Source organism: Streptomyces sp. NPDC012474, assembly GCF_042955185.1.
In the GTDB taxonomy this organism is placed as follows: Bacteria; Actinomycetota; Actinomycetes; order Streptomycetales; family Streptomycetaceae; genus Streptomyces; species Streptomyces cahuitamycinicus.
Genome location: NZ_JBIBEP010000033.1, coordinates 1 through 41481 on the forward strand (window position 1 = coordinate 1; position 41481 = coordinate 41481).

Below are 41481 nucleotides of genomic sequence, written 5' to 3' on the forward strand. Positions count from 1 at the left end.
CGACTCTATCAGATCTTTCCGATCCGATTTCCTCGGTGCTTTCCAGGTTCCCGCTTCCGCGTTTCCCTTTCCGGCGGTTCCGACTTTATCAGAAGTTTCAGGCCGGACTGACCGGCCACTCATTTCCGATTCATCGGGAGAGGCTTCAATGGAATCAGCGATTCAAGAAGCAAGTAGATGTTCACTGTGGCTGGTCCGGGGCTAGAGCCCATCTCCAGGCAACTGTTCAAATCTACCTCCTCACACTTGCCGTGTCAACGGCCCCTGTGGGGCGAAGAGGAGACTAGCAGCTGAACGGAGGTGGTCGCACATCCGGTGGTGGGCGGGACGATCAGGCTGCAGTGGGGACCGTCGCGCTGCGTTCCATTGCCTCGACGTCACCGGTCCCTCCCGCACGGACGGCACGGCCGCCCAGGACGTAGACGTAGGCCAGGAAGGCCACTTCGGCGGCGACCCCGATGGTGATGCGAGCCCAGGTGGGGAGGCCGGACGGAGTGACGAAGCCTTCGATGGCGCCGGAGACGAAGAGGACGAGGGCCAGACCGATGGCCATGCCTATGGCGGCGCGGCCTTCTTCCGCGAGCGCCGTCCGCCGCGTCCGGGGGCCGGGGTCGATGAGAGTCCAGCCCAGGCGCAGGCCGGTGCCGGCCGCGACGAAGACCGCGGTCAGTTCGAGGAGGCCGTGCGGGAGGACCAGGCCCAGGAACGTATCGAGTCGACCGGCCGAGGACATCAGGCCTACGCCGATGCCGAGGTTGAGCATGTTCTGGAAGAGGATCCAGAGGACCGGGAGTCCCAGAAAGACTCCGAGGATGAGGCACAGGGCGGCGGCCCAGGCGTTGTTCGTCCAGACCTGAGCGGCGAAGCTCGCTGCCGGATGGCTGGAGTAGTACGTCTCGTACTGGCCGCCGGGGCGGGTGAGCTCGCGGAGTTCGCTGGGGGCCGCGATGGAGGCCTGCACTTCGGGGTGGGTGCCGATCCACCAGCCAAGGAGGGCCGCGACTGCCGTCGACAGGAGCGCGGTGGGCACCCACCAGTGGCGCGACTTGTAGACGGCGGCCGGGAAACCGTGGACCAGGAAGCGCGCGACATCGCGCCAAGAGGCGCGTCTGGTTCCTGTCACGGCGCTACGCGCGCGTGCCACGAGCTGGCTGAGCCGACCGGTCAGCTGTGGATCGGGGGCGCTGGACTGGATCAGGGAGAGGTGCGTCGCGGTGCGCTGGTAGAGAGTGACGAGTTCGTCGGCTTCGGCACCGTTGAGGCGGCGCTGGCGGCGGAGCAAGGCTTCGAGGCGGTCCCACTCCGCTCGGTGGGCGGAGACGAAGACGTCGAGGTCCATCGGGGTGCCTGCTCCTCGGCTGGTCGTAGGAGGCTCGTCGTGGATCAGCTTGTCGTACTACGGTGCGATGCGCCCTCAGCTTGGCAGACTGGCCCTGTCGGGGGCAGGGCAGGGGAAGGACGGCAGGCGTGAGTGAGCTGGTGACGGGCGAGGCTGTGGCGTTGGAGCTACGCCCAGCGAGGCTGCCCAGCAGGGCGCTGGCCGTGCTGCTCGATCTGGTGGCGGCCATGGCGGTCTACGTCGCGGTGACCATCGCGCTGGTCGTTTCCACGGCGTCGCTCGACGAGGCGGCGCAGACGGCGCTGTCGATCGCCACGTTCGTTCTCGTGCTGGTGGGCGGGCCGATCGCGGTGGAGACGCTCAGTCACGGGCGGTCGCTCGGGAAGATGGCGTGCGGGCTGCGTGTGGTGCGGGACGACGGGGGCCCGATCCGGTTCCGGCATGCGCTGGTGAGGGGTTTGATCGGTGTGATCGAGATCCTCATGACCTTTGGGATCGTTGCCTGCATCGCCTCGTTCGTGTCGGCGCGTGGACGCCGGCTGGGGGACGTGTTCGCGGGGACGCTCGTCGTGCGGGAGCGCATTCCGGTCACGCGGACCGGTTTCGTGCCGCCCCCTCCGCCCTGGCTGGCGGGGCGGTTCTCGGGACTCGATCTGTCCGCGGTACCGGACGGGCTGTGGCTCGCCGTGCGGCAGTACCTGACGCGCATGCAGCAGTTGGACCCGCAGGTTGGCTGGTCGATGGCGGAGCGGCTGGCGTCGGATCTCGCCGAGCGTACGGGCGCTCCGGTGCCGCAGGGTGTGCCGCCGGCGGCGTATCTGGCTGCGGTAGTGCAGGAACGGCAGGCGCGGGAGGCCCGGCGGGCTTTCGGGAACGGTGCGGCCGAGGCGGCAGCGTCCGATGCGGCTCCGGCTCCGGCTCCGGCGGCGATCGGCCCGGTGGGTACGGGCGAGGCTCCGGCAGCGGGCAATGCCCAGGCCGTAGGAGAGGCCCCGGTTGCCTATGCGTGGCCGGTCGGGGCGCCGGAGGTGGTGTCCGAGCCGTCCGGCGAGGAGCGGCGGCCCGCGGAGTCACCGGGGGCTTCGGCGGGCGAGCGGCCCGGCACTGGGTTCGTGCCGCCGGCGTAGCGGAGGGCGGAGCGGCCGCTCGGGCGGCTGCCCGCTCAGGTGAACACCGACGGCGGTGACTCCAGGTCTTCGAGCTCGATGCCGGGTGCCGCGAGCACCACGTCCCCGGCGATGTGCACGGTGTGCTGCTCGCCCGTGTCCAGGGCTGTGACCTGGTATTCGTCCACGGTCAGGGGGCCGTTGTCAGTGGCGTGTGCTTCGCTTCTCAGCAAGGTCCAGGACTGGTCCACGGTGCGCGGGGCGAGAACCGGGTCCGTGAAGGCGACGAGGCGTACGCGGGTGGCGGCATCTGAGGGGGTGAGGCTTAGGAGACGGGCGGTGGCGACGAGAAATGCGGGGGACGTGCCGGTGAAGGCGTGGGCGCGCACATTGCCTTCGGTGGCCTCCGTCCCGGTCGGATCGGTGCGGACCCAGGTCACGCCGTCGAGGGCGGCGCCGCGTACTTGCCAGGCGGCGGCGTGGAGTTCGAGGCGGAGGGGGCGGCCCAGTTCGTCGAGGGTGAGGTCGACGGAGCCGTGGTGATCGCCTGTGGGGGTGGTCAGCTGGGAGACGTAGCGCCAGCCGGAGGGGCCGGGGGCGCACTGGAAGTGTTCTTCTGCGAGGGGGGTGTGATCGTGCGGATCGTGGAGCGAATAGCGGCCGCGGGGCATGGGGGTCCTGGGTCTTGACGGGCTGGGCCGGTCGTCGGTCCGTCAAACGGGGCAGGCCCCCGGCACGGGGGTGCGGGGGCCTGCCTCGGAGATCTGAAACCGGTAGCCGGCTGACCGGCAGCGGTGCTGCTCGGCTCAGTAGCGGTAGTGGTCCGGCTTGAACGGGCCCTCGACCTTCACGCCGATGTACTCGGCCTGCTCGGGGCGCAGCGTCGTGAGCTTCACGCCGAGCGCGTCGAGGTGGAGGCGGGCGACCTTCTCGTCGAGGTGCTTGGGCAGCACGTAGACGCCGGTCGGGTACTCGTCGGGCTTGGTGAACAGCTCGATCTGGGCCAGGGTCTGGTCCGCGAAGGAGTTGGACATCACGAACGACGGGTGGCCGGTGGCGTTGCCCAGGTTCAGCAGGCGGCCCTCGGACAGGACGATGAGCACCTTGCCGTCGGGGAAGGTCCAGGTGTGGACCTGCGGCTTGACCTCGTCCTTGACGATGCCGGGGATCTTGGCGAGGCCGGCCATGTCGATCTCGTTGTCGAAGTGGCCGATGTTTCCGACGATGGCCTGGTGCTTCATCTTGGCCATGTCCGAGGCCATGATGATGTCCTTGTTGCCGGTCGTGGTGATGAAGATGTCGGCCTTGTCGACGACGTCCTCGAGGGTCGCGACCTGGTAGCCGTCCATCGCGGCCTGCAGGGCGCAGATCGGGTCGATCTCGGTGACGATCACGCGGGCGCCCTGTCCGCGCAGGGACTCCGCGCAGCCCTTGCCCACGTCGCCGTAGCCGAAGACGACCGCGGTCTTGCCGCCGATGAGGACGTCGGTGGCGCGGTTGATGCCGTCGATGAGGGAGTGGCGGCAGCCGTACTTGTTGTCGAACTTCGACTTGGTGACGGCGTCGTTGACGTTGATCGCCGGGAACAGGAGGGTGCCGTCGCGCTGCATCTCGTACAGGCGGTGGACGCCGGTCGTGGTCTCCTCGGTGACGCCGCGGATCTCGGAGGCCAGCTGGGTCCACTTCTGCGAGCCGTCCGTGATGGTGCGGGTCAGCAGTTCGAGGATGACGCGGTGCTCGTCGGACTCGGCGGTGTCGGGCGAGGGGACCTTGCCGTCCTTCTCGTACTCGACGCCCTTGTGGACGAGGAGGGTGGCGTCGCCGCCGTCGTCCAGGATCATGTTGGGGCCGCCGGTGGGGCTGTCCGGCCAGGTCAGCGCCTGCTCGGTGCACCACCAGTACTCGTCCAGGGTCTCGCCCTTCCAGGCGAAGACCGGGACACCCTGGGGGTTGTCCACGGTGCCGTTCGGGCCGACGGCGATGGCGGCGGCCGCGTGGTCCTGGGTGGAGAAGATGTTGCAGGAGGCCCAGCGGACCTGCGCGCCGAGGGCGACCAGGGTCTCGATGAGCACGGCGGTCTGCACGGTCATGTGCAGGGAGCCGGTGACGCGGGCGCCGGCCAGGGGCTGCGTCTCGGCGTACTCCTTGCGGATCGCCATCAGGCCCGGCATCTCGTGCTCGGCGAGGGTGATCTCCTTACGGCCGAACTCGGCCAGGGAGAGGTCGGCGACCTTGAAGTCCTGCCGGTTGTCGACAGTCGTCATTGCGAGCTGCTCCTCGGGGTTGGGGCGAGGTGGGTACGGCTGGTCTGCACGGCGGCGGACACAGGAGTGCCCGGAAGAGGACACAGGCATGCCCGCGTACGCGCAGCGCAGTCCGTCGGAGGCCCTCTCTCCCTCGGCCGGTCCGCATAGGGACCGCCCGACCGCCATCAGCAGCGACGTCTGGCTCCGTCCCAAGCTACACCGGGGGCGGGGGCGAACCCCAGCCCGCCCGCGAATCCCTCAAGTGATCGTCCGGCGGGTCCGGGGACGGCGACGGGGCCCGCCGGATGGTCCGGCAGGCCCCGTGGGCGCGGAGGGTGGAGGTCAGTGGGCCGCGGGGGCCGGGCCTCCCGGGGAGGCCTCGGGGTCGGGGCCCTTTGCCGCCTCGGTCTCGCTGTAGATGTCCGGTTCGAGGTAGATCACGCGGGCGATCGGGACGGCGTCGCGGATGCGGGACTCGGCGGCGTTGATGGCGGCGGCGATCTCGGTCGCCGTGTCGTCGTGCTCGACGGCGATCTTGGCGGCGACGAGGAGTTCGTCGGGGCCGAGGTGGAGGGTGCGCATGTGGATGATGCCGGTGACCGTGGTGCCGTCGACGAGAGCGGCCTCGATCTTCTGGGTCTCCTCGGTGCCGGCGGACTCGCCGAGCAGCAGCGACTTGGTCTCGGCGGCGAGGACCAGGGCGATCAGGATGAGCAGGATGCCGATGCAGAGGGTGCCGATGCCGTCCCAGACGCTGTCGCCGGTGAGCAGGGCGAGGCCGACGCCGCCGAGGGCGAGGATGAGGCCGACGAGGGCGCCGAGGTCCTCCAGGAGGACGACCGGGAGCTCGGGGGCCTTGGCGTGGCGGACGAAGTCCTTCCAGGAGCGCTGGCCGCGCAGGACGTTGGACTCCTTGATGGCCGTGCGGAAGGAGAAGGTCTCGGCGATGATCGCGAAGACGAGGACACCGACCGGCCAGTACCAGTTCGTCAGCTCGTGCGGGTGCTTGATCTTCTCGTAGCCCTCGTAGAGGGCGAACATGCCGCCGACGGAGAAGAGGACGATGGAGACGAGGAAGGCGTAGATGTAGCGCTCGCGGCCGTAGCCGAAGGGATGCTGCGGGGTGGCCTCGCGTTTTGCCTTCTTGCCGCCGAGCAGGAGCAGCGCCTGGTTGCCGGAGTCGGCGAGTGAGTGGACGGACTCGGCGAGCATCGACGACGAGTTACTGAAGATGAACGCCACGAACTTCGCTACCGCGATCGCGAGGTTGGCGGCCAGTGCCGCCACGATCGCCTTGGTGCCGCCTGACGCGCTCATAGGTTCGCGTTGTCCCTTCGTACGCCGTTCCTGGGCCCAGGGCGCGGCGTTGGTGCGGCGCCCGTGACTTTGCCCGTGCTTGACGGTGGGCCATTGTTGCAGCCCGCTGCGTGTGCGGTGTTTCAGGTCACCGGCACGAGGGGCGTCGAAACGGTCAGGCGACGACCGTTGCCCGGAAGAGCGTTCCCGTTCCGGACACTTCGGCCTTTTCGCCGGCCGGTACGAAGACGGACCGGCCGGGGGTCAGGTCGTGCTCGCCGGCCCTCACGGTGCCGGCCGTGCAGAGCAGGATCTGGGGGGTGGGCCGGGTGAGGTCGTGGGCCGTGCCGGCTTCGGGCAGGACGTAGCGGGAGAGGCGGAACTCGTCGATCGGGGTCTCGTAGACCTCCTCGCCGTCGGGGGAGGCCTCGGGGCGCAGGACGCCGGGGTCGCTGGGGAGGAAGCGGACGATGCGCAGGAGTTCGGGGACGTCGACGTGCTTGGGTGTCAGGCCGCAGCGCAGGACGTTGTCGGAGTTGGCCATGATCTCCACGCCGAGGCCGTTCAGGTAGGCGTGCGGGACGCCGGCGCCGAGGTAGAGGGCCTCGCCGGGCTGGAGCCGGACGTGGTTCAGCAGCATCGCGGCGATGACTCCGGGGTCGCCCGGGTAGTGGTGGGCGATGTCGGCGTAGGGGGCGTAGGCGCCGCCGAGGCGGGTGCAGGCGGTCGCCGTCTCCGCGACGGTGCGGGACATGTCGTCGGGGTCGGCGGTGAGGATCGCCGTGAGGACCTCGCGCAGGGCGGCGTCCTCGGGGTGGGCGTGCAGCAGGTCGACGTAGGGCTTGAGGGAGTCGACCCCCAGGTCGTCGAGCAGGGCTGCGGCCTCCAGCGGGGCGCGGAAGCCGCACAGGCCGTCGAACTCGGTGAGGGCGCAGATCAGTTCGGGCTTGTGGTTGGCGTCCTTGTAGTTGCGGTGCGGGGCGTCCACGGGGATGCCGCGGCGTTCCTCGTCCGCGTGGCCCTCCTGCGCCTGCGCGAGGTCGGGGTGGACCTGGAGGGAGAGCGGGGCGCCCGCGGCGAGGATCTTGAGGAGGAAGGGCAGCCGGGGGCCGAACTTGGCGACGGCGGCGGGTCCGAGTTCCTTCTCGGGGTCGGCGCCGATGACCTCGACGAGTGTGCCCCGGCCGGTGCGCGAGGGCGCGCCGGGGTGGGCGCCCATCCACATCTCCGCCTGTGGTTCTCCGGTCGGTTCGACGCCGAGCAGCTGCGGTATGGCGGTCGGGGAACCCCAGGCGTAGGGGCGGATGGTGTTGTCGAGGCGGTCCATGGGGTTCTCTCTGCGTGTGCGGGGGTGCGGGCGCGTCAGGGTGTCCCGGGCAAGGTCAGGCCCTCGAAGCGAGCGCCAGGTAGACCGCGGCGAAATCCGTGATGGCGATCAGTTCCGCGAGGGTCTCCAGTTCGCCGCCGGCCTCCGGTTCCAGCTCGCTGATCGGTGTGTCGTGGCTGAGGGCGAGGTCGCGGGCGCCGGGGGCGGCGGTGAGGCCGCCGATGGGGCGGTCGCGGAGCAGGACCACGCGCGCGTGCAGGGCGGGTGGTTCCTCGACGCGGTCGCGGAAGAAGTCGCCGGGGTCGGCGCTGGCGGCCAGCGGTCCCGCGAGCAGGGCGCCGTGGGCGGCGAGCGCCTCGGGGAGTTCGGCGACGACCGCGGGGGTTCCGGACAGTTCGGCGAGGGCGGCGGCGAAGCGCCGGCCGGCCGGACCGGCCGAGACGCCCTCCGTCCAGACGATCGGGAGTGCGTCGGCGAGTTCGGCGGCCAGGGTCTTGGCGGCGTTGCTGTACGTGGCGATGGCCGGGCCGCAGCGTTCGGCGACCTTGTCGAGGCGGTCGGCGACCTTGCCGAGGGCGTCCGGCGGGGCGGTGAGCACGCCGGTGCGGTCCAGGAGCGCGAGCAGCGGGGTGAGCAGGGCCCACAGGACGCCGGGGGCGGACGCGGCGAGGGGCTCGTCCTGGTCGTACGGGGCGGTCGCCATGGGGACGAACATGCCGTGAACGCCGGCGACTGCGTCGGCGAGCGGGGTACTGCCGGGGGCCACGGCGACGACGGTGCAGCCACGGCGGTAGGCCTGCTCGGCGAGGAGGGACAGCCCGGGTTCGGTGCCGTCCGGGGTGGTGATCAGCAGGAGGTCCACGGAGCCGACCCAGCCGGGCAGTTCCCACCGCAGGGCGCCCGCGGCGGGAGCGACGCCGGTGGGGGCGAGGCGGGTGACCGGGCTGCCGGGGCCGGCGAGCGTGCCGATGAGGTCGGCGGCGTGGGTGGCGGCGGCGCCCGGGCCGGCGATGAGGACCGCGCGGGGGCGGCCGTCCGGCTTGAGGTCGCCCACGCCCGCCTCGGCGGCGTGGCGGGCGGCCGTGCGGACGCGCGCGCCGGCTTCTGCGGCGCCGCGGAGCAGCCCGCGGTGGTCGGCCTCGGCGAGGCCCTCCGGGGAGTCGAGCAGCGATTCGTCGAGCATGGGCGGCAGCTTCCCATCGCCGGGGTCCGTTGTCTGGGTGTCCTGGATCGTGCCCGCTGTGCCGCGGGCTATGTGCACCGCGGCGTCGCGCCGGGGGCGGGCGCCCCGCCGGTCACGCGGGGCGGCGGGCCTCGTCGACGAGGAGGACGGGGATGCCGTCGCGGACGGGATAGGCCAGGCCGCAGCTGCCGTCGGTGCAGACGAGTTCGGCTTCCTGCTCCTTGAGGGGGGCGTGGCAGGCGGGGCAGGCGAGAATTTCGAGGAGGCCGGATTCGAGGGGCATGGGTGAGGTTCCTCCGGGGTGCGGGCGCTTGGGGTTCCTTTCACTATGCCCGTCCGGGGCGCGCGACCTGATCGGACACTCACAGTGAAAGGACCCCTGGGGGTCGTGCCTGGTCAGGTTACCGCCGGTGGGGGTGGGGCTCAGCTCCTGATGATCGCCAGCACCTCGTCCCGCACCCGGGCCATCGTCGCGGCGTCCCTGGCCTCCGCGTTCAGGCGCAGCAGCGGCTCGGTATTGGACGGGCGGACGTTGAACCACCAGTCGGTGGAGGAGACCGTGAGGCCGTCGAGCTCGTCGAGGGTGACGCCCTCGCGGGCCCCGTACGCGGAGCGGATCGCGGCGAGGCTGGCCTGCTGGTCGGCGACCGTGGAGTTGATCTCGCCGGAGCCGGCGTAGCGGTCGTACTGGGCCACGAGGGAGGAGAGGGGGCCGTCCTGGCCGCCGAGGGCCGCCAGGACGTGGAGGGCGGCCAGCATGCCCGTGTCGGCGTTCCAGAAGTCGCGGAAGTAGTAGTGCGCGGAGTGCTCGCCGCCGAAGATCGCGCCGGTGCGGGCCATCTCGGCCTTGATGAAGGAGTGGCCCACGCGGGTGCGGACCGGGCTGCCGCCGTTCTCCTCGACGACCTCGGGAACCGACCAGGACGTGATCAGGTTGTGGATGATCATGCCCTTGCCGCCGTGCCGGGCCAGTTCGCGGGAGGCGACCAGGGCGGTGATCGCCGACGGGGAGACCGGTTCGCCGCGCTCGTCGACGACGAAGCAGCGGTCGGCGTCGCCGTCGAAGGCGAGACCCAGGTCGGCGCCCTCCTCGCGGACCCGCTTCTGCAGGTCGACGAGGTTGGCCGGGTCGAGGGGGTTGGCCTCGTGGTTGGGGAAGGTGCCGTCCAGCTCGAAGTACATCGGGACGAGCGTCAGCGGCAGGCCGGCGAAGACCTCGGGGACCGTGTGCCCGCCCATGCCGTTGCCCGCGTCGACGACGACCTTCAGGGGGCGGACGGAGGTCAGGTCGACCAGGGAGCGCAGGTGTGCCGCGTAGTCCGACAACGTGTCGCGGCCGGTGATCGTGCCCGCCTTCGCGGCCGGCTGCGGGGCGCCGGACCCGCTCCATCCCTCGACCAGTTCGCGGATCTGCGCGAGGCCGGTGTCCTGGCCGACCGGGGCGGCGCCCGCGCGGCACATCTTGATGCCGTTGTACTGGGCCGGGTTGTGGGAGGCGGTGAACATGGCGCCCGGCAGGTTCAGCGCGCCCGAGGCGTAGTACAGCTGGTCGGTCGAGCAGAGGCCGATCTCCGTCACGTCCGCGCCCAGTGCGGCCGCCCCGCGCGCGAAGGCGCGCGACAGGCCCGGTGAGGAGGGCCGCATGTCATGCCCGGTCGTGATGGCGCTCGCGCCGGTGACCCGTACGAAGGCCGCTCCGAAGAGCTCGGCCAGGGACTCGTCCCACTGGTCGGGGACGACTCCGCGTACGTCATACGCCTTCACGACCTGCGACAGATCAGCAGCCACGGCCAACCTTCCTGGAAAAGTACTGTCGGACCGCCCAAACTACCGTTCCTCATCAGTGAGCAGGAGTGAGTCTTGGACCCATACCCGGCCACTGCGGACATCCCGAACGGTTAGGGCAGCATCCGGTCCAGGACCGGGGTGCTCCGGCCGACCACGATCAGGCTCATCACCAGCAACAGGCCGAGGCACCACGGCAGCACCTTGCGCAGCAGGTCGCCCTCTCGGCCCGCCGGTGCGACGGCCGCCCTGGGGTGGGGTCAGTTGTCGGGCGACCGCAGGACCCGCAGATGGCCGCGTCGCGCGACCTCCCTCGGGTCGGCCCCGCGGCCCGCGCCGCCGGCCTCGGCCGCCCGCTGCTGGGGGCGGGCCGCCTCACGCACGGCGTTCGCAAGCGCTTCCAGGTCGTCGCCGCTGGGGCGGGCCGGGGCCGAACCGTCGAGGAGCCGGACGACCTCCCAGCCGCGCGGGGCGGTGAGGCGCTCGGAGTGCTCGGCGCACAGGTCGTAGCAGTGGGGTTCGGCGTAGGTGGCGAGCGGGCCGAGGACCGCGGTCGAGTCGGCGTAGACGTACGTCAGCGTCGCGACGGCGGGACGGCCGCAGGCGGTGCGCGAACAGCGACGTACAGGGCTCACGACGTTGGACGGTACCGCACTCTTGAGCGGGCCGCGACGACTCTCCATCAGGTCACTCCCCCGTGTCGTGCTGTGAAACGCCCCACACACCCCTTTGGGTGCACCTTGCTGACCTGCCGGGACGTCGCTGCCCTGAGTACCGAACGGTGCCGCAAGCGGTCAAGAGTCAACACAAAACCCTCAATTGCCGCGAGGTCACCGGTCTCGGCGGGATACGGATTTGAGCCCAACCTTGGCTTGAATGGTCATGTAGCGACATGCCGTGCGGCACGGCCGAAAGCCGTCCGTGCCGCCCTGCGGTGCCGGGCGCGAGGGCGCGGCGGGGACTACCCTTCACCAGTGATGGACAAGCCCGTAACGCCCCGTGCCGCCGCCCCCGGGCCCCGCCGTCGTGATCGCCACGGACGGGGCATGCGCGGCCCCATCGCACCGCCGCAGGTGCCGCTCGCCGCGAGCCGCGCGGAGGCGTTCGCCGATCTGGTGCAGGACTCCGTGGAGCGCCTGGAGCGGCGGTGGCCGCAGCTCGCCGACATCGACTTCCTGGTCCTGGAGGTGCCGCGGCTCGACGGGCCAGGCCAGGCCTGGAACGACGAGGCGGTTCCCCTCGGCGGCACGATCAGCGCACGCGAGGGCCGCCCCGCGCGTGTGGTCGTCTACCGGCGGCCGGTCGAGATCCGCACCAAGGGGCGCGACGAGCGGGCGGCGCTGGTGCACGAGGTCGTCGTCGAGCAGGTCGCCGAGCTCCTCGGGCTGACGCCGGAGACGGTAGACCCGCGCTACGGCGAGGACCAGGGCTGAGCCGGGCCCCGGCCCGACGGACCTACTTCTGGAGCACCGAAAGGTCCTCGTCCGCCTCCGGTACGGCCACCGTCCCGCGGTCGTCCGGCAGGGTCTGCACGGTGAAGGCGGGGACGCCGCCCTCGCTCGCGGCCAGGGTGCGGGCCCCGTAGACCGGGCCGCCGGAGACCGGCTCGACCGTGAGCGCGTACGTGCCCTTCAGGCCACCGGGAACCGGGGCCTCTATGTCCTGGGTCGTGCCGGCCTTGATCGTGTACGTCTTCGACACCGGGGTCCCGCCCTCGCTGCCGGCCGAGGCGGTGACCCTGACCGTGGCGGCCGCGCGGGGAGCCGTCAGGGACAGGGTGCTGTCCTTGCCGCTGTTGTCCGCGGACGTCGCACGCGTGCCGACGGGGCGGCTGGCCGGGATGAACGCCGTCTCCTGCTTGGCGCCCTTGCCGCGTACGACGCGCAGGGCCGCGACGACCGGCACGGACCGGTCCGTCGGCGTCAGTACGAGGGAGCCCGCCTCGCCGCGGGTGACGTCGCCCAGATCGACGGCGGTCGTCATGCCGCCCTTGACGTGCACGGTCTCGTGACCGGCCGGGGTGATCAGCCCGGAGGGGGAGGCCAGGCGCACCTTCAGGTCCGCGTCGGCGTCGGCGGGGGTGAAGGCGACCAGGCGCACGGAGGTCGCGTCCTTGGGGATGCCGGGCAGGACCAGGCTGCCCGACGGGTCCGCGGAGGCGGCCAGCCAGTCACCGCCGAGCTTGTCGTCCAGGGCCTGCACGGCGGCGCCAACGCGTCCGCTGCGGACGTTGACGTGCACGGTGAGGTTGGTCTGCCGCTCGTCGGTGAGGGTGGACAGCAGGACCGGCTCGCTGGAGTGCGGCGGGACGGTGATGCCCTCGCCCACCGCGGACTTCAGGACGCCGTCCTTGCCGTAGAGCTCGATGTCGACCACGGCGGCCGAGTCGTCGGGGTTCGTCAGGTGGACGTAGTCGGTGCGGTCGGCGTCCGTACTGACGCCGGGGAACCAGAAGTCGGTGTCCGGAGCGGTGCAGTTGACGCCCTGCAGGCCCCGGCCGGTCCCCGCGGCGACCTCGGTCGTCTCCTGGACCGTCCAGCCGGGCGCGAACCTGCCGTCCGCGGTCCCGACGAGGGCGGGCGCGTCGCCGCCGGAGCTGTCGCCGGTGACCGGCTTGCCGGGCTCCTTGGGAGTCAGCACCGGTTTGGCGGGCTTGTCCTTGCCGGACTTCCCGGCGTCCTTGCCGTCGGCCGGGGCGTCCGCCGACTCCTCGGCGGCCGCCCGGAGTTCGGCCTTGCCACCGCTTCCGGTGCCCTTCGTGACGGGCGTGAAGGAGGTGTAGGACGTCTCGGCGAGGTCGGACGTGCTGGGCGCCGGGCACACCAGGCTCGTGCGCTCCACGGGCAGTTGGGCGGCCGCCTTGGCGGCGGTGTCCGCGCCCGGGGTGTCCGGAGCCGACAGCGCGGCGAAGCCGGTGACGGCGGCGAGCGCGGTCGTGCCGGCGATCAGGGACAGGGTGGTGCGGTTCACTGCTGGCTCCCGTCGGGACGCTCACTGCCCGTGCCGTGGGGGTGGTGCTGCTGGGCCGGGTCGTACGGCGTGCCGTAGCCCTGCTGGTAGGCCTGGTCGTACGCCGCCTGGTCGTAGCCCGCCTGGTCGTAGCCCGCCTGGTCGTACGGCGGAGTCTGCGCCTGGCCCTGGTCGCCGTACGCGTACGGGTCGTACTGGCCGCCCTGGTACGGGTCCGCCGGGTACTGCTGTCCGTAGGCGTCCGCCGGGTACTGCGCGTTCTGGTACTGGTCGCCGTAGTTCGCGTACTCACCGCCCTGGTAGCCGGCGTTGTCCCTCCCCCAGGCTCCGACATCCTCGCCCGGGGAGACCCCCGTGCCGGGGTTCTGCTGCTGGGGCACGGCCACCGGCGGCTGCTGCGGCTGTGGGGGCGGGAACTCCTCGAGTCCGGCGGCCTCTTCGGCCTCGGCGTCCGCCTGGGCGCGCAGGCGGCGGGCGCGGCGGCCCTCGCCGGCGACGGCCTGGGCCGGGACGGCCGGCTCGTCGGGAAGGTCGTCGTCGATGTCGCGGCGCCGGCCGGGCAGGGCGAGCACCACCAGGACGACGGCGAGCAGGCCCTGGGCCCACAGCCAGGCCGTGTGGCCGATCGGGTCGTCGTAGGTGACGTCCAGCCTGCCGCCGCCCGCGGGGAGTTCGAAACCCTGGGCCCAGCCGTCGACCGTCGTGCGGGTCAGCGGCTTGCCGTCGAGCGTGGCGGACCAGCCGTCGGAGGCGGAGTCGGCGAGGCGCAGCAGGCGTCCGCCCGAGCCGGCCGGGATCGTGGTGTGGATGTCCACGGGCCCGGCGGCGACCGGCTGCGGGGTGCCGGAGGAGCCGGAGGCGGGGGCGATGGTGGCGCGCGCGACCTCGCGGTTGACGCGCCACAGGGCGCCGCCGTCCTGCTGGCTGAGGCGGGTCAGGCCGGGCGTGGCGTCGAGGACACGGGTGACCTCGCGGGGCGCGCCCTGGTGGACGAGGACGTAGCGTACGGCGAAGCCGCCGAGCTGGTCGGCCTGGTCGGCGCCGGATCCGGCGACCAGGTTGGCGACGACCTTGTCGAGCCTGCTGTTCTCCCCGTCGGCTGCGGCGATCTCACCGTCCCCGAGGCGGGCGCCCGAGCCGCGGACCAGCATGTAGCCGACGCGGGCACCGGAGTCGCTGTCGAGGACGAGGGTGCGGGCCTGATCGCGGGAGCCGCTCTCCTCGGCGACGAACGCGGGGACCTGGATCGGGTCGCGCCGCTCCAGCGGGCCGTCGGCGCCCCTGATCATCCAGCCTGCGGCGATGAGCAGCGGGCCCGCGGCCGAGGCGAAGGCGATCAGCACGGCGACCGGCTGGCGCCAGCCGAAGCTCTGCTCGGCCACGCGCGCGCGTGCCCCGTCGGCGCCGAGCGCGGCGGCGGCCAGCAGGGCGATGCCGTAGACGAGGGTCGCCGGGCCGGCCCAGGTGGAGCCGTTGGACAGGACCGCGAAGACGAAGCCGACCAGGGCGACCGCCCAGGCCGTCCAGATGCCCGACTGCCGTTCCGAGCGCAGCAGGGCGGCGAGGGCGGCCAGCACGATGCCGATGAGCATGAGGCCGCTGACGGTGCCGGGGCCGCCCGGGCTGGCGCCGAGCAGGTCGAGGGCGGAGGCGGCCGAGGGACCGTACGCGAGGCCCGCTTCCTTGAAGAAGCCGGACGGGAGCAGCGTCAGCGACCAGGGTGCGAGGAGCAGCAGGGGCGTGCCCAGCTGGGCGAGGAACCGCAGCCCGTAGGCCGTGATGTCGCTCCGGCGCCATGCCAGCAGGCCGATGCCGAGGAGCAGCGCGATGGGCCAGACGATCGGCGTGAAGGCGGTGGTGATGGTCAGCAGCAGCGCGTACGCCCAGGTGGCGCGCCAGCTGCCGCGGACTCCGGAGGAGTTCGTCAGGCCGCAGGCCGCGATGCCCGCGCGGGCGATGAGCGGCAGCAGCACGGCCAGGACGGCGGTGCCGATGCGTCCGCCGGCGAGGGCGCCGGTGGCGGCGGGCAGGAACGCGTAGACGACGGCCGCCCAGGCGCGCAGCAGCCGGGACTCGACGAGCGGGCGGGAGGCGAAGTAGGCGGCGACTCCGGCCAGGGGCACCGAGCCGACGAGCAGGACCGTGACGGCGAGGCCGGCCGAGCCGAACAGCAGGGAGGCCAGCATCGCCACGAGAGCGACGTACGGCGGTGCGGACGAGGTGCCGCCGGCGCCGACCGGGTGCCAGGCGTCCAGGTAGCGCGACCACAGTTCGGCGGAGTCGGCCGGGGCGGGCAGCAGGGCGCCGCCCGCGAGCGCGCCGCCGCCCAGCAGCTGGCGGCAGGCGGCCAGGGAGACGAGCAGCAGGACCAGGAAGAGCACCGGGCCGGGCTTGCGCGCGATGCGCTTGAGCCGGGCGAACTGCTCGACCTCCAGGAAGTCGGCGTCGTCGCCGCCGGGGCCCGACTCGACGGCGCCGCCGTGCCGTCCCGCGCCGGCGGCGACCTCCGGGTCGGAGCGGCCGACGAGGCTGCTCGCGATCTGCTCGACGGTGACGCGGACGGTGGCGCCGGGCGGCGGGAACAGCGCCCGCAGCTCGTCCTTGTCGATCCGGGGTGCGCCTCTGCCGCGCCGCCCGGCGAGGATGCGCTCGGGCCTGAGCAGCGTGCCCAGCAGGCCGCGGATCTCGTCGAGGGCCTGCCCTGGGACCTTGCCGACCAGGTAGGCCACGGTTCGCAGCAGCGTGCCGAGCACGATCCGCAGCATCACCCAGGGGAGCACGGCCGTACGCGAGTTGACGAGCAGGGTGTAGACGGCGCCGGCCTTGTCGGCCTTGTGCGGGGAGGCCGTCGTACGGCCCACGCAGTCGACCGTGCGGCGCTCGCGGCTGGACGCCTCGGCGTGGCGGACGACCGCCTCGGGGGCGACCAGGACGCGGTAGCCGGCCGTGTGCGCGCGCCAGCACAGGTCGACGTCGTCACGCATGAGGGGCAGGTGACGGTCGAACCCGCCGAGCTGCTCGAAGACGTCGCGGCGGACGAGCATGCCGGCGGTGGACACCGAGAGCACGTCCCGGACGTGGTCGTGCTGGCCCTGGTCCTGCTCTCGGCGGTCCAGGCCGGTCCAGCGGCGGCCGGAGTTGGCGATGGAGACGCCGACCTCCAGCAGCTGCCGCCGGTCGTACCAGCCGCGGAGCTTGGGGCCCACGACGGCGACGTCCTCGCGGCCCAGCTCGTACTCGTTCTCCACGGCCCGCAGCAGCTGGGCCAGGGCGTCCGGGTCCGGGGCGCAGTCGTCGTGCAGCAGCCACAGCCACTGCACCGGCTCGCCGTGCGGGAGCTCGGGCAGGTCGTAGGCGTCGTCGCGCCACGAGCGCGTGACCGGGTCCCAGCCGCTGGGGCGCTTCAGGTACGGCAGCTCGTCCGGGGTGAGGACCGGGGCCGTGCGGGCGCACTCCTCGACGGCCTGGCCGAAGCCGGTGCGGCGGGCGAGGTGCAGCACCCGGTCGGCGCCGAGGGCGTCGGTGACCAGCTGGGCGGAGGTGTCCGCGCTGCCGGTGTCGGCTCCCGTCGCGTACTGGACGGGCCGCTCCTGGCCGAGCAGCCCGGCGAGCGCGTCGGGCAGCCAGCGGGCGCCGTCGTGGGAGACGAGGACCGCGGTGACCACATGACGCGGAAACTCAGGTGTGGCAGCGGCGTCGTGATGAGCTGCCGAGTGGCTGTGCACGGACATCGAGGTACGGGCCCCGGTTCGGTGGACTGCGGTGGACGCCCGTGCCCGGAGGGGGCGGCGGGGCGTCTCGGACGAGCGACCACACTATCGGCTGCGCAACCAACGGCCCGCCGCCTGTGGATAACCCACGGACGACGGGCCGCTCACGCAGAGGGGTGGGGGTCAGACGGCCGCCTTCTTCAGCCGGCGGCGCTCCCGCTCGGACAGGCCGCCCCAGATGCCGAATCGCTCGTCGTTGGCGAGGGCGTACTCGAGGCACTCGGATCGGACCTCACAGGCGAGGCAGACCTTCTTGGCCTCCCTGGTGGAGCCGCCCTTCTCGGGGAAGAAGGACTCGGGGTCGGTCTGGGCGCACAGCGCGCGCTCCTGCCAGCCGAGTTCCTCGTCCGCGTCGTCGACCAGCAGTTGCTGCACCGTCTCGGTCATGTGCGCCCCTCGTCTGTCTTCGCGTCCCCGTGATCTAGCCGTTACCGATTCCGGCTGAACGACACGAGTGAAATTACAAGTGTGCTGCTCCGGGCGAGTCAAGCCGAGATCTGCTATTGAGCCCCTTATTCACTCTGCGGAACCAAGCCCATGCGGAAAGTGTTCAAATCACCATAAACCCTGACACGCAGGTGGAGCCCGTGAGGACCCGCGCCTTCCGCCGGACTCCTTGCAGACCTCTGAGAGGAAGGACGGCCAGGAGTTCGATCTCGTTCCGACACGCACGCCGAAGCGAAACGGATCACAGTCGGATCACGACTACGCAACGGGGTTTGCCAGCCCGGTTGGACGCCATGTGTCCCGGGCGGGCCATGAACAAACCTTTCATCTGAGCGATCGACCTGATGAGGTGAACCACATCCCACATACCGGGTGCCGAGTTGACAGTGAAGGTGTGAACCGGTGTCCTTGTGGGCATGCTCGCGAACTCGGCAACCACCTCGACCCGCACCGCCGGGTCCCACGGTGCTGCCCGCGCTCGCTGTAGCTGTTGCTGTCCCAGCTGTTGAGCCACACCCGCTCCAGCTGAAGGCCGAGCCACCCGTAGCCCGGCTCCCGTTCCCTCTGACCTTCTTTCACTGAGGAACCACGCACCCCATGAACAGCGACAGCGACCTCCAGATCGCCGGCGACATCCTCGAAGTCACGCACCTCCTCCAGACCCCCCGCGAGCACCCGGCCACCGTCGCCGAGTTCGTCGGACTCGCCCGCTCCCTCGCCGACGACCGCTCCCAGTGGGAGCACCTCGTCCGCTACGACGCCGCCAGCCGCTGGTACCACCGGCTGCGCACCGGCCCGGGCTACGAGGTGTGGCTGCTGTCCTGGGTGCCCGGGCAGGGCAGCGGGCTGCACGACCACGGCCGCTCCTCCGGTGTGCTGACCGTGCTGGACGGCACACTGACCGAGCGCACGGAGCGGGGCACACGCGCCTTGCGGGCGGGCGCGCAGCGCGTGTTCGCGCCGGGATACGCGCACGAAGTCGTCAATGACGCGCTGGAGCCGGCGGTGAGCCTGCACGTCTACTACCCGGGCCTCACCGAGATGCCGATGCACACGGCCCCGCACTGCGAGGCCCGAGCCGTACCGGGTGCCCTGACCGCCTGAGGGGTTGCCGCAGCGCCTGACGGGACGCCGCAGCCGCTCACGGGTTGCCCCGGCCGCCGACCCGTTGTCGTAGCCGCCTGCAAGACTGTCGCCCATGCGCATTGTGGTTCTGGCAGGCGGCATCGGCGGTGCCCGGTTCCTGCGTGGTCTGAAGCGTGCCGTCCCGGACGCGGACATCACGGTCATCGGCAACACCGCGGACGACATCCACCTCTTCGGGCTGAAGGTCTGCCCGGACCTCGACACGGTGATGTACACGCTCGGCGGCGGCATCAACGAGGAACAGGGCTGGGGGCGCGCCGACGAGACGTTCCATCTCAAGGAGGAGCTCGCGGCGTACGGCGTCGGGCCCGAGTGGTTCGGTCTCGGCGACCGGGACTTCGCCACGCACATCGTGCGGACGCAGATGATCGGCGCCGGATACCCGCTGAGCGCGGTGACGCAGGCGCTGTGCGACCGCTGGAAGCCGGGCGTGCGGCTGATCCCCATGTCCGACGACCGTGTCGAGACGCATGTGGCCGTCGAGATCGACGGCGAGACCAGGGCGATCCACTTCCAGGAGTACTGGGTGCGGCTGCGCGCCTCGGTGCCCGCCCGGGCGGTCGTTCCGGTCGGCGCCGACCAGGCGAAGCCCGCGCCGGGCGTCCTGGAGGCCATCGCCGAGGCGGACGTCGTCCTCTTCCCGCCGTCCAACCCGGTCGTGTCGATCGGCACGATCCTCGCCGTGCCCGGCATCCGGGAGGCGATCGCCGACGCCGGGGTGCCGGTCGTCGGCCTCTCCCCCATCGTCGGCGACGCGCCCGTGCGGGGCATGGCCGACAAGGTGCTCGCCGCCGTGGGCGTGGAGTCGACCGCGACGGCGGTGGCCGAGCACTACGGCTCGGGCCTGCTGGACGGCTGGCTCGTGGACTCGGTGGACGCCGCAGCGGCGGAACAGGTCGAGGCGGCGGGGATCCGCTGCCGGGCCGTGCCCCTGATGATGAGCGACATCGACGCGACCGCGCGGATGGCCCAGGAGGCACTGGCACTGGCCGAGGAGGTGCGGGGGGCGTGAGCGGCGAGACCCAGGGGGCCGCCGGGTACCGGGTGTGGGCCCTGGGCGGGATACCGGAGGTCACGGCCGGGGACGACCTGGCGAAGCTGATCGCGGCCGCCGAGCCCGGCCTGGCCGACGGGGACGTGCTGCTCGTCACCTCGAAGATCGTGTCCAAGGCGGAGGACCGGATCGTGCGGGCCGCCGACCGGGAGGCCGCGATCGACGCCGAGACGGTCCGGGTGGTGGCCCGGCGCGGCGCCCTGCGGATCGTGGAGAACCGGCAGGGCCTGGTCATGGCCGCGGCCGGGGTCGACGCGTCCAACACCCCGTCCGGGACGGTGCTGTTGCTGCCCGAGGACCCGGACGCGTCCGCCCGCGCCATCCGCGAGGGACTGCGCGACGCCCTCGGCGTCGACGTGGGCGTCGTCGTCACCGACACCTTCGGCCGGCCCTGGCGCGCCGGGCTCACGGACGTCGCGATCGGGGCCGCCGGAGTGCGCGTGCTCGACGATCTGCGGGGCGGCACGGACGCGCACGGCAATGCGCTCAGCACCACGGTCGTCGCCACGGCCGACGAACTCGCCGCCGCGGGCGACCTCGTCAAGGGCAAGGCCGCGGGGCGGCCCGTCGCCGTGGTGCGCGGGCTCGCGCATCTGGTCGCGGAGGAAGACGACGGCGAGGGAGCGCGGGCCATGGTCCGCGGGGCGCGTGACGACATGTTCCGCCTCGGCACCTCGGAGGCGGTACGGCTGGCCGTGACCCAGCGGCGCACGGTCCGGTCCTTCACGGACGAGCCCGTCGACGCGGGTGCCGTACGGCGGGCCGTGGCCGCGGCCGTGACCGCCCCGGCGCCGCACCACACGACGCCGTGGCGGTTCGTACTGCTGGAGTCGGAGGAGTCGCGCACCCGGCTGCTCGACGCCATGCGGGACGCGTGGATCGCCGACCTGCGGCGGGACGGCAAGTCGGAGGAGTCCATCGCCAAGCGGGTCCGGCGCGGGGACGTCCTGCGTAACGCGCCCTACCTCGTCGTCCCCTGCCTGGTCATGGACGGCTCACACACGTACGGCGACCCGCGGCGGGACGGCGCCGAGCGGGAGATGTTCGTGGTCGCCGCAGGTGCCGGCGTGCAGAACTTCCTGGTCGCGCTGGCCGGGGAGCGGCTGGGGTCGGCATGGGTGTCGTCGACGATGTTCTGCCGGGACGTGGTCCGCGAGGTGCTGGAGCTGCCCGCGGACTGGGACCCGATGGGGGCGGTGGCGGTCGGGCACCCGGCGGAGGAACCGCGGGCGCGGCCCGGGCGGGACGCGGGGGCGTTCATCGAGGTGCGGTGACAGGTGCCCGGCGGCGCCTACGCTCGTAGGGCTGCTCCCTCACATTTCCCAGGGACTTCAGACATGGCAGGACGGTTCGCTCAGCGGCCCTCGCTCCCCCACAGCCCGAAAGGCGTGGGAGGTACCCCCGTGCCGGTGCGCGGTGGGCGGGTCGCCGTGCCTCCGGGAGTGCCTCGGCAGGCGACGGGGCCGGGGAAGGTGCGCGCGTGGATGCCGGACGGGCCGCTGGATCTCGGCCTGGTGCTCGGGCCGTTGCGGCGCGGGCCCGGCGATCCGACGTTCCGCGCGACACCGGACGGGTCCGTGTGGCGCACCTGTCTCACTCCGGCCGGTCCCGGGACGCTACGGGTGTGCGCGTACGACGGTGGGGTGCGCGGGGAGGCCTGGGGGCCCGGCGCCCAGTGGCTGCTGGAGGGGTTGCCGGAGCTGCTCGGGGCGGCGGACGACCCGTCGGCGTTCGTGCCGCGGCACCGGCTGCTGGCGTCGGCCCGGCACCGGCGGCCGGGGTTGCGGCTGACGCGGAGCGGGCTCGTGCTGGAGTCGTTGATCCCGTCGATCCTGGAGCAGAAGGTCACGACCGACGAGGCGTACCGGGCGTGGCGGCTGCTGGTGCGGAAGTTCGGGGAACCGGCGCCGGGGCCCGCGCCCGCTCGGATGTACGTGATGCCGGCGCCTCGGACGTGGGCGCTGATTCCGTCGTGGGAATGGCATCGGGCCGGGGTGGACAACAAGCGCGCCTCGACGATCCTGCGTGCGGTACGCGTTGCCGCGCGGCTGGAGCAGGCGGTGGGGATGGAGCCCGCGGCGGCTCGGGCGCGGCTGGAGCTCGTGCCGGGGGTCGGGCCGTGGACCTCGGCGGAGACGGTGCAGCGCAGTCACGGGGCGGCGGACGAGGTGACGGTGGGGGATCTGCATCTGCCCGGGATCGTGGGGTGGGCGCTGGCCGGGGACCGGGACGCGGACGACGCGGCGATGCTGGAGCTGCTGGAGCCGTATGCGGGGCAGCGGCATCGGGCGGCTCGGCTGATCCTGCTGAGCGGAAGGGTGCCGGCGCGCAGGGCGCCGAAGATGCCTCGGTGGGACATCGGGCAGTTGTGAGCTGTTGGGGTCGAGGCGCTCGGCGTCGGTGCCGGGGGTGGGGCGATCCGCAGCTCGGCGCGACGAGCTGCCGCTGCGCCCACCCTCCCCCAAGCCCTCGGCATCGCTCGAGCAGGGGGACCCCCCATCGCCCCTGGCGGCACGCATGCCCGCAGCTGGGGAGCCGCTCCCTCCCTCCTCGCCCCCCGTGCGTCCTACCGGTCCGACGAGAAGCGGACCGCTCCTGCCGGGATGCGGGCGTCGCACCATATGCGGGCGCCCTCCAGGAGTTCGTTGTCGGGGCCGATCACCGCGCCGTCGCCGATGACCGTGCCCGTGAGGACCGAGCGCCGGCCGACGCGGGCCCGGGTGCCGATCAGGGAGTCGGTGATGACCGCGCCCGGTTCGATGACCGCGCCGGGCAGGATCGTGCTGCCGAAGATCCGCGCGCCCTCCGCGACGAACGCGCCCTCGCCCACCACCGTGCCGCCCGACAGCTTGGCGTCGGAGGCCACCTGGGCCGTCGGCAGAACCAGACGGTCGCCGCAGCGGCCGGGGACGGCGGGCGAGGGGGCCCGGCCCAGGACGAGGTCCGCCGAGCCCCGGACGAAGGCCGCCGGGGTGCCCAGGTCCAGCCAGTACGTCGAGTCGACCATGCCCTGGAGGTGGGCGCCGGCCGACAGCAGACCCGGGAAGGTCTCGCGTTCCACCGAGACCGGCCTGCCGCGCGGGATGGAGTCGATGACCGAGCGGCGGAAGACGTACGCCCCCGCGTTGATCTGGTCGGTGACGATCTCCTCGGGGGTCTGCGGCTTCTCCAGGAACGCCAGGACCCTGCCCGTGTCGTCCGTGGGGACCAGGCCGTAGGCGCGTGGGTCGGTGACCTTGGTGAGGTGCAGCGAGACGTCCGCGCCCGTGGTCTCGTGGGTGTCGACCAGGGCCCGGATGTCGAGGCCCGTCAGGATGTCCCCGTTGAAGATCAGGACCGGGTCGTCGGGGCCGGAGCGCAGCCGTGAGGCCACGTTGCGGATGGCGCCGCCCGTGCCGAGCGGCTCCTCCTCCGTGACGTACTCCAGGTGCAGTCCCAGCGCCGAGCCGTCACCGAAGTACGGCTCGAAGACCTCGGCCAGGTAGGACGTGGCCAGGACGATGTGCTCGACACCGGCCGCTCTCGCTCTCGCCAGTTGGTGCGTGAGGAACGGCACCCCGGCCGCCGGGACCATGGGCTTGGGGGTGTGCACCGTGAGCGGGCGCAGCCTGGTGCCCTTGCCGCCGACCAGGAGGATCGCTTCTGTCACGTGTCGTCTCTGCTTCCTGCCGGGACCGGCCGAACTGTCTTTCGGCCGGTCAGTGTATGCAGACCGTTCCGTGGCGCCTTCGCTGGCCGTGCGGCATTACGTCCCATGCCCCCGCATGCCCCCGACGGCGGTCGAACGTGTACTCAGCGGCCCTGGTAGCGGGCCGCCTTGGAGCGGGCCGAGCCGAGCTTTCCGTAGAGCTTGCGTCCCGGGCACTCGGTCTTGAAGCCGTCCCGGTGCCCCGAGATCACGTTCAGCCGCACCTTCTTGCCTTTCCGGTGGAGATTGCTGCCGGCCGACTTCAGGTACGTCTTCCCCTTCGGGTTCACCCGGTACAGCCCCAGCTTCCAGGCGGTCAGCCGGGCGACGGCCTTGACCGCCGACTTCGACGGCTTCTTGGCGCCGTACGACCCGAGGACGGCGATCCCCATGCTGTTGCTGTTGAAACCAAGCGTGTGCGCGCCGAGGACCGGTTTCGCCACGCCTCCGGCGCGGCCCTCGTAGATCTTTCCGCACTTGTCGATGAGGAAGTTGTAGCCGATGTCCCGCCACCCCATGCTCTTGACGTGGTAGCGGTAGATACTGCGGATGAGTGACGGGACCTGCGAGCAGCGGTAGTTGTTGCCGCTGGCCGTGTGGTGCACGAAGGCTGCCTTGACCTTCTTCGTGTACCGGAAGCCGCTCTCCCGCAACCCCTCGTTCGCCCCCCAGCCGCGCCGCGTGACGATACCCGGGCGCGGGCCGACGTACGGCTTGGCCTGTCGCTGCTGCGCTGTCAGCCCGCCGGGGTCGAGGGCGAGGTACTCCTGCTCGGTCTCGGCCCGGCTCAGTGCCGCGATCTCGGTGGCGCCGAGGGGAGCGAGGCCGGCGTTGGCGGCGGAGGCTTCGGCGCGGGCGGACGCCCCGGCGTTCAGGCCGCCGGTGCGGGGGCCGTCCGCGGCGGCGCCGTGGAGCGGGTCGTCGTCCTCGCCGGGGTCGACGAGTTCGAGGCGCAGGCCCGAGGGCAGCGGGGGCGCCGCGGGCAGGTGGGCGGCCGGGGTCCGCTCGGCGGAGTGGGCTGCCGCATCGTCGTGCCCGGAGCGGACCCGGAGTTCCACGCCGTCGGAGTCGCCCACCCACAGCGGGGCCGTGGCACCGCGGACGCGGCCCGCGGCCCTCTCGGGGGTGTCCGGGTCGGCGGCGTGGTCGGCGTTGTGGGTCTCCACGTCCTGCCAGCCCGACCAGGCGCCGGTGTCGGCGGCGCGGGTGCGGACCTGGACGCGGCCGTGGAGTTCGGCGTCGGGGTCGTCCCAGACGACGCCCACGAGGGAGAAGTGGCGTACGGCCCGGCGGGGCAGGCCCTGCTCGGCGGAGGGGGAGGGGGTGGCGCGGTCGCGGGTGAGGGGTTCGAGCGGGAGGGACTGGGTGCTGCCGGCGGCGTACGGCTCGGCCGCCCGCCGGCTGGTCGGGGTCGTGGCCGGTGCCCCCGCGTGGGGGGCGGGTCTCGCCGTCGCCGCGGCTTCCGTGGCCGGCACCGGTCTCGCCGTCGCCGCGACGGCCGGAGGAGTGAGGGGAAGGGCCAGAGCGGCCGCACAGGTGACACCGATCGAGGAAGCAAGGAATCCACGCATGCCCCTGATCTTGGACATAGTCATACAAGTCTGTCCATTGGGGATGTGACGGACTGTCGGCCGGGTTCGGCCGAACCGGTGGCGGATGTCCGGCGGGCGGTGGCCGGACCGTTGGGCCGAGGGTCGGGCGCGGCGTACGCTTGCGCGGATGAACGCCACCGATCGCACCCCCGCCGACCTGCTGGGTTCCGCGCTCGCCGCGGATCCAGGACGTCCCCTGGTGACCTTCTACGACGACGCCACGGGCGAACGTGTCGAACTGTCCGTGGCCACCTTCGCCAATTGGGTGGCCAAGACCGCCAACCTCCTGCAGGACGAGCTGTCCGTCGAGCCCGGGGACCGGGTGGCGCTGCTGCTGCCCGCGCACTGGCAGACGGCGGTGTGGCTGCTGGCGTGCGCGTCGGTGGGCGTCGTCGCGGACGTCTCCGGGGATGCCCGGGCGGCCGATGTCGTGGTGAGCGGGCCGGACCGGCTGGAGGAGGCGCGGGCCTGCTCCGGCGCGCGGATCGCGATGGCGCTGCGGCCGCTCGGCGGACGGTTTCCGCAGGCTCCCGAGGGGTTCACCGACTACGCGGTGGAAGTCCCGGGGCAGGGTGACCGGTTCGTGCCGTACGCACCCGTGGATCCGGAGGCGCCCGCACTGATCGTGGCCGGGCGGGAGTTCAGCGGGGCCCAGGTGGTCGAGCGGGCCCGGGCCGAGGCGACGGCACTGGGCCTGACCGGGCCGGGGTCGCGGATCCTGTCGGGGCTGCCGTACGACACGTGGGAAGGGCTGAACGCGGGGCTGTACGGGCCGCTGGCCACGGGCGGTTCGGTGGTGCTGTGCCGGCATCTCGACCAGGCCGGGGACGGCGTGCTGGACAAGCGGGTGGAGAGCGAGCGGGTCACGACGATCGCCCACGGCGCCGCGGAACGTTAGCCGGGCCCCTCCCGCGCACGGCCGTCAACGTACGGCGCCTCCCCGGACGGCCCGTCCCCGCACGGCCCGTCAACGTACGGCGCCTCCCGGCGCGGCCCGTCCCCGCACGGCACCTCCCCGCACGGCCCGTCCCCCTACGACTCCTCCCCGCAGGCCCATCCCCCTACGCCCCCTCCCCGAACGACCCATCCCCTTACGACCCATCCCCTTACGACCCGTCCCTCGTACGGCCCATCCCCACCCACCCCCCGCCCTTCATCCGCGCCATGGTCGTAGGAGCAGTGCGCGCGGGGCGTTCCTACGTCAGGAGGGGTGGTTGCTGTCGTGGGCGACAGGGTCGGTCCGGGCACGGGGGCGTCCGCCAGCGGGCGGGGGCTCGTGCGGCGGCGCCGGCGGCGGTGGGTGCGGATCACGACGTTCGGCATCACGGCTCTGCTCGTGGCCGCCGGCGGGGTCGGCTGGGCCGTGTACGCGAAGCTCAGCGGGAACATCACACCCGACGAGGCGGCCGCCGCCGAGCTCGAGCGCTACGACAGGGAGCGGCCCACCTCCCTGGTCAAGGACGCCCGCAACATCCTGCTGATCGGGTCGGACTCGCGCGAGGGGACCGCCAACGCCCGCTACGGGCGGGACAACGGCACCGAGCGGTCCGACACCACGATCCTGCTGCATCTGTCCGCCGGCCGGGACAACGCCACCGCCGTCTCCATCCCCCGGGACCTGATGGTGGATCTGCCGGGCTGCCGGCGTCCGGACGGGTCCCGCAGCGCGCCCCGGTTCGCCATGTTCAACCAGGCCTTCCAGCTGGGCGGCTCGGCCTGCACCATCCGGACCGTGGAGAAGCTGACCGACATCCGCGTCGACCACCACGTCGTCGTCGACTTCCACGGCTTCAAGGAGATGGTCGACGCGGTCGACGGAGTCGAGGTGTGCCTGCGGCAGCCGATCGACGACCGGGCCGCCAAGCTCCGGCTGCCCGCCGGGCGCGTGACGCTGAACGGCGAGCAGGCCCTCGGCTACGTGCGCGCCCGCAAGACCCTGGGCGACGGCAGCGACACCGAGCGGATGGAGCGGCAGCAGCGTTTTCTCGGGGCACTCGTCAACAAGGTACGCAGCAATGACGTCCTGCTGAATCCGGCGAAGCTGTATCCCGTGCTGGACGCCGCCACGTCATCCCTCACCACCGACCCGGAACTGGCGAGCTTGCGTGGTTTGTACGCACTCGTGCGCGGCCTGCGCGACATCCCCATGGAACAAGTGCAATTCCTGACCGTCCCCCGGGAGTCGTACGCCTACGACAGCAATCGCGACCAACTCGTGGAGCCTGCGGCAAAGCGACTGTTCGAACGGCTGCGTACCGACACACCGGTGGTCGTGGCGGGCAACGGCCCACGTGAGGGGTCGTACGGGGATTCCCGTCCGGGCCCCTTCCGCGAGCCCGCCGTCACTGTTTCTCCTCCACCGACGTTTCGGGGGAACACGGCAGCCGAGGACACCTGCGAGTAAAGCGGGCACCAAGGCCACTCGGAGGCAATGGGCTCTTCACCCGGGAAATGGGCGAATTGCCCAACTGTAGGGACGTGGAATGGGTCACCGTCGTCGCCCGGCGCCGAATGGGGCGGTTAGTGTGAGCGATCCGGTGCGACCGGCCCCGAGGGAAGGTCCCGAGGTCGCGCACTGTGTGACCGAGACCCGAGCGCCTTGGAGGGGAAGGCGCCGCGTGCCCCGACGGAGGAATCAGGCAACCGTGGACGCGCAAGGCCGTGGGCGGGCGGACGACATCGATCCCGCAGATCAGTGGGTGCTCAATCCGAACACCGGTGAATACGAACTGAGACTGGGGCCTTCCGCACCGCAGTCGGGCGTCCCCGCGCCGCGCAAGCCACGGCCCTCCGAGGCGGCCCCGCCGGCCCGTGGCCGTACGGCCGCGCCCGGCCGGCCGCGCCCGGAGACGCCCGGGCGTGCGGTGCCCCCGCCGCGCAGGCGCCGCGGGGCGCCGGAGGAGCCGCTGCCGGGGCGGCGCGGACGGCGCCCGGCGAGGAAGGCGTCCAAGGGCCGGAAGGTCCTGCTGTGGACCGGCGGCGCGATGGCCTTCGTCCTGGTCGCCGGCGCGGGTGCCGCGTACTTCTACATCGAGCACCTGAACGGCAACATCGCGTCCGTCTCCGACGACGGCGCGAGCACCGGTGGCTTCGAGAAGGACAAGGCGATCAACATCCTGCTGATCGGCACCGACAAGCGCACCGGCAAGGGCAACGAGGACTACGGCGACGCGGGCAGTGTCGGGCACGCCGACACCACGATCCTGCTGCACGTCTCCAAGGACCGTTCGAACGCGACCGCGCTGAGCATCCCGCGTGACCTGATCGTCGACGTGCCGGACTGCCCGACGACGCAGGAGGACGGCACGCAGAAGATCATCCCCGGCACGCAGCAGGTCCGCTTCAACACGAGCCTCGGCCAGGACGGCCGTACGCCCAGCTGCACGATGCGGACCGTGACCGAGCTGACCGGGGTCAAGCCGGACAACTTCATGGTCGCGGACTTCAACGCGGTCAAGACGCTGACCAGCGCGGTGGGCGGGGTCGAGGTCTGCGTGGGCAAGGACCTCGACGACCCGGACTCGCACCTCAAGCTGTCCAAGGGCACGCACACCATCGAGGGCGAGCAGGCGCTGGCGTTCGTGCGCACCCGGCACGCCGTCGGTTTCGGCGGCGACCTGAGCCGGATCGGGCTGCAGCAGCAGTTCCTGAGCGCGCTGATGCGCAAGCTGAAGTCCAACGACACCCTCACCAGCCCGTCGAAGATGCTCGACCTGGCCGAGGCGGGCACGAAGGCGCTGACCGTCGATTCGCAGCTGGACAGCATCGGCAAGCTGAAGGACCTCGGCCTGGAGCTGGGCAAGCTCAACACCGAGAACCTGACCTTCACCACCATCCCGGTGATCGACAACCCGACGGAGAAGGTCAAGGCCACGGTCGTGCTCAACGAGTCGACGGCCCCCCAGGTCTTCGACATGATCAAGAACGACGTCTCCTTCACCGCCGTCAAGGAGCGGAAGAAGAAGGAGGCCGCCGCGGTCGCCGCCCGGCTGAAGGGCACCAAGGCCCCGGCCTCCGAGGTGCGGGTGCGGATCCTCAACGGCGGTGCCGTCGCCGGCAGCGCCCAGGAGACCCTCAGCTGGCTGCAGAACGAGGAGGGCGTGACCAAGTCGGAGAACGCCGGCAACGCGCCCGCCTCGCTGGCGAAGACGACCCTGGAGTACGCGCCCGACCAGGCCGACCAGGCCCGCCGCCTCGCGGACCTGATGGGTCTGTCCGGGTCCGCGATGAAGCCGGGCGAGAGCGTGACCAACGACCAGGGGCTGCCCGCCATGACGCTGACCCTCGGCAAGGACTTCGAAGGGGCGGGGGTCTCCCTCACCGCGCCCACGAAGGCACCGGAGGGGGTGCAGAAGTCCACCGCCGACAAGGTGGAGTGCGCCAAGTGACGTGCGATTCCGTCGGGTTCACGGGACTTCCTTCAAACAAATGGGCTGGATTGCCCAATTGTGAGACGTGGAATTTGTCACCGACGTCGCTTGACGCGGAACTGTGCGGATAGTGTGTGCGATCCAGTGCTCTCACCCATGAGGTCCGTCCTGGGGGCGTGCACTGCTTGACCAGCACCGTGCGCCTTCCGGGGGAGGGCGCTGCGTGGCCCGACGGAGGAATCAGGCACGTGGACGCGCAAGGCCGTGGGCGGGCGGACGACATCGACCCCGCAGACCAATGGGTACTCAACCCGAACACCGGTGAATACGAACTGCGACTGGCTCCTTCCGCAGCGCAGTCGGCCGTTCCCGGCCCGCGTGAATCCGGCGGCCGTGGCACGACCGCCGGCCCGCGCGGTTCCGGCGGCCGTGGCGCGACCGGAACGGGCGGTGCGGGAGGCGCCCGCCGGACCGCCCCCGCCCGGCGTCCCGGGGCCTCGGCACCCGGTGACGAGGCTCCCTCCCCGCGCAGACGCACCAGCGCCCCGGCCGAGGCGGCCGCGGGACGGCGCGGACGCCGCCCGGTGCCGAAGAAGGCGAAGGGCAGGAAGGTCCTGATGTGGACCGGCGGCTCGCTGGCCTTCGTCCTGGTCGCCGGCGCGGCCTCCGCATACCTCTACTACGAGCACCTCAACGACAACATCACGTCCGTCTCCGACGACGGCGCCGGCACCGGCGGGTTCAGCAAGGACCGTGCGATCAACATCCTTCTGATCGGCACCGACAAGCGCACCGGCAAGGGCAACGAGGGTTACGGCGACAAGGACAGCGCCGGCCACGCGGACACCACGCTGGTGCTGCACGTCTCCAAGGACCGCACGAACGCCACGGTGTTGAGCATCCCGCGCGACCTGATCACCGACATCCCGGACTGCCCGACTACGCAGGACGACGGCTCGGAGGAGGTCATCCCGGGCAAGCAGCGCACCCGCTTCAACAACAGCCTCGGGCAGGAGGACCGCACGCCGAGCTGCACCATGCGCACGATCACCGAGTTGACCGGGCTGAAGATGGACCACTTCATGGTGGCCGACTTCAACGCGGTCAAGACGCTGACCAGCGCGGTGGGCGGAGTCGACGTCTGCCTGGCCAAGGACATCAAGGACCCCGACTCCAAGCTCGACCTGCCCAAGGGCGAGCACACCATCGAGGGCGAGGAGGCGCTGGCCTTCGTACGCACCCGGCACTCCGTGGGCTTCGGCGGTGACCTGAGCCGGATCGAGCTGCAACAGCAGTTCCTGGGCTCGATGCTGCGCAAGCTGAAGTCCAACGAGACCCTCACCAGCCCGTCGAAGATGATCAAGCTGGCGGAGGCGGGCACCAAGGCGCTGACCGTCGACTCCCAGATCAACACGATCAAGAGGCTGGCCGATCTCGGGGCCGAGCTGGGCAAGTTCGACACCAAGAACCTCACGTTCGCCACGGTGCCCGTCGTCGACAACCCCGCGGAGAAGGTCAAGGCCACGGTGGTCCTGAAGGAACCCCAGGCCCAGCAGCTCTTCGCGATGGTCCGCGACGACGTGTCGCTGACCGACGTGAAGCAGCAGAAGAAGAAGGAGAAGACCGCCGAGGCCGCCCGGCTGAAGGGCACCAAGGCTCCGGCCTCCGAGGTGCGGGTGCGGATCCTGAACGGCGGTGCCGTCGCCGGCAGCGCCCAGGAGACCCTCAGCTGGCTGCAGGTCGAGGAGGGCGTGACCAAGTCCGAGAACGCGGGCAACGCGGAGCAGCCGCTCGCGAAGACCACGCTGGAGTACGCGCCCGGTCAGGCGGACCAGGCCCGCCGGCTCGCCGACATCATGGGCCTGTCCGGGGCCGCGATGAAGCCGGGCGAGAGCGTGGACAACTCCCAGGGCGTGCCCGCGATGACGCTGACCCTCGGCAAGGACTTCGAGGGTGCGGGCGTACCCCTCACCACTCCGGCGAAGGTGCCCGAGGACGTTCAGAAGGCCACGGCCGACAAGGTCCAGTGCGCGAAGTGACCTGACCATCCCGTCCTGCGTCTAACAGGTGGACGGAGCATGCCCGGACGAATCGGCCGGGTGTACATCCGACCGGGCATGTCAGTGGTCCAACCAGTAGCGGGGACGGCCGTGCGCCGGCGGAACACCGGGGGAACCCGTGCTCCGGGCGGGCACGGGTCGCCCGCGATCCGAACACGACGCGGGGCCAGCCCGTGGGTCGGCCGTAGGGGTGGGGAGGCAGGGGCATGGCGCAGAGTGACGTGCGCGGAGGCAGCACCCGGCGCGAGTCGGGCGGCGGCCTCGCCCAGGACGAGCGTCCGGGGACGGCGGCGGGCGCCGCGGGCGGGAGCGCGGGAGGCAGGGGCGGCCAGGGCCGGCGGCATGGCCGACGGCGGGGCGGCGGACGCCGGATGGTGCGCTGGTTCGCGATCGTGCTGTCCGTACTGATACTCGGGACGGCCGGCGCCGGATACCTCTACTACCGCCATCTCAACGGCAACATAGACAAGGGCAAACGCAACAGCGGCGAGTCCGACATCAAGAAGACCGGCCCCAACGCGGCGGGCCAGACCCCCCTCAACATCCTGCTGATCGGTTCCGACAGCCGGAACTCCGCGGAGAACGTCAAGCTCGGCGGCAGCAGGGACAACGTCGGCAGCAAACCCCTGGCGGATGTGCAGATGCTCCTGCACGTGTCGGCGGACCGCGAGAGCGCGTCCGTGGTGAGCATCCCGCGGGACACCCGGGTGGACATCCCCAAGTGCGTCGACCCCGACACCGGGGAGACCTACCCGGCCAAGAACACGATCATCAACGAGACGCTCCAGCGCGGCGGCCCGGGCTGCACCCTGGCCACCTGGCAGAACCTGACCGGCGTGTACATCGACCACTGGATGATGGTCGACTTCGCCGGAGTGGTGGACATGGCGGACGCCATCGGCGGCGTCCCGGTCTGCGTCAACCAGAACGTGTGGGACCGGCCGCTGCCCGGCCAGCGCGGCGGCTCCGGACTGAAGCTGAAGGCCGGCACGCACAAGGTGCAGGGCAAGGAGGCGCTGCAGTGGCTGCGCACCCGCCACGCCTGGGGCAGTGACCCGCTGCGCGCCAAGGCACAGCACATGTACATGAACGCGATGATCCGGATGCTGAAGGAGCAGAACGTCTTCACCGACACCGGCCGTCTGATGGGCCTGGCCGAGGCGGGCACGAAGGCGCTGAAGGTGTCCGAGGAGATCGGCACGGTCAAGGAGCTCTACGACGTCGGCATGCAGCTGAAGTCGGTCCCGACGAACCGCATCACGATGACGACGATGCCGTGGATCGAGGACCCCCTGAACCGCAACCACCTGGTGCCCAAGCCGGAGGACGCCGACAAGATGTGGGCGATGCTCCGTGACGACGTCTCCTTCGACAAGGGCGGAAAGGCGCGCGCGGGGGCCGCGGGTCCGTCCCCGGCGTCGGTGAAGGCCACGGGTCCGGCCGCCGCGCCGGCCGCGGGGCTGTCGGTCACCGTCGTCAACGGGACGGCGAGCGAGGAGCGGCCCGCCGTTCCGCAACGGGCCGCCGCGATCGTGGCGGCGCTGCAGCAGGAGGGCTTCACCCAGGCCGTCGCCGCCGGCCGGCAGGATCCGCACGCGCGGACCCAGGTGACGTACCCGAAGAGCACGGGGGAGCAGGGCCGCGCCAACGCGCTGTCGGTGGCGAAGGCGGTGGGCATCCCGAGCAGCCAGGTGCGGGCCACGGACGACGTCACCACCACGCTGACGATCGGCGGCGACTGGCGGGAGGGCACGGCCTACCCGAAGCAGAAGGCGCCCGAGGCGGGCGATCTGCCCGACTCGGCGGACGCGCTGAGCGCGGACAAGACGGAGTGCATGGACGTGTACCCGCCCTACCGGTGGTGAACGCGCCCGCGGCATGAGCCGCGTCGGTCGACGCCGCACGGGATCGTGGGGCGCCATGGCCAGGGCGAGAGAGCGGGGCCCGCCGTCGCGGAAGGAAGGCGGGCCCCGCCACGTCGCGCCGGAACGGTGCGCGCTCAGCGGCGCAGGGCCTCCGCCGGCTGGATGCGGCTGGCGCGCCAGGCCGGGTGGAGACGGGCGAGCACGCCGGTCGCCAGGCCGACCAGGGGGGCCGTCACGACCGTCGCCGGGTGGAGACCGCTGACCCGACGGAAGTCGTACCGCTCCGGCGCCCGCAGCGGCCCCGGCTGCTGATCACCGCACACGGGTGTCCTCGCACACCATGGGCTCCTCCCCGGCGGGGAGGAGCCCATGGCCGCGTCGGCTCAGCTCGCGGCGGCGTCGGCGCGCACCGCGGGACGCCGGGAGGCGATGACCTTCCTCGCCAGCGCCCGCGGGCTGGTCAGGAAGCCCCAGCCCCACGACATGTGCATCGTGGCCAGCGCCACGGGGATCTGCAGCCGCGCCTTCAGCGGCAGGCCCTTGCCCGCCGGGACCGAGCCGAGCAGGATCGCCGCGAGGTAGCCGCCGGGCACCACGAAGCCCCACGGCGTCAGCAGGGCGCCCACCAGGAGCCCGGCCCCGATCGCGCACACGGCGGTCGGCGGGGCGAGGTAGCGCAGGTTGATCGAGCCCTCGTGGAAGCGGGCCACCACGTGCCGCCAGCGGCCGTAGTCCTTGTACTGCTTGGCGAGCGCCTTCACACTCGGCCGGGGCCGGTACGACACCTTCAGCTCGGGCGAGAACCAGACCAGCCCGCCGGCCTCACGGATGCGGAAGTTCAGCTCCCAGTCCTGGGCGCGGATGAACTCCACGTTGTAGCCGCCCTGCTGCTCCAGCGCCTCGCGCCGGAACACACCCAGGTAGACGGTCTCGGCCGGGCCCGCCTGACCGCCGGTGTGGAAGGCGGCGTTGCCGACCCCGATCTTCGAGGTCATCGCGGCGGCGACCGCGTGCTCCCAGTCGGTCTCGCCCTCGGCGTGCATGATGCCGCCGACGTTCTGCGCGCCGGTCTCCTCCAGGAGCCGTACGGCGGTCGCGATGTAGTTCGGCGAGAGCATGCCGTGCCCGTCGACGCGGACGACGATCGGGTGCCGGGAGGCGTTGATCGCCGCGTTCAGCGCCGCGGGCGTACGGCCGGTGGGGTTGGGGACGGTGTGGACACGCGCGTCTTCTGCCACGAGTTCGGCGGCGATCTCGTCCGTGCGGTCCGTGGACGGACCGAGGGCGATCACGACCTCCATCTCGCCGGCGTACTCCTGCGCGAGGATCGCTTGGACTGCTCCCCGCAGATGCCGCTCCTCGTTGAGGACGGGCATGATCACGGAAACGGCGGGGTGCCGCACGTCGGGATTGGCGTTCATAGGGGGCTCACGTTACCGCGAACGGGGGACACCGGTGCGCGCCGCCGGGGCGGTGACGCAGGCCGCAGATCGTATCGGCCTACGGTTTCACGGATCCCACGTACGGCCGTCGTCCGGAGGTGCCCCATGCCCACGCCGCCGCGGTCCCCCCGGTCCACCGCCGCTCCCCGCCGCCGCCCACAGCCCCCCACCACCCCCCGCCGTGCTCCGCGCAGGCCGGCACCGCCCGCGCGGCGGCCACGCTGGGGCATGCGGGCGGTCACCACGCTGTCCATGGTGGTCCTCGCCTCCGCCGGCATCGGGCACGCGGTGATGAGCAGCCTTGACGCGGACATCACCCGGGTCGACCCCTTCAAGGACATGAAGAACCGCCCGCAGGCGGGCCACGGCATGAACATCCTGCTGGTCGGCACCGACGGCCGCGAGAAGATCAGCAAGGAGGAGCGCCACAAGTACCGGCTGGGCGGCGCCCCCTGCCACTGCACCGACACGATCATGATCGTGCACATCTCCGAGGACCGGGAACGGGCGAGCGTGGTGAGCCTGCCGCGTGACTCGTACGCGGTGATGCCGGCGCACGTCGACCGGGTGTCGGGCAAGCGGCACCAGGGGCACCCCGTCAAGCTGAACGCCGCGTACGCCGAGGGCGGGCCGCAGCTGACCGTGCGCACGGTCGAGAACATGACGAAGGTGAAGATCGACCACTACCTGGAGGTCGACTTCACCAGCTTCATGAAGACGGTGGACGTGGTCGGGGGCGTGCCGATCTGCACCGCCGACCCCCTGAAGGACAGCTACACCGGCCTGAACCTCCCGGCAGGACGGCACACGCTCGCGGGCGGGCAGGCGCTCCAGTTCGTCCGCGCCCGCCACATCGACGGGGCGTCCGACCTCGGCCGCATGAAGCGGCAACAGCGGTTCATGGCGGCGCTCGTGGAACGGCTCACCTCGTCCGGGATCCTCCTGAACCCTATGAAGTTCCGGGACGTGACGCGGGCGGTGCTCGGCTCGGTCCGGGCCGACAAGGGCTTCGGCACGGACGAGATGCTGGACCTGGGCCGCGCCATGCGGAACTTCTCCCCGTCCTCCTCCGAGTTCACGACCGTCCCGATCGGGCGGATGGGATACGCCGTGAAGGGCGTCGGCTCCACACTGAAGTGGGACGCCGAGAAGTCCGAGCGTCTCTTCCAGGCCCTGCGCCAGGACCAGCCGCTGTCGCCGCACCGGTCGCGCGGTGCGGCCCGGATCGTCCCGGTCGCCCCGCAGCAGATCCGCGTCCAGGTGGAGAACGGCACCCGCACGCCCGGCCTCGGCCGCCGTGTGGACGCGGCCCTGGCGTCGACGGGTTTCCGCACGACACGCGCCCCCGTGAACTCCGCCACGCGTGACGTGAAGCGCACCGTCGTCGCCCACGACCCCCGCTGGGACCGCTCGGCCAAGTCCCTCGCGACCGCCCTGCCGGGCAGCGAGCTGCGGGTGGTCAAGGGCCTGGGGCCGACCCTGAAGGTCATCGCCGGTGCGGATTTCGAACGCGTACGCAAGGTGCGGGCCGAGGACCCAGGGAAGGGCGAGTTCGGGGTGGTCCGCGGCGATGAGGTGGCGTGCTCGTAGGGCCGTGGCGCACGCGTGGCGGATTCCTTCCCGCCGCCCCGTGGCGGTCGGGGCCTGGCAGGCGTAGGACGGAAGACACGAGGGTCACCCCCGGCTCTCACCGTCCCCTGGGAGGAATCATGACCCAGCAGCCCGCCACCATGACCCCGCTGAGCAAGGAGATGCAGGACTGCGTCCAGGCGTGCATGACCTGTCACAGCGTGTGCGAGGAGACCATGAGCTCCTGCCTGCAGATGGGCGGCCAGGCCCAGATGCAGATCATGCGCGCGGTCATGGACTGCGCCGAGATGACGCGCATGTGCGCCGACATGATGATGCGCCGCTCGCCCCTCATGGCCGAGATGTGCGCGATGTGCGCCCGCGCCTGTGACATGTGCGCCGAGGCGTGTATGTCCATGCCGGAGGACGCGCAGATGATGCGCTGCGCCGAGGCCTGTCGCCGCTGCGCCGAGTCGTGCCGCTCGATGTCGGCCGCCTCGATGTGAGCTGCGCCTCACGGCGAAGGGGGCACCCGCCCGGGTGCCCCCTTCGTGCTGCCTGCCCGCTCAGTTGCCGGAGACGGTGACCGGGTCGTCGTTCTTCAGCTCGTTCACCAGGGTCTTCACCTTCGCGGTGTTCCACTGGAGGTTGCCATTGGGGCTGTTGCCCGCGATCGGCATGTTCATCGACTTGCCGTCACCGCCGCTGACACCCTTCATCGCCCAGAACATGGACGCCAGGTCGAACAGGCCCATGTCCTTGTCGACCACGAGGGTGTCCAGGCCGGCGCTCATGGTCGGGTAGAGCTTGAAGGGGTTCATGATCGTGCCCGGGGTGGCGACCTGGTTGGCCAGGGCGGACAGGAACTTCTGCTGGTTCTTCGTGCGGTCCAGGTCGGAGCCCTCGAGGGCGTAGCGGGTGCGGACGAAGGCGAGGGCCTGCTCGCCGTCGAGGGTCTGCCGGCCCTTCTTGAGGTCCGCGCCGGACTTGGTGTCCTTGATGTCCTTCGGGATGTCCATCTCGACGCCGCCGACCGCGTCGACGATGCTCGCGAAGCCGGCGAAACCGATCTCCACGTAGTGGTCGATGTGCAGGCCCGTGTTGGCCTCCACCGTGCGGACCAGCAGCTCCGGGCCGTCCTCGGCGTAGGCCGCGTTCAGCTTCGTCTGGCGGCCGGTGGCCGGGTAGAACTTGCCGGAGTCGGAGCCCTTGAACGACGGGATCGTGACGTTCGAGTCGCGTGGCAGCGAGATCAGCGTCGGGGCGCCGCCGCCGGTGTGCAGGATCATCATCGAGTCCGTGCGCTTGCCCTCGGCGGACCCCGTGTGGAGCTTCTTCTTCTCCTCGGCCGACATGCCCTTGCGGCTGTCGGAGCCGACGATCAGGTAGTTGGTGCCCTCGCCCGCCTCCGGACGGTCGATGACCTTCGACAGGTCGACCTCGCGGTTGAGCTTGGAGTCGGCCCAGAAGTACGTGCCGACGCTCGTCACGACCAGCAGCGTCACCAGCGTGATGGCCGTCACCTTGATGCGGCGGCGCCAGTTCGGCGCGGGGCGCGGCTCGTACATGCCGTCCCCCGGACCGCCGGGGCCTCTGCCGCCGGGGGAGCCGTAGACCTGGCCGGTGTTGTAACCGCTGTCGTAGCCGTCGCCGGGGCCGTGGCCGCCGCCGTCGACGTACGACGGCTGCGGGGGCACTCCGCCGCCGTACGGCGGTGCCCCGCCGTACGGTGCCTGCCCGGGTGATGCCGCCGGACCGCGGCGGACCTGCCGCATGACACGGGCGCTCTCGGGCTGCGCGCTCGAGCTGCCGCGTCCGTACCGCCTGCCGCGGTTGTCGCCGGAAAATCCCTCGGGCCAGTCATTCATGCGCCCCAGTGTGCAGGTCCCCGTAGTGCGCCATACAAGAGTCGTCGGAAAATCAGAGCACGGCTGTGGCGAAGCTGACACAAATCCCCCTCATACCGCGTCGGCATAAGGTAGGGGCCATGACAGACCAGGCCCCAGCTGCGGATTCCGGCAGTCCGGATATCCCGGGCAAGCCGACTTCGGCGTCCCGCACCACCCTCAGCCACATCATGACCCACAACGACACGAACCTTCTGGGGACCGTGCACGGCGGAGTGATCATGAAGCTGGTCGACGACGCGGCGGGGGCCGTGGCGGGGCGGCACTCCGGCGGGCCGGCGGTCACCGCGTCCATGGACGAGATGGCGTTCCTGGAGCCGGTCCGCGTCGGTGACCTGGTGCACGTCAAGGCGCAGGTGAACTGGACCGGCCGGACGTCCATGGAGGTCGGCGTCCGGGTCCTGGCCGAACGCTGGAACGAGTCCGCCCCGGCCACGCAGGTCGGCTCGGCGTACCTCGTCTTCGCCGCGGTCGACGCCGACGGCAAGCCCCGCCGGGTGCCGCCGGTCCTCCCGGAGACCGAGCGCGACAAGCGCCGCTACCAGGAGGCCCAGATCCGCCGCACCCACCGGCTGGCACGGCGCCGGGCGATCATGGAGCTGCGGGAGAAGCGGGCGGCGGAGGGGTTCGAGGACTGAGCTCGAGGGTCGAGGACTGAGCCCAGGCCACCTCATCCGCCCACTTCGAACCACAGCAGCTTGCCGGCCCCGCGGTCCAGCAGGCCGTCACCGAGGGGCCAGCCACCCCAGCGGTCGGCGTACTCCTGCACGAGGCGCAGACCGCGCCCGCCTTCGGAATCCACGGGGGCGGCGGGGACCCGGTCCCAGGGCGGCTGACCGAAGGGCGCGGGAATGCCCGGACGGCTGTCCCAGACGCCGACCCGCAGACACCCGCCGACGAGCGCGGTCAGGCGGAGGGAGGCGGGGCCCTTGGTGTGCAGGTAGGTGTTCGTCACCAGCTCGGAGGTCAACAGCTCGACAGCGTCGCGGACTTCGGGTCTGCCATGGCTGTCGAGCACCGAACGTACGGTCATGCGTGCGACCCGTGCCGCGCGGGGGTCGTGGGGCAGGCGGAGGGCGCACACCCAGGTGTCCGGCGGGGATACGGTGCGCATGGAAACCTCCGGAAGTCTCGCATGGAAGGGGATGTGAACTCGCTCAACTGCCGCGCCGGGCGGTGGCAGTGCCTGGGGTGGTGCGCTTCCGGCTTAAAGACGCGGGAAGGGGCGGCACGTGATAACCCTAAGACAGACGGTTAGATGCATCTAACGCATTTCACTATACGCATCCATGCTTCACTCGTGTGAGGGAGCGCAACGCCGCTGTCGCGGTCAGGAAGGAGACGCTGTGCCGCCCACCAACAGCCCCACGCTCCGGCAGCGAAGGCTGGGTGCAGAGCTCCGCAAACTCCGCGAGCGGGCGGGGCTCACCGCCACCGGTGCCGGCGAACTCCTCGGCGTCAACCAAGCGCGCGTCAGCATGATCGAGACCGGCCGTACGCCCATCAGCGCCGACCGGGTGCGCGCCATGGCAAGCGTCTACGACTGCAACGACGAAGAGCTCGTCGACGCACTCGCCGCGATGACGGGCCGACGCACCCGTGGCTGGTGGGAGGAGTACCGCGACCATGTACCGGTCGCTCTGGTCGACTTGGCCGAGCTGGAGCACCATGCCGCTGGGATCCGTGTGGCACTGGTGATCCACATCCCGGCGCTACTGCAGACCACCGATCATGCCCGCGCCCTCTTCCAGTCGGCGGCACCGCCCATGCGGCAGTACGAGATCGAGCACCGACTCACCCACCGGATGAAGCGGCAGAGCATTCTGCACCGAGAAGATCCGCCCCCGTACACGGCGATCATCCATGAAGCGGCCCTTCGCATGGGCTTCGGTGGCCCCGACGTCACCCTTGGTCAGCTCAAGCACCTCATCGAGATGAGCGAACTGCCTCACGTCACCGTCCGAGTGATTCCCTTCGGCGCGGAACGATTCCCGGCCACGGGCCCGACCTTCGACTACGTCGACGGTGCCGTCCCGCAACTCGACACGGTCCAGTTGGACTCGCACCACGGCGCCTGCGAATTCCTCGACGCCGAGGCACAGTTGCGCAAATACCGGGCAGCACTCGACCGCATGGAGTCCTGCGCGCTCAGCCCCGCCGAGACTCGTGACTTCATCCACCACTGCATCCAGGACCTGTGAAGGAACCCACCATGCCAACTCTTCGCTGGCAGAAGTCCAGCTACAGTGCCGAGGGCTCGAACTGCGTCGAGATAGCCAGCACCGCCACCACCGTCCACATCCGCGACTCCAAGAACCCGGACGGCCCCCACCTCACCCTCCAGAGCACCACCTGGATGGAGTTCCTCTCAACCGCGTGGAGTCGGGACGCTTGAACTAGGAGTCACCCAGGAGTCGGCAGAGATAGCTCCGGTCCTCCGCGTTTTCGTTGCGGACCTCCCGCAACCCCTGAAGTGGCCACAGCGCCTGCCCTTCGATCCACGGTACGACCGTGGGTTCGTCGTCCAGCCAGCCCCGCAGGTCGGCCGTGCCGACCGGGTCGGGCAGCCCCAGCCACGGTCGCTTGGCCGGGCCGGGAGGGAGGACGATGAGCACGGCGTCAGGCAGGGCGTCCGGTCCTGCATGGCCAGGGAACAGGACCAGCACAGGCATCCCGTCGTGGGGATCGTGCACAAGAACGTACGGCCTCAGTACGGGGACGGGGGCCCGGGCCGCCCGTACAAGCCTGCGAACGGTGGCGAGCCCATAAGACTTGGCTCGCCATCCCGACACGACCATCCCTGCGCATCCGGCCACCATGATGAAGAGCCGACCTGCATCCGCCTCGTCTCCGGACCACAGCAAGAGGAACGCTGCAAGCCCTCCGCCCCCTCCAGCGAACACTCCGCCCAGATGGGATATCCGCCACAAGGTCCGCACCCGCCACCAGGGCAGGGAACGCACGTCGGCTTCACGCCGCCTGGTGGACTCCGACGGCGGCCGAGCCGTACGCCGCGCCAGCTCCGCCCACGCCGCGTACGAGAGATCTGTGAGTTCCCGCGCGTCAACCGCACTGTCCTTGGTCAGCACCACACGCGGGACGTTGTCTCTCGCCAAGCACCCGGACTCGCTCCCCCGCCAGACGGCACGCCGCTCAGTCACACGTCGGGCGACCCGAATACCGCCCCCGATCCCGCAACCGGCCAGGCCCAGAAGCCCGGTGAGTGAGCTTGTTCCGCTTTGACGGACACCATCGGTGTGGTGGTCAGGCTGCGAGTGCGGTCTCGTATTCGGCGGGACTGCGATAGCCGAGGCTGCTG

At 71.5% G+C, this 41481-nt stretch carries 35 protein-coding genes; 16 read left to right on the forward strand and 19 right to left on the reverse strand.

Translation table 11 applies throughout. The annotated features are described in order from the left end of the window. Positions 1–331: 331 nt before the first annotated feature. Complete coding sequence (locus ACFY9S_RS39040) at positions 332–1339, reverse strand: stage II sporulation protein M (protein ID WP_391138641.1); 1008 nt, start codon at positions 1337–1339, stop codon at positions 332–334. A gap of 128 nt (positions 1340–1467) precedes the next feature. On the opposite strand from ACFY9S_RS39040, the gene ACFY9S_RS39045 reads away from it, so the two are divergent. Further along, complete coding sequence (locus ACFY9S_RS39045) at positions 1468–2466, forward strand: RDD family protein (protein ID WP_391138643.1); 999 nt, start codon at positions 1468–1470, stop codon at positions 2464–2466. Between the two features lie 35 nt (positions 2467–2501). Here the strand turns inward: ACFY9S_RS39045 and ACFY9S_RS39050 are convergent, their stop codons facing one another. The 8 genes from ACFY9S_RS39050 to ACFY9S_RS39085 form a co-directional block, all read right to left on the reverse strand. Further along, on the reverse strand, positions 2502–3116 hold the full coding sequence (locus tag ACFY9S_RS39050) for a hypothetical protein (RefSeq protein WP_391138645.1): 615 nt from the start codon (positions 3114–3116) through the stop codon (positions 2502–2504). 135 nt (positions 3117–3251) lie between these two features. Further along, positions 3252–4709: an adenosylhomocysteinase gene (ahcY, locus tag ACFY9S_RS39055; RefSeq protein ID WP_391138647.1), complete on the reverse strand. Its 1458-nt coding sequence runs from the start codon at positions 4707–4709 to the stop codon at positions 3252–3254. A gap of 324 nt (positions 4710–5033) precedes the next feature. Next, positions 5034–6008, reverse strand: a complete 975-nt coding sequence (locus ACFY9S_RS39060) for a cation diffusion facilitator family transporter (RefSeq protein WP_391138649.1) — start codon at positions 6006–6008, stop codon at positions 5034–5036. A 154-nt stretch (positions 6009–6162) separates the two neighbouring features. Next, positions 6163–7314, reverse strand: a complete 1152-nt coding sequence (gene manA, locus ACFY9S_RS39065; RefSeq protein ID WP_391138651.1) for a mannose-6-phosphate isomerase, class I — start codon at positions 7312–7314, stop codon at positions 6163–6165. A gap of 55 nt (positions 7315–7369) precedes the next feature. After that, positions 7370–8497, reverse strand: a complete 1128-nt coding sequence (locus ACFY9S_RS39070) for an SIS domain-containing protein (RefSeq protein WP_391138653.1) — start codon at positions 8495–8497, stop codon at positions 7370–7372. 112 nt (positions 8498–8609) lie between these two features. After that, positions 8610–8780 (reverse strand): Trm112 family protein, encoded by a 171-nt coding sequence (locus ACFY9S_RS39075; RefSeq protein ID WP_102910892.1) that lies wholly within the window; start codon positions 8778–8780, stop codon positions 8610–8612. Positions 8781–8920: 140 nt separating this feature from the next. Further along, a complete protein-coding gene (locus ACFY9S_RS39080; protein WP_391138655.1) occupies positions 8921–10285 on the reverse strand; it encodes a phosphomannomutase/phosphoglucomutase in 1365 nt (454 codons plus the stop codon). Between the two features lie 257 nt (positions 10286–10542). Beyond that, positions 10543–10965 carry a DUF3499 family protein gene (locus tag ACFY9S_RS39085; RefSeq protein ID WP_391138657.1) on the reverse strand — a complete coding sequence of 141 codons (423 nt, stop codon included), beginning with the start codon at positions 10963–10965 and terminating at the stop codon, positions 10543–10545. Between the two features lie 294 nt (positions 10966–11259). On the opposite strand from ACFY9S_RS39085, the gene ACFY9S_RS39090 reads away from it, so the two are divergent. Beyond that, complete coding sequence (locus ACFY9S_RS39090) at positions 11260–11715, forward strand: metallopeptidase family protein (protein ID WP_078885356.1); 456 nt, start codon at positions 11260–11262, stop codon at positions 11713–11715. A 22-nt stretch (positions 11716–11737) separates the two neighbouring features. Here ACFY9S_RS39090 and ACFY9S_RS39095 read toward each other — a convergent pair whose 3' ends face one another. From ACFY9S_RS39095 to ACFY9S_RS39105, 3 genes are all read right to left on the reverse strand, one after another. After that, entirely contained in the window at positions 11738–13252 is a 1515-nt protein-coding gene (locus ACFY9S_RS39095; protein WP_391138659.1) for a DUF5719 family protein, read from the reverse strand. Then, the gene (locus ACFY9S_RS39100; RefSeq protein ID WP_391138661.1) at positions 13249–16983 is read right to left on the reverse strand and encodes a glycosyltransferase; all 3735 of its coding nucleotides are present in this window, start codon (positions 16981–16983) and stop codon (positions 13249–13251) included. The genes ACFY9S_RS39095 and ACFY9S_RS39100 overlap by 4 nt, the downstream gene beginning before the upstream one ends. 162 nt (positions 16984–17145) lie before the next feature. After that, the gene (locus ACFY9S_RS39105; RefSeq protein WP_010034659.1) at positions 17146–17409 is read right to left on the reverse strand and encodes a WhiB family transcriptional regulator; all 264 of its coding nucleotides are present in this window, start codon (positions 17407–17409) and stop codon (positions 17146–17148) included. 657 nt (positions 17410–18066) lie between these two features. On the opposite strand from ACFY9S_RS39105, the gene ACFY9S_RS39110 reads away from it, so the two are divergent. The 4 genes from ACFY9S_RS39110 (at position 18067) to ACFY9S_RS39125 (ending at position 22041) form a co-directional block, all read left to right on the forward strand. Then, a complete protein-coding gene (locus tag ACFY9S_RS39110) occupies positions 18067–18573 on the forward strand; it encodes a cysteine dioxygenase (RefSeq protein ID WP_391138663.1) in 507 nt (168 codons plus the stop codon). 94 nt (positions 18574–18667) lie between these two features. Continuing rightward, positions 18668–19627: a 2-phospho-L-lactate transferase gene (gene cofD / locus ACFY9S_RS39115; protein WP_391138665.1), complete on the forward strand. Its 960-nt coding sequence runs from the start codon at positions 18668–18670 to the stop codon at positions 19625–19627. After that, the gene (locus ACFY9S_RS39120) at positions 19624–20943 is read left to right on the forward strand and encodes a coenzyme F420-0:L-glutamate ligase (RefSeq protein ID WP_391138667.1); all 1320 of its coding nucleotides are present in this window, start codon (positions 19624–19626) and stop codon (positions 20941–20943) included. The genes cofD and ACFY9S_RS39120 overlap by 4 nt, the downstream gene beginning before the upstream one ends. Positions 20944–21006: 63 nt before the next feature. Further along, on the forward strand, positions 21007–22041 hold the full coding sequence (locus ACFY9S_RS39125) for a DNA-3-methyladenine glycosylase family protein (RefSeq protein WP_391138669.1): 1035 nt from the start codon (positions 21007–21009) through the stop codon (positions 22039–22041). 194 nt (positions 22042–22235) lie between these two features. Here ACFY9S_RS39125 and ACFY9S_RS39130 read toward each other — a convergent pair whose 3' ends face one another. Both ACFY9S_RS39130 and ACFY9S_RS39135 read right to left on the reverse strand, forming a co-directional pair. Further along, complete coding sequence (locus tag ACFY9S_RS39130; protein ID WP_391138671.1) at positions 22236–23318, reverse strand: sugar phosphate nucleotidyltransferase; 1083 nt, start codon at positions 23316–23318, stop codon at positions 22236–22238. A gap of 143 nt (positions 23319–23461) precedes the next feature. After that, a complete protein-coding gene (locus tag ACFY9S_RS39135) occupies positions 23462–24928 on the reverse strand; it encodes an N-acetylmuramoyl-L-alanine amidase (protein WP_391138673.1) in 1467 nt (488 codons plus the stop codon). A gap of 148 nt (positions 24929–25076) precedes the next feature. Between ACFY9S_RS39135 and ACFY9S_RS39140 the strand changes: the two genes are divergently transcribed. From ACFY9S_RS39140 to ACFY9S_RS39160, 5 genes are all read left to right on the forward strand, one after another. Beyond that, complete coding sequence (locus tag ACFY9S_RS39140; RefSeq protein ID WP_391138675.1) at positions 25077–25847, forward strand: TIGR03089 family protein; 771 nt, start codon at positions 25077–25079, stop codon at positions 25845–25847. Positions 25848–26171: 324 nt separating this feature from the next. Then, complete coding sequence (locus ACFY9S_RS39145; RefSeq protein WP_391138677.1) at positions 26172–27353, forward strand: LCP family protein; 1182 nt, start codon at positions 26172–26174, stop codon at positions 27351–27353. A 241-nt stretch (positions 27354–27594) separates the two neighbouring features. Then, complete coding sequence (locus tag ACFY9S_RS39150; RefSeq protein ID WP_391138678.1) at positions 27595–29337, forward strand: LCP family protein; 1743 nt, start codon at positions 27595–27597, stop codon at positions 29335–29337. Positions 29338–29567: 230 nt separating this feature from the next. Then, the gene (locus ACFY9S_RS39155) at positions 29568–31358 is read left to right on the forward strand and encodes an LCP family protein (RefSeq protein WP_391138680.1); all 1791 of its coding nucleotides are present in this window, start codon (positions 29568–29570) and stop codon (positions 31356–31358) included. A 227-nt stretch (positions 31359–31585) separates the two neighbouring features. Beyond that, positions 31586–33244: an LCP family protein gene (locus ACFY9S_RS39160; protein WP_391138682.1), complete on the forward strand. Its 1659-nt coding sequence runs from the start codon at positions 31586–31588 to the stop codon at positions 33242–33244. A 134-nt stretch (positions 33245–33378) separates the two neighbouring features. Here the strand turns inward: ACFY9S_RS39160 and ACFY9S_RS39165 are convergent, their stop codons facing one another. Together ACFY9S_RS39165 and ACFY9S_RS39170 are read right to left on the reverse strand one after the other, a co-directional pair. Next, the gene (locus ACFY9S_RS39165; protein WP_391138700.1) at positions 33379–33567 is read right to left on the reverse strand and encodes a hypothetical protein; all 189 of its coding nucleotides are present in this window, start codon (positions 33565–33567) and stop codon (positions 33379–33381) included. A gap of 60 nt (positions 33568–33627) precedes the next feature. Continuing rightward, entirely contained in the window at positions 33628–34665 is a 1038-nt protein-coding gene (locus tag ACFY9S_RS39170) for a glycosyltransferase (protein ID WP_391138684.1), read from the reverse strand. 126 nt (positions 34666–34791) lie between these two features. Here ACFY9S_RS39170 and ACFY9S_RS39175 point away from each other — a divergent pair, with 126 nt between their 5' ends. Together ACFY9S_RS39175 and ACFY9S_RS39180 are read left to right on the forward strand one after the other, a co-directional pair. After that, positions 34792–36276 carry an LCP family protein gene (locus ACFY9S_RS39175; protein WP_391138685.1) on the forward strand — a complete coding sequence of 495 codons (1485 nt, stop codon included), beginning with the start codon at positions 34792–34794 and terminating at the stop codon, positions 36274–36276. A gap of 119 nt (positions 36277–36395) precedes the next feature. Further along, a complete protein-coding gene (locus tag ACFY9S_RS39180) occupies positions 36396–36761 on the forward strand; it encodes a four-helix bundle copper-binding protein (RefSeq protein ID WP_391138687.1) in 366 nt (121 codons plus the stop codon). 60 nt (positions 36762–36821) lie between these two features. Here the strand turns inward: ACFY9S_RS39180 and ACFY9S_RS39185 are convergent, their stop codons facing one another. Continuing rightward, on the reverse strand, positions 36822–38123 hold the full coding sequence (locus ACFY9S_RS39185; protein WP_391138689.1) for an LCP family protein: 1302 nt from the start codon (positions 38121–38123) through the stop codon (positions 36822–36824). Positions 38124–38242: 119 nt separating this feature from the next. Between ACFY9S_RS39185 and ACFY9S_RS39190 the strand changes: the two genes are divergently transcribed. Further along, complete coding sequence (locus ACFY9S_RS39190) at positions 38243–38800, forward strand: hotdog domain-containing protein (RefSeq protein ID WP_391138691.1); 558 nt, start codon at positions 38243–38245, stop codon at positions 38798–38800. Positions 38801–38832: 32 nt separating this feature from the next. On the opposite strand, the gene ACFY9S_RS39195 is transcribed toward ACFY9S_RS39190, so the two are convergent. Further along, the gene (locus ACFY9S_RS39195) at positions 38833–39276 is read right to left on the reverse strand and encodes an ATP-binding protein (RefSeq protein ID WP_391138693.1); all 444 of its coding nucleotides are present in this window, start codon (positions 39274–39276) and stop codon (positions 38833–38835) included. A gap of 232 nt (positions 39277–39508) precedes the next feature. Here ACFY9S_RS39195 and ACFY9S_RS39200 point away from each other — a divergent pair, with 232 nt between their 5' ends. Then, entirely contained in the window at positions 39509–40363 is an 855-nt protein-coding gene (locus tag ACFY9S_RS39200; protein ID WP_391138695.1) for a Scr1 family TA system antitoxin-like transcriptional regulator, read from the forward strand. An 11-nt stretch (positions 40364–40374) separates the two neighbouring features. Continuing rightward, a complete protein-coding gene (locus ACFY9S_RS39205) occupies positions 40375–40557 on the forward strand; it encodes a DUF397 domain-containing protein (protein WP_391138697.1) in 183 nt (60 codons plus the stop codon). A gap of 1 nt (position 40558) precedes the next feature. On the opposite strand, the gene ACFY9S_RS39210 is transcribed toward ACFY9S_RS39205, so the two are convergent. Next, positions 40559–40834: a hypothetical protein gene (locus ACFY9S_RS39210; RefSeq protein WP_391138698.1), complete on the reverse strand. Its 276-nt coding sequence runs from the start codon at positions 40832–40834 to the stop codon at positions 40559–40561. Positions 40835–41481: the final 647 nt, after the last annotated feature.

Excerpts from the sequence above, each read along its gene's own strand:
- ACFY9S_RS39040 (WP_391138641.1), bottom strand. The coding sequence starts at position 1,339 with ATGGACCTCGACGTCTTCGTCTCCGCCCACCGAGCGGAGTGGGACCGC.
- ACFY9S_RS39050 (WP_391138645.1), bottom strand. The coding sequence starts at position 3,116 with ATGCCCCGCGGCCGCTATTCGCTCCACGATCCGCACGATCACACCCCC.
- ahcY (WP_391138647.1), bottom strand. The coding sequence starts at position 4,709 with ATGACGACTGTCGACAACCGGCAGGACTTCAAGGTCGCCGACCTCTCC.
- ACFY9S_RS39060 (WP_391138649.1), bottom strand. The coding sequence starts at position 6,008 with ATGAGCGCGTCAGGCGGCACCAAGGCGATCGTGGCGGCACTGGCCGCC.
- manA (WP_391138651.1), bottom strand. The coding sequence starts at position 7,314 with ATGGACCGCCTCGACAACACCATCCGCCCCTACGCCTGGGGTTCCCCG.
- ACFY9S_RS39070 (WP_391138653.1), bottom strand. The coding sequence starts at position 8,497 with ATGCTCGACGAATCGCTGCTCGACTCCCCGGAGGGCCTCGCCGAGGCC.
- ACFY9S_RS39075 (WP_102910892.1), bottom strand. The coding sequence starts at position 8,780 with ATGCCCCTCGAATCCGGCCTCCTCGAAATTCTCGCCTGCCCCGCCTGC.
- ACFY9S_RS39085 (WP_391138657.1), bottom strand. The coding sequence starts at position 10,965 with ATGGAGAGTCGTCGCGGCCCGCTCAAGAGTGCGGTACCGTCCAACGTC.
- ACFY9S_RS39090 (WP_078885356.1), top strand. The coding sequence starts at position 11,260 with ATGGACAAGCCCGTAACGCCCCGTGCCGCCGCCCCCGGGCCCCGCCGT.
- ACFY9S_RS39100 (WP_391138661.1), bottom strand. The coding sequence starts at position 16,983 with ATGTCCGTGCACAGCCACTCGGCAGCTCATCACGACGCCGCTGCCACA.
- ACFY9S_RS39105 (WP_010034659.1), bottom strand. The coding sequence starts at position 17,409 with ATGACCGAGACGGTGCAGCAACTGCTGGTCGACGACGCGGACGAGGAA.
- ACFY9S_RS39110 (WP_391138663.1), top strand. The coding sequence starts at position 18,067 with ATGAACAGCGACAGCGACCTCCAGATCGCCGGCGACATCCTCGAAGTC.
- cofD (WP_391138665.1), top strand. The coding sequence starts at position 18,668 with ATGCGCATTGTGGTTCTGGCAGGCGGCATCGGCGGTGCCCGGTTCCTG.
- ACFY9S_RS39125 (WP_391138669.1), top strand. The coding sequence starts at position 21,007 with ATGGCAGGACGGTTCGCTCAGCGGCCCTCGCTCCCCCACAGCCCGAAA.
- ACFY9S_RS39135 (WP_391138673.1), bottom strand. The coding sequence starts at position 24,928 with ATGCGTGGATTCCTTGCTTCCTCGATCGGTGTCACCTGTGCGGCCGCT.
- ACFY9S_RS39140 (WP_391138675.1), top strand. The coding sequence starts at position 25,077 with ATGAACGCCACCGATCGCACCCCCGCCGACCTGCTGGGTTCCGCGCTC.
- ACFY9S_RS39160 (WP_391138682.1), top strand. The coding sequence starts at position 31,586 with ATGGCGCAGAGTGACGTGCGCGGAGGCAGCACCCGGCGCGAGTCGGGC.
- ACFY9S_RS39170 (WP_391138684.1), bottom strand. The coding sequence starts at position 34,665 with ATGAACGCCAATCCCGACGTGCGGCACCCCGCCGTTTCCGTGATCATG.
- ACFY9S_RS39175 (WP_391138685.1), top strand. The coding sequence starts at position 34,792 with ATGCCCACGCCGCCGCGGTCCCCCCGGTCCACCGCCGCTCCCCGCCGC.
- ACFY9S_RS39180 (WP_391138687.1), top strand. The coding sequence starts at position 36,396 with ATGACCCAGCAGCCCGCCACCATGACCCCGCTGAGCAAGGAGATGCAG.
- ACFY9S_RS39185 (WP_391138689.1), bottom strand. The coding sequence starts at position 38,123 with ATGAATGACTGGCCCGAGGGATTTTCCGGCGACAACCGCGGCAGGCGG.
- ACFY9S_RS39190 (WP_391138691.1), top strand. The coding sequence starts at position 38,243 with ATGACAGACCAGGCCCCAGCTGCGGATTCCGGCAGTCCGGATATCCCG.
- ACFY9S_RS39195 (WP_391138693.1), bottom strand. The coding sequence starts at position 39,276 with ATGCGCACCGTATCCCCGCCGGACACCTGGGTGTGCGCCCTCCGCCTG.
- ACFY9S_RS39205 (WP_391138697.1), top strand. The coding sequence starts at position 40,375 with ATGCCAACTCTTCGCTGGCAGAAGTCCAGCTACAGTGCCGAGGGCTCG.
- ACFY9S_RS39210 (WP_391138698.1), bottom strand. The coding sequence starts at position 40,834 with ATGCCTGTGCTGGTCCTGTTCCCTGGCCATGCAGGACCGGACGCCCTG.